This window comes from Parapedobacter pyrenivorans (assembly GCF_014636865.1).
Classification (GTDB): Bacteria; Bacteroidota; Bacteroidia; order Sphingobacteriales; family Sphingobacteriaceae; genus Parapedobacter; species Parapedobacter pyrenivorans.
The window spans coordinates 414,060-471,730 of record NZ_BMER01000001.1 but is presented as its reverse complement, the minus strand read 5'-3'; the positions used below and the strand labels follow the sequence as shown (position 1 = coordinate 471,730).

Genomic DNA, 57,671 nt, shown 5'->3' with positions numbered 1-57,671 from the left:
ATGCAAAGGACTGTTGTCATCGATATTGTCGGGTTGTCATCCGCCGTAATCGGCGAACACACCCCATTTTTGAAGAACTACATGGAAAATGCGCACGTGAGCCGGATAAAGCCTCACCTACCAGCAGTGACCACATCCATGCAGACGACCTACCTCACCGGCCTTTGGCCATCGCAGCATGGCATTGTTGGAAACGGCTGGTATGACCGGACGGATTGCGAAATAAAATTCTGGAAGCAATCCCATAAATTGGTTCAGGGCGAAGCGCTGTGGGATAGCGCTAAGCGTATGGATCCCGGCTTTACCTGTGCTCAACTGTTTTGGTGGTACAATATGTATACGGGAGCGGATTTTTCCGTTACCCCACGGCCCAATTACTTGGCGGATGGCCGGAAAATGCCCGATTGCTATTCCCACCCAACTTCCCTCCGGGATGAGCTTCAAACAAAATTCGGGCAGTTCCCGCTATTTAGTTTCTGGGGCCCAGGGGCCAATATTGCATCTTCCGAATGGATTGCCAACGCAGCCATGTACGTCGAAGACAAGCATCATCCCACACTGAGTTTGGTATACCTACCCCATTTGGACTACTGCCAGCAGAAATTTGGGCCCGATCCCGTTGGGATCGGTAAGGAATTGCGGGAAATTGATAGCCTCTTGGAAAAGCTGGTGGGCTTCTATGAACGCAAAGCGGTACAAGTGATTTTATTATCGGAATATGGTATTGTACCCGTATCAAAGCCCATACATATCAATCGCATCCTTCGCGAAGCGGGCTTACTGGGTATCCGTACCGAGCGTGGGCTGGAGCTACTTGATGCCGGTGCTTCTGCAGCATTTGCAGTAGCAGACCACCAAATAGCCCACATTTATACGAAAGACCAAGCTACCAAAGAACAAGTGATGAGATTGCTGGAAGGAGAGGTGGGAATCGACTTGTTACTTGACGACGCTGGAAAAAAGCAATATCATCTTGACCATGAGCGGGCGGGCGATGTTGTGGCCGTATCCAAACCGGATAGCTGGTTCACCTATTATTTTTGGCTCGATGACCGGGTGGCACCCGACTACGCCCGGGTGGTGGATATCCACAAGAAACCGGGATACGATCCTGTAGAAATGTTCATGACTTCCAAACTTCGGGCCGGATACAAACTGCTACGGAAGAAGCTGGGATTTCGGTACGTAATGGACGTAATTCCGCTTGACGCTACACGGGTAAAGGGCGCTCATGGCGCAATCAACATCCCCAGGGAATATTATCCCCTGCTGATCACCAAACACAAACGGTGGGAGGATGAGCTGGAGCCTACGGCGATCAGGGATGTCATACTCGACAGCCTTAGGACCTGAAGTAGCTCATGTACCGATTGCGGTAGCTTGCGGGAGAAAACCCCGTTTTTTCCTTGAATAATTTCGAGAAGTAAAAACACGAGTCGAATCCCAGATCATAGGCCACTTCCTTGATGAGTTTATCGGGAAGCGTCAGGAGTCGTTTTGCCTTTTCAATCTTTAGCTGGATCAAGTATTGACCTGGGGCAATGCCCGTATATTGTTTGAATATTTTCCGGAAAAGTGAATAACTGATGCCTAATGTGTCGGCAACCTGTTCGGCTGTTATGGTCGTTTCGGTGTTTTCGCGAAAAACTATTCTTGCCTGGCTTACAAGCTGTTCCATGTCGTTGTTGTTGCGACGAAAAGCCTTCTCCTTGCCAATCGCGTAGACGAAACCCAAGAGATGCAATATCTCACCAGAAATGAGGGGTTGGTAACCGGTCATTTCTGTCTTTGTACGTTCATAGATATCATTGAAAAATGCGATGACCTCTTCTTGGAACCCGATGTGCATAATTGGTTTCCGAAGGCTGAAAAAATTATTCCTAATGAGCTGGTCTGCAATTGGTCCTTTGAAACCGACCCAGTATTCGGTCCATCCGGTGCGTTCATTGGGTTTATAACGGTGCCATTCATCGGGAAACAGCATCACAATGGAGCCCGCTTTGATCTTTTTGATCCCTCCGGTCCGTGATTCGAACGACCCTTCGCCATGCGTGATGTAAATCAGCTGGTACTCACTCAAAATACGACCATTTTTCCAATTGAAGTAGTAGGTAGATGGATGGTCCGTGCTGGGATAGTTTGAAGACAACGGAATATGCCCAATTCCGGCGTTCAGCATATATAACCCCCATTTCTCATCCTCAGCACTGACTGGTAGGTATTTATGGTATGTTTTCATACGAACGTCTCCCGGCGGACAAAATGTATATCCGTAATATCAAATCGTATATGGATGGGCAAGTTAATAAAAATAATTTTGGGTAACCATTTGTAACATGATAACCAATATAAAGCAATGCCATTGATGACGTTAAAAATCGGCTTATTCGGAATAGGGCTTGATGTTTACTGGAGCCAGTTTGAAGGATTAAAAGACCGTTTGTCGTCCTATTTGCAGCAGGTACATCATCAGCTGGAGGGCGATGGCATTGACGTCATTAATTTGGGCCTTATTGATTCCGTGGATAAGGCCATGGATGCGGGGCATAGCTTTCGTCGGGCAGATGTAGATATCATTTTTCTGCATGTAACCACCTATGCATTATCCGCCACGGTGCTTCCGCTGGTGCAACGTGCCAGGATTCCCGTCATTATATTGAATCTTGCACCGAAGGCGGCTATTGATTACGATTATTTTAATGGATTAGGGAGCCGGCACCGCATGACAGGCGAATGGCTGGCCTATTGTTCCGCCTGTCCGGTGCCCGAACTGGTCAATGTGTTCAAACGGTCAGGAATACGATGCCATCAGGTAACGGGTTTGTTGAATGAAGATGACCGCTGCTGGGCAGAGGTTTCGGAGTGGATAGAAGCCGCAAAAGTAGCGAATATGATGGCACACAACAGATTGGGTGTGATGGGTACCTATTATTCAGGGATGTTGGATATCTATACCGATATGACGTTGCAGTTAGCAACCTTCGGAGGTCATATTGAGCATTTGGAAGTCGATGAGTTATCGGCATTGCGAAAGGCGGTGACGCAACAGCAGGTAACAGCACGGGTAGCCGATTTCGAAGCTGCATTTGACGTTCAACCCGATTGTAGCCAACATGAATTGGAGCGCGCGGCCCGCACTTCGTTGGCATTGGACCGCTTGGTAGCCAACTACAAGCTGGGCTCGCTGGCTTACTATTACAAGGGTAGGGGCATCGTAGAAAACGAAGACACCATGAGTTCCATTATTCTGGGTAGCACGTATCTGACGGCCAACAGCGTACCGGTGGCAGGTGAGTATGAAATCAAGAACGCGCAGGCGATGAAGATACTTGATGGCTTTGGTGCAGGGGGGTCATTTACGGAATATTATGCCATGGACTTTGACGACGATATCGTTCTTATGGGGCATGATGGGCCCGGGCATTATCAAATCGCTGAAGGAAAGATTAAGGTCAAGCCATTACAGGTATACCACGGTAAAGTGGGAAACGGTCTGGCTGTGGAAATGTCGGTGAAGTATGGCCCCGTAACCTTGCTGTCCGTTGTAGAAGGTGCAAACGGCACTTTATTGCTGCTGATGGCCGAGGGGATCTCTGAGGAGGGACCGATCCTTGAGATCGGAAATACCAACAGCCGGTACCGTTTTCCGGTAGGAGCCCGCCGATTCGTAGAAGATTGGAACAACCATGGCCCCGCTCACCATTGCGCTGTGGGTATGGGGCATATCGCCCGGAAGATTGAAAAGCTGGGTAAGCTGCTGAATATACAAACCATAAAGATATGTTGATATGATGAAAGAGCGTATACATTCAACTTGGCAAGGATACTTACTGTTAAGTATGATGGCCTTGTGCGCAACTGGGGGGATGGCACAGCGAAAGGCGGATAACACCTCGTTTTCGCAATTGGCGAAGGCCCTCGAAGAGCCCGATCGTTCCTATGGAAGTGCACCGCTTTGGGTCTGGCATACCAAAGTGACCGATGCCATCATTGATAGCGCGATGGCGGATTTCAAGGACAAGGGATTCGGCGGTGTATTTATCCATCCCAGACCGGGTTTAATCACCCCATACCTGTCTGAGGAATGGCATAGCCGCTATAAGCATAGCGTCGCGAAGGGGAAGGAGCTGGGATTAGACGTATGGATTTATGACGAGAATTCTTATCCAAGTGGTTTTGCAGGGGGGCATGTACCAGCCGCCATGCCCGAGTCCTACAATCAGGGGCAAATGCTCAACCTGACCAAAACCGACACGTTGCCGGAGGATACAACGCCTTACGCCATTATATTGCACAGGAAGGGTGAAGGTTATGTAAATGTTTCAAATACCACCATCCAGCCGGCAGACCGAATAGGGAGCTTCTACTTGTTTAAAAAGGCGTTTTATGGTAAGTCTCCATGGTATGCAGGTTTCTCTTATGTCGACTTATTGGCTAAAGGAGTCACGGAGAAGTTCATCGAGGTGACCATGCAGGGTTATGAAAAACACCTGGGAAGCGAGTTTGGCCATACGATACCTGGCGTATTTACCGATGAACCGAATATCGAAGTACAGGGTGAAAATAATATCCGTTGGACGCCCGATTTATTTGATCGGTTTACCGAGCGTTGGGGGTACGATTTGATACCACACTTACCTTCGCTTTATGAAGAAGTGGGTGAATGGCGCAAAATAAGGCATAACTACTACCAAGTGTTACTCCAGTTGTTTGTCGACCGATGGGCCAAGCCCTGGTATGCCTATACAGAAGAAAAAAGCTTGGAATGGACAGGGCATTACTGGGAGCACGGCTGGCCTAACCCCAACCATGGCGGTGACAATATGGCGATGTATGCCTGGCATCAACGGCCGGCTATCGATATGTTATTCAACCAGTTTGATGAGGAGAGCCCCAATGCTCAATTCGGAAACATCAGGGCGGTAAAAGAGCTGTCCAGTGTGGCTAATCAATTGGGCAGGAAACGGACGTTGAGCGAAACGTATGGCGGCGGGGGTTGGGAATTAACCATGGCAGATATGAAACGTTTGGGTGATTGGGAGTTCGTTTTAGGTGTCAATACGCTCAACCAGCATCTCGCAGACATGACCTTGCAAGGCGCACGTAAGTACGACTATCCGCAGTCATTTTCCTACCATAATCCATGGTGGCCCTACTACGGTTCACAAAATCGGTATTTCGCCAGGTTGTCCCTGGCGCTCTCCACAGGGTTTCAGGTTAATGATATCCTCATCCTCGAGCCTACCACTTCCGCTTGGATGTATTCCACATTTCAGTCAGCCAATCCCCGTCGGGATTCGATCGGGAGGCAGTTCCAGACCTTCGTGACTACCTTGGAGCGCGCGCAATCGGAGTATGACCTGGGGTCTGAAAATATCATCAAAGACCATGGCAGTACCCGTGATGGCCGGTTTGTGGTAGGTATGCGTGAATACCACACAGTGGTAATCCCGCCGGGCATGGAAAACATCGATCGGACAACCTTTGAATTGATCGTGCAATATATCGAGCAGGGTGGTCGCCTGCTGCTTTTTGAAGACGTGAATTTTATAGACGGCGAGGTCGCGGATGCGGATATCGCTCGTCTGCAGGCAAACAGCAGTGTAAGGACTTTTGATGCCCTGGACGAACGCATAATGCGGGATTATTTTTTAAACGACGATATCGTATTCAAGGGTGACAGCCTGATACACCCCCAGCTCTACCATCACCGCCGGGTGCTGCAAGACGGACAGTTGGTGTTTTTGGTCAATTCAAGTTTGGAGCAGTCCAAAACGGTTACGGTGGATGTACGAGGTAAGCAAGCACTTTACTTGGATACGAAAACTGGGGATGTCTTTCATTTTCCATCAACCACGTCGGGCCCATACCAATCGCTGCAATATACGCTGCCAGCCGCTGGGAGCGCACTGTTCTTTATTGCAAAGGAAGCCCACGATGGATATCCGCTTTGGCGGGCGCTGGCATCGACGGGGCAGGAATTGGTCACTGGGCAAAGTCGGGCGAAACGTCTTCAGCGTAATGTGCTCACCATCGACTTTTGCGATGTGGCTATTGGCGATACCTTACTGAAAGATTTAAATACCTTCTATGCAACAGATACGGTTTTCAAACACTACGGTTTCGCAGATGGCAACCCTTGGAACACATCCGTCCAATACAAAGACCAAACCATCAGCAGGGACACCTTTGCGCAGGGAACTGGCTTTACCGCGAGTTATCATTTTCAGGTTGCTTCTGGGGTAGCAATGGCGGACTTGGAGGCCGTGGTTGAGCAACCCGGCCTTTGGCAGGTATCCGTGAATGGCCATGCACTTGCACCCAAGCCAGGCCAGTGGTGGTTGGATCGCGATTTTGCAGTGTTTGCAATCGGTCAGTATTGCCGTCCCGGAAGTAATACACTCGAAATACGGGCCCACCGGATGAGTGTGTATGCGGAGATTGAACCGGTATACCTATTGGGTGATTTCGGGCTTCGCACGTTGGCCAAAGGATGGGAGATTAAGGCAAGCACACCCCTGTCGCTGGGCAGTTGGAAGGACCAAGGAATGCCCTTCTATGGGCATGAAGTGGCCTATATCAAGTCGTTTGAAGGCAATGCCGGGCAACGTTACTTGGTGAAGCTGAATGATTGGAAAGGAACGGCTGCAATCGTGACGGTCAATGGAAAAGAAGCGGGATATATCCATTATCCACCCTACGAGCTGGAATTGGATGAAGGCGTGGTGGATGGTCATAATGAAGTGGAAATCAAAATAATAGGCAGTTTAAAAAACACGCTTGGCCCGCATCACGGCAACCCACGGCCCGGAATGGTATCACCATGGCACTGGCGGCGGGTAGCGGGCTATCCCCCCGGAGCAGCCTATGATACCTATGACTATGGGCTTATGGAAGATTTTGACATACTTCGTATCCCCCAATCTCCTGATGGACAAAAACCGATATAAACAAATTATTAATCAATACAGTATACGCTTATGAAACGATCACGGATTTCTTATTGGGGCATTTTGGCACGGTACCTGTCAGTTATTTTGATTTGGCCCGCCGTGCTGCACGGACAGGAACAGCGAACAATTACGGGCACGGTAGCCGATGCCGCCGGCCCCTTGCCAGGTGTCACCGTTACGGTTAAAGAGACGAATGAAGCAACCTATACCGACGACGAGGGCACATTTTCCATTGCTGCAGAACAAGGGGAAACATTGGTTTTTTCCTTAATCGGGTATAGCGCTCAGGAAATCGCTATCGATGCGCGATCTTCATTCAACGTGATGATGGAACCAACAACGAGCGATTTGGATGAGGTGGTTGTCATCGGGTATGGAACGCAGCAGCGCCGTGCCATTACCGGATCCATTTCCAATGTAGATGCAGGCGTACTTAAAGACGTGCCTGTCGGCCAGTTTTCACAAAAACTACAGGGGCGCATTGCCGGCGTGCAGATCAGCCAAACTACCGGACGGCCGGGGCAAGGAATGGCCGTACGCATACGGGGTGCAGCATCCATGAATGCAGGTAACAGCCCGCTTTATGTCGTGGATGGGCAGCCGATTACCGGAGACATCAACAACATCAATCCCGACGAAATCGAGAGCTTCTCTGTCCTGAAAGATGCATCCGCTACGGTTTTGTACGGCTCACGTGCGGCAAATGGGGTAATATTGGTTACCACCAAGAGCGGGAAGGGTACAGAAGGAGTGACCGTCAGCCTATCGACCTACGGCGGTCTCCAGCACGTACCGCAGCGTGGACGCCCTGATGTGATGAATGCCAGGGAGTTTGCCCAGTGGCAAAAGAATTTCTACGAAGATAAAATCAGGTATGAAAATTGGGTAAATCCCGCCACGGGATTGGCCGAGATTCCGGAAGATTACAGCAACCCCGAACAGTATGGCGAAGGAACCGACTGGTATAGTATCCTGTTGCGGCAGGGAGCACCTATCCAGAATTATTCCCTATCCGTTACTTCAAACAGTGAAAAATACAGTACGGCGGTGACAGCGGGGTATTTCAATCAGCAAGGGGTGTTGCTCAATACCGGGTATCAACGGTTCTCTTTCCGGGCAAACAACGAATTCAGGCCGCACGAACGGATTACACTCGGGTTTAACATCGCACCGACCTTGCAATTGGATCATAATACGCTAACGAATACCGATGGTCAGCGCCAGGTAATCGATGGCGCGTTCATTACCAGCCCGATTTCTCCGGCCATCAATCCCGATGGTTCATTGCCCATTACCACCAATACATTCGGCATGTTTCCCAACCCGAATTGGTACCACGTATTGCAAGAGAAGCTCGATGATTTCAAACGCACGAGGGCATTGGGGAATGTATTCGGCGAAGTGATGATTGTGGAGGGATTGAAATTCAAGACGCGGGCAGATTTTGATCTGGAATCACGGACACAGCACAATTTTGCTTCATCGACCTCTGGGGGTGGTTTGTTTGTAGCCCCACCGCAACCGGCAACAGGCGCATATAATACCCGGAGTTACTATTCGTGGCTCAACGAAAATTTACTCACTTATGAAAAGACCTTCGGTGACCATAATTTTGATGTATTGCTCGGGTATACCGCACAGAAATTCCGGGAGGAAAACAGCAATATCAATAAAACGGACTTTCCAAGTGATGATATACCCTGGTTGAACGCAGGGGCTACCGTCACCGGGGCAGGTAGCAGCACAGCGGCTTGGTCCTTGCAGTCTGTCATCGGCCGCCTGAATTACAGCTTCAAAGGAAGGTATTTGCTGTCGGGCGCGATTCGGCGGGATGGGTCTTCGCGTTTTGGGTCAGACCGGAAGTGGGGCTCCTTTCCTTCTGTTTCGGTAGGGTGGATAGCCAGCGAAGAGGATTTTCTGCAAGACAACGAATACCTTTCATTCCTGAAGGTCAGGGCCAGCTACGGCCTGGTAGGGAATAACAATATCGGAAATTACCGGTCGATAGCGATGATGGGACCGACAAACTACGTACTCAACTCATCGTTGGTGCAAGGGCTTTCTATCACGTCGCTGGGCAACCCTTTACTGGGATGGGAGACAACAGATCAGCTTGATGTTGGGGTTGAGATCGGGCTGTTCAATGACCGGATTAACCTGGTTTATGATTATTACCGAAAAGTAACGGACGGCATGCTTTATCCGGTTGAGTTGCCACGGGCATCCGGGTTTAGCTCGGTTTGGACCAATGTGGGTACCTTCAAATTCTGGGGGCACGAAATCGGGATCAGCACCAAAAACATCAACGGTGAGTTAATCTGGAATTCGGACTTGAATGTTACATTCAACCGGAATGAAGTGCTGAAACTGGGTACGAATAATACACCGATTGGAGGATATGGAGATCAGGGCGATTTCAATCGTACGGCGGTGGGCTACCCTATCGGTCAATTCTACGGATATGTTTTTGATGGCGTGTACATGACCCAAGCGGAATTTGATGCACAACCGAAACATGCTTCCTCGCAGATCGGCACGGTCCGAATGAAAGACCTCAACGGTGACAACGTGATAACCAATGAAGACCGCACGTTTATTGGCGACCCCAACCCAAAATTCGTCTTCGGATTTAATAATAGCTTCAGCTATAAGAACTGGGACCTAAGCTTTCTTTTTGCAGGATCTGTGGGTGGAAAAACCATGGATGCGACCTATGAAAATACCGAAAACCTCGATGGCGTATTCAACGTACGCAAGGTGGTAATGGACGGATGGCGGTCGCCGGAAGACCCCGGAAACGGGGAAGTGCCGCGTACGTTGACGGGCACTACAGCGCTATTCCGGTTTACGAATTCCCGCTGGGTGTATAATTCCACCTATGCGTCATTACGAAATATTACGCTTGGTCATACACTGAAGTTCCAACGTCCGTACTTAAGGGATGTGAGGTTGTATGTGAGCGTCCAGGAAGCACTGATGCTGACGAAATATCCGGGCTTGAATCCCGAGGTTAGCATCAGCGGCGCGGACCCGCTACGGCTTAGCGTAGACCAGACGGCGTATCCCGTACCGCGGACCTTTACTTTTGGACTGAATGTAAATTTTTAAATCAAGAAACCATGAACAAGCTAATCATCGTCATTTTCCTCGCGTTCGGTATCGGATTTCAAGGGTGCAACTCGGCGTTTCTCGACCTCACACCCGATTCAGAACCCAATGCGAATGATTTTTATGAAACAGAAGAACAATTCGAGCAGGCCCTCAATGGTGCCTATCAGCCGCTACGGGCGCTGGTGGGCGAAAGTGGATACCTAATGGGTGAAATGCGGTCGGATAATACGCATTACGATTACTATGCGCCGGATCGGGGCATCCACATCATCAGGCGGGAAAATATCGACGATTTCCTCGATGACTCGCAAAACCAATGGTCAAATGGCTATTTCGACAACAGTTATGTCGGGATCGCTCGGATCAACACGATATTGGATCGGATAGAACAAGCGGATTTCAGCCAGGAAGCCAAGGATTTGATTGTCGGCGAAGCAAAATTCTTAAGGGCATATTATTATTTCAACCTCGTGCGTTATTTTGGCGGAGTGCCGTTGTTTCTGAAAGAAGTGCTCAAAGAAGAAGACGCTTTTTTACCGCGTAGCAGTGCCGAGGAGGTATATGATGTAGTCATTGCCGACGCAAGCGAGGCCGTTGCCAAATTGCCTGCTCCGTCATTTCCGCAAAATGGCCGGGCCAATAAAGGTTCCGCCTCTGTGCTGTTGGCCGAGGTTTACATGACCTTGCAGGATTTCGAGGCTGCCGAACCCCTATTGCGGAATGTGACGGCCATGGGGTACGGACTGTTGCCGAATTATGCGGATGTATTCCGCACGGCAAACAAAAACAGCCGGGAATCGGTGTTTGAAATTCAATTCCTGATGGGTGACCAAGGGCAGCAAAGCATGTTTATTTACTGGTTTGCGCCGAAGACCACCAACGTGGAATTGATTACCGGAGTTACATCCAATACGCTCAATTATGGTGGCTGGAACGTCCCCACCACCGACATGATGGAAGCGTATGAGGAAGGCGACACCCGCAAAGACGCCTCTATTGCGATGGCAGAGGGTGTCATCGCCGGCGATGGTAGTTTTGTCATCGAATCAGTGGAAAGCAGCGTGGATTACACAGTACCAACGGGCAAGGTGGCCAAGCCCTTCATCAAAAAATACATGAACCCGCACAACAGGGAGCGCAATACCGACGACAATTGGCCGGTATACCGTTATTCGGACGTGTTACTGTTGTTGGCGGAGTGCTTAAATGAAAATGGCAAATCTGCCGATGCACCCGAGTTGATCAACCAGGTTAGGAAACGTGCAGGTGCTGCCTTGCCTTCGGTTAACGCAACCGGGTATGAAGAATTGAAGGCGGTCATCGCACAGGAGCGACGCGTGGAGCTCGCTTTTGAGAATCACCGCTGGCACGACCTGGTCCGTACCGGACAGGCCATCGATGTCATGAATGCACACGGGGAGCGCATCAAGAATCAATATAACTACATCGTAGACAACGCCTACCAGGTTACTCCCGAGCGGTTGATTTTCCCCATTCCATATTTGGAAATGCAGTTAAACGACCAATTGGAGCAAAATCCAGGGTATCAATAATAAAAGCTTAATACTAATGGGTATACGGTTTTCCTTCCTGTGTTTATTAGTGCTGACAATGGGCAATGGGCTCGCAAGCCCGGTGCCGGTGGATTTGCGTGTCGACAAACGGGCTGAGCCGTTGGGTATTACCATGGAACAGCTCCATTTTGAGTGGGTGGTGCAGTCTTCCCGACGTGGTACAATGCAGCGTGCCTGGCAAATAAAACTTGCAGCAACTGAAGAAGGATTGGAAAAGGAAGCGGCGTTGATATGGAACCCCGGTAAAGTATGGTCCGATGAACAGCATTTCATCGATTACCGGGGCGCCCCGCTGTCTTCCGGTCAGCGGTATTTTTGGAAAGTACGTGTTTGGGATCAATCGGGCAACATGTCCGCTTGGAGTGCCACCGCTTCTTTCGTAACCGGTATCATCCATACCGCCGAATGGGAAGACAGCAACTGGATTGCTTATGAAGCGTTGCCCGATGCGCTTAGGGTGCTGCCTGGTGTGCATGGCGGAGGCGACCACCTGGGCGAGAAGGCCGTGAAGCGTGCAATCATCCCGCTTTTCCGTAAATCCTTTACGATTTCCAAATCGATTGAAGAGGCTTATCTGTTTATCTCGGGGTTAGGGCACTATGAAGCTTACCTCAATGGCGAAGGGGCAAGCGATGATTTCCTGGCCCCCGGGTGGACGGCTTATGAAAAACGTTGCCTGTACAATACCTATGCAGTAAAAGATAAGCTGCAACGGGGTGAAAATGTAATTGGCGCTATTGTGGGTACGGGATTCCGCTATATAAACCGCGAACGATATCGGAAACTCGTCAGGGCGGAGGCTTATCCGATGCTGCGCGCGAAACTGCTTATCCGATATGAGGACGGATCCGTCGAAACGATAAGCACCGACAGCACTTGGCATACGGATCCATCGCCTGTGACGTTCAGCAGTATTTACGGTGGTGAGGACTATGACGCTGGGTTAGAACAGGTAGGCTGGCACAATACAGGCTTTGATGCTTCCCATTGGAAGAACGTGATCCTGGTAGACGGGCCACAGGGCGAAATGTCGCCGCAAACGGATTATCCACTGAAGGTCATGGAAGCGTTCGAAGCTCAACACACTACGCGCATTGGAAAAGACTCCCTGCTTATCGACTTCGGTCAGAATGCTTCCGGTATTGTCAGACTGGAGGTAAGTGGGAGCAAGGGGGATAAAATCAGGATTTTTCCGGCGGAAGTGTTGGATAATGGCGGACTACCTTACCAAAAAGCATCAGGCGCTCCTTATTATTTCGAATATGTGTTGCGCGGCGAGGAAAGCGAATGTTGGCAACCTTCGTTTACCTACTATGGCTTCAGGTATGCGTTGGTGACCGTTGAAAGTGCCTTGCCGATGGAGGAAAGCAATATCCAGCTGACCATGCTTCATACCCGCAACAGCGCGCCCGACGTGGGTTCATTTACTTGTTCCAATCTGCTTTTCAATCAGATAAACGAGTTGATCCGATGGGGCATAAAAAGCAATTTAGCCAGTGTGGCTACCGATTGTCCACACCGTGAAAAGCTGGGGTGGCTTGAACAGACATATTTGATCGGCGCCTCCATGAGGTATAATTTCGACATATATAACCTCTATCATAAAATCGTAGACGATATGATAGCCGGCCAGTTGGCGAACGGATTGGTGCCGGATATCGTGCCTGAATATGTGCCTTTTGAGGGAGGGTTCAGGGATTCGCCGGAGTGGGGAAGCGCAGCCATCATCATTCCATGGTACCTGTATCAATGGTATGGCGATCGGTCCGTATTGGAACGGACTTACCCAATGATGACCCGGTATATGGCGTACCTGCAGCGCAAGTCGGAAAACGACCTGCTCGATCATGGACTGGGTGACTGGTTTGACCTGGGGCCAGACGATCCGGGGGTGTCTCAGCTCACACCGATCGGCCTCACTGCCTCCGCCATTTACTTCTATGACGCTAAACTGCTGGCGCAGGTGGCGTCGTTGCTTGGGCATGAAGGCGATAGCAAGCAATACGGTGCGCTTGCCGATCGCATCAGACAGGCGTTCAATGGCACTTATTTTGACGCGAAGAGGGCGGTTTATTCCACAGGTAGCCAGACATCGTTCGCCATGCCGCTGTATATGGATATGGTCGATGACAGCGTGCGGAAACGGGTAGAAGGTAATCTTGTTGATAGCATCATCGGCAATGACCGGGCACTTACGGCCGGCGACGTGGGGTATCGCTACCTGTTGCGTGCCTTGGAAACTGCGGGGGCCTCCCAACTGATTTACGAAATGAACAACCGTGATGATGTGCCTGGATATGGTTACCAGATCCGAAATGGTGCCACAGCCCTCACCGAATCATGGGCAGCACTGAAATACGTCTCAAATAATCACATGATGTTGGGCCATTTGATGGAGTGGTTTTATAGCGGATTATTGGGTATACGATCAGCGACAGGGAGTATCGCGTTCAAATCGATAACAATAAAGCCGGCCATCATTGCAGGTATGGAGTCCGCCAGCGGCAATTACCAATCGCCTTATGGGCCGATTGGTGTGGCTTGGGAAAAAGCGGAAAATGTGCTGGGGGTCCGAGTGGAAATACCGCCCAATACCACAGCAGTAGTTTACTTGCCTCGCTACGAGAATGGCCAGATACGGGAAAGCGGCGTAGACGTGAAGCAACATCAGGATGTCGAGGTTGTAGGACAGGATAGTGGCTATACAATGTTGAAAGTAGGGTCGGGAGCGTATACATTCAACGTGCCTATGGATTGAATTGCCCCGTTTGAGCATTCAGGTAAGTGCAGGACACTTGGTTTTATTATTTACGCTATCTTGCATGCGGATTATAAACCACTTGACTTCTTCATTAATTACCGTATTACCACATATGCAAAAACTCATGAAAAAGAATCCCTGTTTGGCATTTACCCTTGCCGTGCTGATGCTGGTCTCGGCTTGCCAGACCCAAGAGAAGCAGGATACTGAACAGGTAGAACTAAAACCTAAGGTCGAGAAAATCAATGTCGCTCCGGACTTTGTGGTGGAGCACCTCTACAGCCCCTCCGAAAATAAGAAAGGGTCGTGGGTGGCGATGACGTTTGATGACAAGGGACGGATGATCACGTCAGATCAATATGGTTCCTTATACCGGATCAATGTTCCGGAAATCGGAGCGGATACGCTGACAGCCGAGCCCGAGCGCCTGACAATTCCGGGGGATGAATGGAAGGACGACACCACGCAGACCAAAGTAGGGATGGGTTATGCGCAGGGACTGCTTTGGGCATTCAACAGTCTGTATGTGATGGTGAATCATCGGGGAGATGAAAAGTTTGAAAAGAGCAGTGGCCTTTACCGGCTAAAGGATACAGACAACGACGATCAGTTTGATGAGATTAAGCTGTTGAAGTCTTTTGACGGGGAAGGTGAACACGGACCGCACAGTATCATCCTGGCTCCGGATGGACAGTCGATCTACCTCGTGTTAGGTAACCATACCGACGTGCCTGAAATGGATAGTTATTTGTTGCCTGCTAACTGGGATGAAGACAATATTTTCCAATTGATTACAGATCCGAGGGGTCACGCCAACGACCGTATGGCACCCGGAGGATGGATCGCCCATACCGATTCATTGGGGCAGCATTGGCAACTGGTAGCGGCAGGGTTGCGGAATACATTTGACATCGCATTTAATGACGATGGAGAATTATTTGCCTATGATTCAGATATGGAATGGGACTTCGGAATGCCTTGGTACCGGCCAACGCGGCTCTTGCACGTAGCAAAAGGAGCGGATTTTGGTTGGCGGACAGGCAATAGCAAATGGCCTACTTATTATCCAGACGAGCTGCCGTCTTTACTCAATATCGGACAGGGATCTCCTACGAATTTAGTATATACTGGCAACGCTAGGTTTCCCGACAAATACCGCAATAGCCTGCTGGCTTTTGATTGGAGTTTTGGTATTGTATATGCCGTGCAATTGGAAGCGGATGGAGCGACGTATCGGGCGAAGGCAGAAGAGTTCCTTTCCGGTACCCCACTGCCGCTTACCGATGGTGAAATCGGTCCGGACGGTGCACTCTATTTCCTTACTGGAGGGCGGAGACTGGAGTCCGATTTGTATCGAGTGTCTTATAAAGATCAAGACAAGGTAAAAGAGAAACCGCAACGGGAAAATGACCTCACCGAGGAAATCGTATTACGCAGACGGATTGAAGGCTATTTTGAAAAGGGCCCCGATACGAATATCGTTGCTGAAGTTTGGCCTTATCTGAATCACGACGATCGGCACATCCGCTACGCAGCGACCATTGCGTTGAGACACCAGCCAATCAAGCTATGGGGCAAACGGGTGTTCCGTGAGCGGAATATCCGGACAGTAACAAACGCAATGACTGCAATGGCGAGGTCAGGTTACCCCCAATTGCAGTCAATCATGCTGCGTAAGTTGATGACTATTGATATCAATCGGATATCCAAAGACAACAAACTAGGTTTGCTACGGGCATTTGAGGTCATACTGTATCGAATGGGCAATCCTGAACCTGATCTAACCAACCGCATGGCCGCTTATTTTTCGGATGCTTATCCAACGACCGATAATGCGCTTAATCGGGAATTCAGCAAACTTTTGATCCAGATTGGAGCTCCTTATGCGGTGGAAAGAACGCTTTCATTGCTGGATAGTGCTAAAGACGATTCCACAACGATGATGGCAACCTTAACAAGCTCTTCTGATTTAATATTACGGAATCCGCAATACGGGATGGACATCGCCGGTATGTTGGCCAAGACGCCGCCTATGCAGCAGATTTACCTGGCCACGGCACTCAGTAAGGCCGATACGGGATGGACCCCTGAATCATACGAGCATTATTTTAAATGGTTTTATGATGCTTTTGGCTACAAAGGCGGCAATAGCTACATCGGTTTCATTGATGCAGCCCGTAAATTGGCATTGAAAAACGTGCCGGAAGATCAATTTGACCATTACAACACCATATCCGGAGATTCGCTTCTCGCAGCGTCCGGCAAGGATTTGCTTGAAAACATTGTGCCACCCAAAGGGCCTGGAAAAGCCTGGAAAGTAGACGAGGCGCAGAAAGCGGTAGAAGGAGATAAAGGCAAAAGAAATTATGAACAGGGTAAGTCTCTGTTTGCAGCCGTGCGTTGTGCCTCCTGTCACATGATGGGCGGAGAGGGAGGTGCAATCGGCCCGGATCTTACGCAGTTGGGAACACGTTTTTCTGTTCATGATATGCTGGAAGCCATTATTGAACCCAACAAAGTCATTTCTGATCAGTACGAGTCTAAAGTATTGGTATTGAAAGACGGATCATCAGTATTGGGTCGGTTAATCAGCGAAGAAGGGGATGTGTATTCGGTGTCGCAGAATCCATATGCGCCACAGGTATTGAAAGAGATACCCAAAAGCGATGTGACTGAAATACGGGTAGCAAAAGTTTCTACCATGCCTCCAGGATCATTGAACGTGCTTAATGAAGAAGAGTTGAAAGATTTGATAGCCTACCTGATGGCTGGTGGAAACGAAAATAATCCCGTTTATCAAGATAAGTAAAAAAATGGCTGGATGGAGCGATAAGATATCGAACCACCTGCAGGTGGGTGGGATAGAAACCGCGATTTTAGATAATGGACCTGGCAGGGGAACACGTATTGCTTGGATCAATACAGGAACCGGCCTGCGGTACAAAGTTGTCATTGACCGGGGTTTGGATATCGCCGATGCGTGCTATAATTCCCATAGCTTGGTTTGGTTGAGCCATGTAGGGGTGGTGGCACCCAATCCCAGTGGATATCGGGGTATCGAGTGGCTCAACGCATTCGGTGGCGGCTTGCTCACCACCTGTGGGTTGGATCATGTGGGCGGACCGGAATCGGACGAATTTGGGGAGCGGGGGCTTCACAGTCAATTTAGTGGCTTGCCCGCTACCATCGAATCCATTATCCAGCCCGATCCGGCTGCGGGGCAGTTAGACATGAGTATCACGGGTATTGTTAAGCAATCCCGGCCATTGGGTATGCAGCTCGTGCTACGGCGCACCATCTCCGGTAGACTGGGTGATCCCGCTATCTATATCCATGATGAGGTTATTAACCACGGCAATACGCCCGCGCCACACATGCTGCTTTATCACATGAACTTGGGCTGGCCATTGGTTGATGAAGGTGTGGATATCTGCTGGCGCGGCCCTTGGGAGTCACGCGAAGGTGCCGGTAAGGCGAAGATTTTTCAAGCTGGGCAACCTTTCCGAAAGGGGAGCCCGCCATTGAAAGATCACATGGGAAGTGGCGAGGAAGCGGCTTTTATTGATGTGGAAGCGGATGATGACGGAATATGCTGTTGTGGAATCCATAATCCACATATCGGTATCGCATTGTCCATCGAATTCAAAAAAGCCCAGTTGCCCTGGCTGACCAACTGGCAGCATTGGGGGCCGGGAGAGTGTGTGGTGGGGTTGGAGCCGGGCACCCATCCGCCCATTGGCCAGGCAAAAGCCCGGGAGAACGGTTCGCTTATTTTGCTGGAACCACGCGAACGTAGGGAATATGAGGTAACGGTCCGAATCGTGGACCAAGCGGCTGATATTGCCGGTTTTTTACAACGCACAACAAGCAACTAGTGTAAATGTTGATTCAGATACGGTGTTTCAGTACGTAATTCGTTATCTTAGAACCATTGTAATAACCCCATTATCAATTATATTCATGAACACAGTAAGGAAAATAGTATCACTCATTTTGCTAATCACGATGGGTGGTTTAGCCGGTTGTTCAAACAGCACCGCTACGCAGGAGCCGCAACCCGATGCAGAACAATGGGTTACTTACCAGGGCGACGACGGTCCTGGAAAGGGTAAAAGGATCGTTTTGATCAGCGGGGACGAAGAATATCGATCGGAAGAAGCGTTGCCTATGTTAGCTCAGTTATTGGCTAAGCGATTTGGCTTTACATGCACCGTGTTGTTTTCGGTGGATTCGTTAACCGGAGAAATCGATGCAAATGAGCAGTCCAATATTCCCGGACTCGCTAGTTTGGAGTCCGCCGATCTGATGGTGATTTTTACCCGTTTCCGTGAATTGCCTCCGGATCAAATGCGGTATATTGACGCATATCTCAAAGCAGGGAAGCCGGTAGTCGGCTTGCGCACGTCCACGCATGCATTTCATTATGCAAAGAACCCCGGTGATCCGTATGCAAAATATGATTTCCAAAGTACCGCACCAGGTTGGGAACAGGGATTTGGCAAGATCGTTTTGGGAGAAACTTGGGTAAGCCATCATGGCGACCATGGCAAAGAGGGTACACGGGGCTTAAATAATGAGGCCGCCGCGGCCAATCCGATACTGAATGGTGTCGCCGATATCTGGGTGCCCACGGATGTTTATACCGTCGGGCCGTTGGAAGATGCTGATGTGTTGGTTTACGGACAGTCTACCAGCGGAATGACAGCGGATGCACCCATCAACAAAGATAAAGCGGCATTGCCCGTTGCTTGGACGAGGAACTACACGATCGAAGGCGGGAAAGAAGGGAAAGCGTTCACGACAACCATGGGGGCGTCGATCGATCTGTTAAATGAAGATTTGCGAAGATTACTCGTCAATGCTTGTTTTTGGGCAGTTGATCAACCAATCCCGGAAAAAGCAGATGTGGCATTCGTTTCTTCCTATCAACCGACGATGTTTGGCTTTGACAGTTTCAAAAAAGGCAAGTCACCCGCAGACTACAAATAAATTATTTCATCTAATCAAGACAACATGTTACCAATTGGCGTCAATACTTTTTTACTGACCTCGCCCTTTACGAATGAAAGCATCGATATTATCCGGCAATTTAAGGACTGGGGCAGCGATGCGATCGAAATCGCGCTCGAGGATGCTTCCCATATAGATCCTCATCTGATCAAGCGGGCATTGGACGACAACGGTCTGCGCTGCTCTTCCATCTGCGCCGCGATGGGCCCCGGTCGGGATCTGCGTGGTACCAAAGAAGAACAGCAGAATTCCATCGACTACATCACTCAGGTGCTGGATGTGATGAGCGTATTGGACTGCCCGGTAATGGTGGGGCCACTTTATTCTACCGTGGGTCGGGCGGAGCAAACGACGGAAGACGATTATAAGGCGCAGTGGGATATTGTCGTGAAGCATTTGAAAACATTGGCATCCCGTGCTGGTGACTTGGGGAAGAAATTGGCAATTGAGCCCTTAAATCGGTACGAAACCGATTTTATCAATACCTGTGAGCAAGCGCTGAAACTGGCAAACGCTGTGGATCATCCGGCGGTGGGCCTCCTGTTGGATACGTATCACATGAATATTGAGGAGAAAGATTCGGCGGCAGCAATCCGAAAGGCAGGGAAACACCTGTTGCATGTGCATGCGTGTGGTTGCGACCGGGGAGCGCCCGGAAACGACCACATCGATTGGGTGGGCATTCGAGATGCATTGAAAGAAGTTGATTACACAGGTAGCCTGGTCATCGAATCGTTTACACCAGCAGTTAAAGTAATCGCCAAAGCAGCGTCCATCTGGCGGAACTTCGAGCCTTCCCGCGAGGCCATAGCCGTTCAGGGAATCTCGTTTTTGAGGTCGCACTTTGGTGCATAGTATTTCCGATAAAAAAAGGGGCAACGTAATCGTTGCCCCTTTTTTTATTGCGCTATTTTCCAATTCGTCATTTCGAGAGCGGATGCGCTTTGAGCAGTTCTTCGGGATGGTAAAAGCCTTTCTTGTCGGCAATCGCAGCGCGTATGGCTTTCACCTTTTCGGGGTCTACAGGAGTGCCTTTATTGCCAAAGGAGTTTTTCACATACGTAAGCACCGCAGCTACTTCCTCATCGTTCATCAGGCCTCCAAATGGCGTCATGGGCACTTGTCCGGTATATTGGTGGCCCAGTAATTCCATGGGCCCCAGCATACCTTTCAAGGTCAGTTTGATCAGGCGGTCGTCGTTATCCAGCCAAGGGCTGCCGGCCAGCGGCGGGAAGCCCGAACTGGGAAGCCCCTTCCCGTCCGATTGATGGCACGTCTCGCAGAATCCGTCTTGCGCGTAGAGCAGATGGCCTTTTTTATACGATTCCAGATCCTTTCCTTTTAAATCGGTCGCCGCTGTCTCCTCTTTTTTGGTTGGCCCATGGACTTCTCCATTCAACCGAGCGAATGCGACTCCATAGGCATCCGTCATCCAATCATCGAGTGGTTTCTTCGCTGCCTCATCCAGAATGGCCAACCCCGGTTCTTTATCCAGCCAGGATGCCGCTACCAGCGCTTCCAAACGGACTCGCCCATGTTCGTCACTTGCAGCTTCCTTCAGTAATTGGGCTTGATCGGCAACCTGATGGCCTGTGTAACGTAACACACGTACAGCTGCCGCGCGGACCCGATAGTCGTCAGCATGCAGTAGTTGGCGAAGCAACGACTGATCCACTCGATTAAGCCCCCAACTTACCCATAACCCTTCCAGCAGATGATGTTCGTAACGGGGATCATTTTTATCGAGGTTCTTGACCCAGGTTCTAAGGTGCGCCAATACCTCGGACGAATCACGTCCACGGAGTTCGCGGCGCGTACGATAGCGGGATCGGTATTCAGGCAACTTCAGATTGTCCAGTAAGGTATCGATAGGTGCGTCGGCGATTAAAGCGGGCTTGACCAATGGGCGCGAAGGGTAGGTAACGCGATAAATACGTCCATGCGTATGGTCACGCAGGGGATCTCGTTGGTTGTGTTGCATGTGTCCGATCAATACATTATGCCAGTCAATGATATACAGCGAACCGTCGGGTGCAAATTCGAGATCAACCGGGCGGAAATTGGGGTCCTCGGAGCGTAGCAGATCTTGTCTGTGACGACTTTTATATCCCGTTCCGTCGTCTTCCAACGTGTGCTCTTTCGTGCCCAGAAAGCCGATCGTGTTGTTGATCAGGTAATCGCCCTGCACCTCATCCGGAAAATGACGACTTGAAATGAATTCTAGTCCCGAAGTCGGGCGCACCTGATGGGCTTCCTCCACCAGGTTCCTCGATTTGGGCGTGAATATACCATAGATCGGTTTGACGGTACCCGGCATCATCCAGCTTACGGCGGGGCCCGAAGTCTCGGCATAAAAATTCTGCCCCCAATCGTCAAAGGCAATACCCCATGGATTTGGAACGGAAAGCTGGGCGAATTCCAGTTTGTGCCGGTTGGGATCGTAACGGAAAAAGCCTCCGTTGGTGGTACGCACGGTACCATAAGGAGTTTCGATATCACTGGCGAGGAATACACCCGTCCCCATATAGATGGCACCCGAGGGATCCACGGTATAGGCGTGGTGCGCGTGGTGGGTGTCGTGGTCGTCGAACCCACTCAGCAGAATTTCTTTTTTGTCGGCTTTCCCGTCCCCGTCCGTATCGTTGAGCCGGACAAAGTCGGTCCCCTGCGAAACATAGACACCTTCCGGGGCGATCTCAAATCCTACGGGCAGATGCAGACTGTCCGCAAAAACCGTTTGCTTGTCGGCCTTGCCGTCGTTGTTGGTATCTTCAAAAATGAGGATCTTGTCGTTGGGCTTGGGGTCCCCCGGCTTCCAGTGCGGATAGGTAGGCATAATCGCTACCCAAAGGCGCCCCTGATTATCAAAAGACATTTGCATCGGCTTTTCAAGTTCGGGAAACTCTTCCTCGGAGGCAAAAAGTTCGATTTTGTAGCCGGGTGCCAGCTTGAATTTACCAAGTGCCTCTTCACCATAGAGGTACCTCGGAACGCCATTGTTGCTCGGTACGTAGTTTGTTTTTACTTCGGGAAGTTTGGTGGTCAGCGCGTCGGCGCTGTCCAGATCAAACCGTTCTCCTTTGACCGCTTTCCAGATTGCTTCATCGCGGATCGCTGTCATTTCCCTGATTTTGGCAATTTCAGCGGGATAGTTGTCCGGCCCAAACGGATCGTACCGCCGACCATATGCTTGAACACCGTTGGGCATTTTAAAATCTTTATGCCACATCCAGTTTTTCTCCATTACTGCGGCATGGACGGATTCCCGATGGGCATTGCTTTTTACTTTTTCGTTGCCAAAGACAGCGTTTGCCAAGAGCACGGAAAACTTCTTGTACCCCTCTTCATTGAGTTGCAGGCCGTCGATGGTCCATTGCCGGTCACCTTTATCAAAGAGCTTCTTAAACGGTGTATACATATCCACGAAAAGCACATGATTGCTATCTGCCACAGCTTTCATGGCCTCGGTGTACATCGAGAGGTGTTCGTTTTCCGTTTTACCATCAGGAAGGTCGTATTTATCCGACAGATCCTCGAATGCGATAGGTGACACGAGCGCAAGTTGGGGAGCCGACACTCCGTTGTATTGTTGCTGCAAGGTGTACTTGACAAACGCATCGAGTTCGTTTTTATAGCGTTGAAGCCCCGCTTCGCCATCGAAAGATTCCACTGCGCCAAAAAAAGCAACGATGATGTCTGCCTTGTGGCGGGTGAGCCACTGGTCAGGCGTTTCAAAATGACCCACTAAATTCGGATCATTTGTCAGTTCCGTCTGGAACTGCTCAGCGCCCGGAAATGCCCAAGGTGAATTACGGCCCGAATGGGGCCGGAATCCGGGTGTATTGCCGCCATCACTCATGTTGCGGATATACAACAGGCTATCCGGATACCGGAGTTGCATTTCCGTTTCAAAGTAACCGAAATCCATCATCCGCGATCCGAGGTTGTTGCCGATTGAAATGATGTGTGCCCCTTTCTTGAGTTTCAACGCAGCCGAGTTGGAGCCGGTGCATTGAAGTAGGCACACGGCGATTGCGACTGCCACAAGAAGCGTAGCTGTGCGATTAGCATCACTTCCCTTTTTTGTTTGTTTCATCCGTCTATTAATTTATTTATTTCTGCCTTCAAGGATACACGAGCTCGCTCCGTGAGTCAGCGTTCAATGGTCAGTACCAGCACCTAAGTACAAATCTTCCGGAATCATTACCCTCAACGATTAAGCAAACCACAGCAAGAATGAAACCTGAGTAACTAGAAGCACGCGAAATTGTACTATTTCTTAACTAAGTTTATAACGATAATGGTATGCTACTCCTGATAAACGAAGATAAAGTTTTTTTTTCATCATAACTGTCATGGTCTATCCTTGTCTTCATGGCGCAATTGGATAAATAGCTTTATGATTTGTACAAAATCGGCTGTTTGCTGCACTGAGTAAATTTTTAAAGATGAAAGCAGGAAAGTTCAGGACGGCAATGTCAGTTTCTAATTTTAACTTTGGTTTGAAAGAAAGGGGTGTGGCAGATTAAAAGAGTGGCGGATAAATGGACTCTTCTCTTGACACAGTTATAAGCAAAAAAGTAAGAATTTCCATTAAAACGCAAGTAGAAGCAGAAGTTGTGCGTTTTTTACTGATTAATGGGTATCTTCCGCGCAGATTTTGATGCGCTATTCGACGAAGCATCGAGTGGTAAATCAAAAGAGGGAAAATTAATTATGATTAATCAATTAAACAATTAAACATGAACGAAAACGTTAACAGGGGTGCTTTATTCAACGGATCTTGTTTCGCCCTGATTACAACTGCTTTTACCTTTTCAATCCGGGCGGGAATTCTTCCCCAACTTGGCGAAGAATTCAGCTTGACTGCAACCCAACTGGGGGTTATTAACTCCATGTTCTTCTTTGGATTCCCGATTTCCATGATTATCGGCGGGTTAATCTACCATTCTTTCGGTGCCCAAAACATCATGCGCGTTGCCTTTTTAGCGCACACTATTGGTATTATCATGACCATCTATGCCGGCGGTTATTCAACATTGTTGATTTCCACCTTGTTTATTGGTTTCGGTAACGGCTGTACCGAGGCCGCCTGTAATCCGATGATTGCAGACATGTATTCGGGTGTGAAGATGGATAAGATGCTGAATAGGTTCCACATGTGGTTTCCCGGAGGCATCCTGTTGGGCTCCTTACTATCGCAAGCCATGACGGCTATCGATTTCACCTGGCAAGTCCAGATGTGGGTTACTATGGTTCCGACCATTATATACGCCATACTGTTTTACGGCAAGACGTTTCCAAAACCGCTTGTGGAGGCTGCCACGTCATTGGCACAGAACCTTAAGGCGATGGTTACACCCACGTTTATCTTCTTGTTTGTCTGTATGTTCCTGACGGCAATATCGGAATTCGGCCCCAATCAATGGGTGAGCGTAATCATGGCTAGCAGCGGCGCTGAGCCGATGTTGATTCTGGCACTGACAAGTGGGTTGATGGCTGTTGGAAGGTTTTTTGCCGAACCCGTGGTTAAAGCATTCGGACAGACCGGCGTACTTCTAGGTGGCGCTATTTTAACGGCTATCGGTATCTACATGTTCAGTACGGTCACTGGGCCGCTCGCCTATGTGGCTACCGTTATTTTCGCTATCGGCATATGTTATTTCTGGCCGGTAATGGTAGGGGCGGCTGCGCAGCGGGTGCCTAAGAGCGGTGCGTTGGGTATGTCCATCATCGGTGGTGCGGGTATGTTTTCCTCAGCAATTTTTCAGCCGTTTATTGGCGGCTGGATTGACACGGCAAGAGCCGAAAATGCGGCTGAAGGACTTACAGGTTCCGCTTTGGAGCTTGCAACCGGTCAAGATGCATTGGTCAACATGCTATCGTTTCCCGTTATTCTGATTGTGCTATTTACCATATTCTTCTTTTGGCAAAAAAAGGTAACTGAAAAGACTGCTCAAACTGGTGCAGCCCAACAGTCGATACATTAGCGATAACTTTTGATTATTGACTAGGTAGCCAGGGCGCTATCGGTCGGCTATTTTGATACAAAAATATGCCGGAGTGGATAAGTACGTTTAAAAAAATGATAAATAAATGCTCAAAAGATATTGAATGCTTGTGCTTTGCTAACGTTTGTTTATAACAGATACTAATATAATAACAGTTCGCTAAATATGATTTAGGCGGGGTGGAATGGGGTAAAGGTTGCTGGGTGGTCGTATGGCTGATAACTAAAGGGCGCGAATCGGACACTATTTCGATAAGCGCCCCCATTCTTCTCTGCATCAAAGGTTCTCAATGTAACAATTGATCGAAGTGTTAATTTATAAACCAACTAGTTATGACAACATGTAAAACAGGGCAAATCAGTAACAGCGGTCGTTTACGGTCAAAACGGCCGATCTGGCAAAGCAGCATAGCGTACGTGTTTATGCTGCTCTTTACGGGTGTGATTCAGACCGGATGGGCCGAACCTTATCAACAACAAACAATCAGCGGGAAGGTGACCGATGCATCAAATCGGCCGATCAATGGCGTCACGGTCGTTGAAAAAGGCACCAACAATAGCACGAGTACAAACGATCAGGGAACGTACACCCTTGTCCTACAACAAAGTGAGGAAGCCGTATTGGTCTTTTCCGGAGTGGGCTATACATCCCGGGAGGAAGCCGTTAAAGGCGCAGCGCTAGACATCGTGCTGGAATCGAGCCAAACGGATTTGGATGAAGTCGTGGTAATCGGATATGGCACACAACGCAAGTCCGACCTGACCGGTGCGGTGGGTACAGTGCGGGCCGACGCGTTGCAGGAACGGCCGGCATCGTCGCTCAATCAGAGCCTGGCCGGCCGGGTAACCGGGGTAGCGGTGTCGTCAAACTCAGGCAGACCCGGCGGGAGGACCAATATCCGGATACGTGGCGCCAGCTCCATTAGCGTATCCAACAATCCACTATATGTGATCGATGGGGTTATTTTAACCACAGCTGGACTTCAGAACGGCAGCACACCGATCGATTACCTCAATCCGAATGACATTGAGTCCATTGAAGTACTGAAAGATGCTTCTTCTACCGCTATCTATGGAGCACGTGGCGCCAACGGGGTGATCATGGTAACTACTAAACGGGGAACGTCCGGCGGCGGTGGACTAACCTATGATTCGGATTTCAGCATCGGTGTGGCTCCCAAACTGTTGCCGATGCTGAGCTCCGAAGAGTTTCTTCGGGTGGAGGAAATCGCTTATGCCAACGCTGCGAAATTTGATCCCGATGGCTGGGAAACCGGTACGAAGTATGACGATCCGCGGAGCAAACGGACCAACCCTCTGCTTTTTGATGAACAAGGGAATCCCTTGTATAACACCAATTGGCAGGAAGTTGCATTCCAAGAAGCTTTTTCGCAAAATCATCAATTGGGATTTACGAACGGAAATGAAACAGGAAGTTATGGAGCATTTCTGAATTACCGTAACGAAAATGGAATAATAACAGGTTCATGGCAGAAGCGGTATGCCGGGCGCTTCGTGTTTGATACGCAGCTCAAAGAATGGTTGAAGGTAGGGGGAACATTGGGATACAATGATCAGAACGAAAAGCAAATCGACCAGCTGGATGGGGGCGGTATTACGATGGTGCGGCAGATTCTCGAGGCCTTGCCGATCATTCCCGTACATTATGCAGATGGTTCGTGGGCCAGTAACCGGGATTATCCGGGTATGGAAGGTGGTGATAACCCGCTTCGCGTAGCCGATGAACGGCTGTTTTTCCTCCGTACGCAAACCATGTTGGGCAACATGTACGCCAATATCCAGTTGGCCGAAAACCTGGAATTACGATCTACCCTTGGTACGAACGTCATCAATCAGCGCAGGGATTATTTTGCTGCGGCGGGGATGCAATACATCTCCACCAACGGTAACGCGTCGGTCATCAACAATCGGTTCAATTCCTGGCAGTTTGAAAACTACCTGACCTACAATAAAGAATTCAATGAAATTCATTCTTTGAATGCCATGTTGGGGCTTTCCTGGCAACACGTTGGCCGATTCGAAAACGAAGCCAGCGCAGAGGGATTTACGGATAGTTACTTCCAGTTCAACAACCTGGGGGCTGGAGCGACGGCATTGGCGCCACGCTCCGTTGCAGAAGGATACGGCCTCAATTCCTATTTTACTCGGTTAAACTACGCACTGCAAGGCAAATACCTGGTAACATTTACCGGTCGGGTAGACGGGTCGTCCAAATTCGGTGAGGAAAACCAATATGCGTTTTTCCCCTCGGCGGCTTTGGCATGGCGGGTCAGCGACGAATCCTTCATGGATGATATGCCCGCTATTTCCAACCTTAAGATCCGTGCAAGCTACGGGGCTACGGGCAATTCCGAAATTCCCGCCTACCGGGCGCTTGCGGGCATGAATAACTATCCGGTTATTTTTGACGGGTCGCGCGAAATCGGCATCGGTGTCGGACGGATGCCCAACCCGGATCTGCGATGGGAAAAGACCCACCAAGTGGATGTCGGTTTGGAATTGGGACTCTTTTCCAATCGGGTGAATCTCGAAGTGGACCTCTATCGCCGGAAGGTCGACGACATGTTGTTGGATGCACCACTACCGCAAACCAGTGGGTATTCCAGTATCTTCACCAACATCGGCAGCATGGAAAACAAGGGAATAGAAGTCGGGTTGAATACCACCAATATCCAGTCGGATGACTTTACGTGGAATACGATATTCAATATATCCATCAACAAAAATAAGGTGCTGGAGCTTTCCGGTGGCAGCGACATTTTCCCCGGGGCGGCAACCATTGTCCGGGTCGGTGAGCCAGTGGGATCGTTTTTTGGGCGGAAGCACCTGGGAACTTGGTCTACAGCCGAAGCCGAAGAAGCGGCAACCTATAATGCATTGCCGGGCGACGTCAAGTTTCTGGACTTGAATAACGATGGTGCTGTTAATGACAACGACCGGACCATTATCGGGAAAGGCGTTCCGGATGGATTCGGGACCCTCCTCAATACATTCCGATACAAAGCCTGGTCATTGACCATAGATTTACAGTTTATGTATGGGAATGATGTGCTCGACCGGAGCATCCACTCCGCAGAAGACCGGCAGGGCATCGCAAACAGTTATAAAACGGTGTTGAATGCTTGGACAGAGGAGAATCAAAATACCCCAATTGCACAGATACGGCCCATTCCGGCCGGTTATGATACGTATGACGATAGCCACAAGGTAAGCGATGCCTCTTTTATACGGGGTCGAAACCTGCTGCTTGGGTATGTGGTGCCCGCACAATTTGCATCCCGGTTGAAGCTGCAACGACTGCGAATCTTCGGATCGGTTCAAAACTTTTTCGTTGCTACCAAATACAGTGGTTTCGATCCGGAGGTATCCAATTCCAGTTCCGCATTTGGTCAGGGATACGGATTGTATGATTATCCCCGTCCTCGGGTATTCATGTTGGGTTTAAATATTGGTTTGTAATGGCTTGGGCAACTAAAAACGAAAAAGTGATGAAAACAATAGCATTAAAATATATGGCGGTGGCTCTCGGAATGGGAACATTCGCATTGGGAGGCTGTTCTGAATTCTTGAACGAAGCGGATCCCACTAATTTTACCGTTGAACAATATTTCACCAAGCCCGAGCACGCCCGGAGCTCCGTGAATGCCATTTACGCAAGCATGCGCGATCCATTGGGCAGTGGTTTTAATGGCGGGGCGTGGATGATGACCGAGTTTGCCACCGGATTGGCCGCTACCGACCTCGGGCAGGCTGCGAATAGCTATTTTGTCAAAGACCTAAACAACACTTCAGATAACGGATATGGCGCAACGTATTGGCAAAGTTACTACCGGGGCATTACCAATGCCAATCTGTCGATCGCCAAAATTCCCGAAATCACCATGGACGAGGCGGAGGCTACACGGTTACTGGGTGAAGCCCATTTTTTGAGGGCGTGGTATTATTTTGAGTTGATCCGGATGTTTGGGCATATTCCACTGATTACCGAACCCGTAAATCTGGAATCGGAGCAGCTTCGGCCATCGCAGGCCGATCCGGAAGCGGTTTACGAGTTGATCGTGCAGGACCTTACGACGGCGGAGGCATCCGGAATGCCCTGGACAGACGCTTCGGGTCGCGTAAACTTGGGTGCCGTCAAATCCCTGTTGGCGGAAGTGTACTTAACCATGGCTGGTTACCCGCTACAGAAAGGCGAAGCCTACTATGGCTTAGCCGCAGAAAAGGCTAAAGAGGTGATGGACTCCGAGGAATTTGAGCTGTTTAGCAGCTACGATGACCTGCATGATCCCAGCACGAAAAACATGGCGGAAAATATTTTCATGATCCAGTTTGCAACCCAATTGATTCCGGGCAACTGGCAGGTTTCCATCATCCCCTATAATAAGAACATTTCCAAGTATTCGGATGAAACCGGAGGTATCTATGCCACGGCAAATTTTGTGAGATCCTATGAGGCGGGCGACCTGCGTGCAAAAGAAAAACAATTTTTCTATACCACATTTACCCACGAGGATCGACGGGATGAAGTGGTGGAGCTTGGTGGATATTTTATTTGGAAGCATTTCGATGAAGTTGCCCAAACCAGTTCGGGAAACAGTGATCTCAATTGGCCCGTTATCCGCTATGCGAATGTGTTGTTGACGTATGCCGAGGCGGCGAATGAGGTAAATGGTCCGACAGCCGATGCCTACCAGGCGGTCAACGCCATCCGATCGCGGGCCGAATTGGATGACCTCGAAGGCTTATCAAAGGAACAATTACGGGAAGCCATCTGGAAAGAACGCTGGTACGAGCTGTGCTTTGAAAACAAGACGTGGTTCGACATGGTCCGCTTACGGAAAGCCTTCAACGTAGGAACCAAACAGTTTGACAACTATGTTGGGCATAAATTTTCATATGGGCCGGTTTTGAAAGAGCGGGAATTGCTGTTTCCCATACCAACCAGCGAGGTACGGAATAATACAAATTTGATACAAAACGATGGGTATTAATGAGCAATAAGATTCCCGTTTATAACGTATAATAGTTAAATTTAAACATAAATTATCAATAATCAAATGGAAACAAGTAAGTTAGCGAAGAGTTCATTGGAACAGGGGGAAGGGATATTACGCCTGGCTCCGACGTGGGTACCCCGGTCGTTCTGCGTACCGGGCCGCCGGATCAAGCTTCATCCCGACGATTACTATGTACTCGGTGGAGCACGTGGGGGCATAGATGAGCGTTGGTTTTCATCGACAACCCCGGCGAAAAATGGTCCGTTGACGGGAGAAAACGAAGGGCTTAGTCCGGTAGTCTATGAAGAGGGCGGGCGCACCCAGCAGTTTCTATTGAAGGATGCAGTTGACGAGTTGAAAGGCGAACTGATTGGCTCCCGTCTTTGGGATGAATACCAAAGTTGGCCGATTTATTCTAAGTTTTTTGATAACATGGGCCCTCTACCTCATCACGTACACCATAACGATGAAAAGGCTGCGCTCATCGGACAAAAAGGTAAACCGGAGGCTTATTACTTCCCGCCGCAATTGAATAACCATGGAGGTGATTATCCATACACGTTTATAGGCTTGGCACCGGGCACAACCAAGGATCAAATCCGCGAATGTCTTGTCAACTTCACGAAGGGCGACAATAAGATCACGAATTATTCACAGGCGTACCGCCTTGAGCCGGGTACGGGATGGGATGTTCCTCCGGGGTTGCTTCATGCACCCGGAAGCCTCTGTACTTATGAACCGCAAAAGGCGTCCGATGTGTTTGCGATGTACCAATCCTTGGTGAACGAAGCCATCATCCCCGAAGAATTGCTGTGGAATGGCACACCGAAAAATAAAATCGGTGATTTTGACGAACTGATCGATGTGCTGGACTGGGAGCTGAATCTTGATCCAAATACCATGCAGAACCGGTTTATGGCGCCGATTCCGGTACAGCATGAAGAGGAAATGCGCAATGCCGGTTATGTTGAAAAGTGGATATGCTATAAATCGGATGCGTTCAGCGCGAAGGAATTGACCGTATTACCGGGCGCAACAGTGACCATCCGGGATGCCGCGGCTTATGGAATGATCATGATGCAAGGACATGGCACCATGGGCGTATGGGACATCGAAACGCCGGCGCTGATCCGTTATGGCCAGTTGACGCACGACGAATACTTCGTGAGCGAACGTGCAGCACAGGCAGGAGTGAAAATAGTGAATCGCTCGAAAACAGATCCAATCGTCATGTTGAAACATTTTGGTCCGGGGAATCCAGACTTGGTGTTGTCCTAATCGATACCGTGGTATATCGACGAATAAAAAGTAAACGTATTTAGGAACGAGAGATCAATAAAAAAGAGTTATGGATACAAAAAACAATTTTCCGAAGCTATACAATGCGACGTGGCCGGGAATCGTGGGTAAAGGTGAAGGCTCCGAGCCTGTGATTCCGTTTGATGACCTATTGGCCTACACGGCGGCAGCGGAAGTGAATGGAGTGAAGTTTGACGGGGTGGATATTGGATTGCTGGAACCACACGTGGACATCAATGGCGGAAAAGACGAAGTAAGGCGGCTGGCCGATAAAGTTTCGGCTCACGGCCTGAAAATCGGCTCTCTGGTGGCTCCCATTTGGGCGGGATCGGCTATGGGAAGTAAAGAAAGCCGCGCGGTATTTGTAGATATGGTACGCAAGGCATGTGAGTTTGGACAGCAGTTGCGCGAGATGGGCATTCGCCCTTTCGGTGTGGTCCGTATAGACTCCTCCAGCTCACCGGCCGATTGGGCAAAAGATCCGGCCGGAAATACCAAAGTAATCGCGGAAACGTTCCGCGAGGCGTGCGACGTGGCGGCAGACTATGGCGAAAAGCTAGCGGCTGAGGGAGAAATCTGTTGGGGAGGCATGCACAGCTGGCGGACCATGTTGAATACATTGGAGGCGGTTGACCGGCCCAATATGGGCTTCCAGGCGGATATGTCACACACGTTCCTGTATTTGCTGGGGTATAATCAGCCCGAAGACCGGATTTTGCCGGCAGATTTCGAGTGGAGTGACCGCCAGGCGTTGGAAGAGGGGCTACAGACACTCACCAAGGCGCTGCGTCCTTGGACAATCGATTTCCACGTGGCACAGAACGACGGGACGGTCTTTGGCTCAGGTTCGCACGACAAGACCGGGCGTCATTGCTTGCCGAACGATCCGAATGGGAAGCTGAATATTGCACACGATGCCGGTTACTGGCTGCGCGGTGAAGATGGTCAATTGACCAAAGCGTTCAAGCACATCTGCTGGGACGGCTGTATGTTTCCTAATGAAGTGTTGCATAAACAAGAGACGTGGAACGATATTTTGGCGGCGTTGATCAGCGTCCGCGAAGCGCATGGCTGGAGCGCATAATTGAAATACACAGCTAAAACAACGATATTAAATCCTAAAACAGATGAGTAATAAAAAAGTATTGAGAATAGGACTGATTGGTTGCGGTTTTATGGGCCGCACCCATTCCAACGGATATAACCGGGTACCCAATTTCTTTCCTGATTTGCAGTATCAGCCGGTTCTGCAGGCCGTGTGTTCGCGCCGGGAGGATAAAGTGAAGGCGTTTGCGGAACAATGGGGCTTCGCTTCCTATGAAACGGATTGGCGTAAGCTGATCGCACGCGATGATATTGATGCGGTAGACATCTGTACGCCCAACCACCTCCATGCGGAGATTGCGATTGCGGCTGCAGCGGCCGGCAAGATCGTGCTCACGGAAAAGCCCTTGGCGAGGAACCTCGAGGAGGCAAAGCAGATGGTTGATGCGGTATCGAAGGCGGGCGTTGCAAATACCGTGTGGTACAACTACCGGCGTCTGCCCGCTGTTACATTAGCTAAGAAGATTGTGGCCTCGGGAAAATTGGGTAAGATATTTCATTACCGCGCAAATTTCCTGCAGGATTGGACGATCAGTGCCGATGTACCCCAAGGTGGCGATGCTGCATGGCGGATGGATGTCGATGTCGCGGGGTCTGGCGTCACCGGTGATTTGCTTGCCCATTGCATTGATACCGCCATGTGGTTGAACGGAGGCATTACTGAAGTGTCGGCAATGACCGAAACATTTGTAAAGCAACGGGTACACCTCGATACCGGCAAAATGCAGGATGTGGGTATTGATGATGCATGTATCTTCCACTGCCGGTTTTCGAATGGGTCGTTGGGGTTGTTTGAATCAACGCGTTACGCGCGCGGACACAAAGCGCTCTATACCTTTGAAATCAACGGTGAACATGCGTCTATCCGTTGGGATTTGCATGACTTGAATCGATTGGAATACTTTGACAATGCCGTAGACTCGGATGTGAAGGGGTGGAGCTCTATCCACGTAACGAATGGTGATCATCCCTATATGGATAAATGGTGGGTGCCCGGCTTGGGAATTGGCTACGAGCATAGTTTTGTTCATCAAGTGGCCGATTTTATGAAAAGCCTCGAAACCGGTGAATCGTGCCAGCCGGATTTCAAAAATGCATATGAGACCCAAAAAGTGTGTGAAGCAGTTATCGAGTCGGCCAAGTCGCGCAGCTGGAAAGATACCGCTGTCGAGATCGATTAGAAATTATATGATAATCAATATAACATGTTAAGAATGTCAAAAGGTTTCCGGACCTATTTAACTACCGGAGGATTGATATTAGCCGCGTCCGTGTACAGCGCCTGTACTTCTGGTGGAAGTCAAACGGAAACAACGAACGAAGCATCACAATCGGATTTTATAGACCTCTTTGATGGAACCAGCTTGTCCGGCTGGCGGGGAGATACCGCGCTATGGCGCGTGGAAGACAAGGCAATTGTCGGCGAGATACGGCCAGGCAAAGAACTGGAAAGGAACTCGTTCATTATCTGGGAAGGCGGCCGGCCGGCAGACTTCGAATTGATTGCAGAATATCGGATGAGCGGACAGGGCAACAGCGGTTTTAATTATCGCAGCGAGGAATTGGCGGATCTTCCGCTTGCCTTGCGGGGATACCAGGCCGATATCGATGCGGCCAATACGTATACCGGCCAAAATTATGAAGAACGCGGTCGTGCCATCTTGGCGTTTCCGGGTGAGCAGGTACGCCTTCCATCCGTAGACGGGGAGATCAGTGAATATGCCATAGGCAATATTTGGACGGCCAGGGAAAAAATCGATTCGTTGGGAAATCGAGATTCGTTAAAGCAACACATCAAGCAGGACGACTGGAATGAACTCCGAGTCGTCGCCAAAGGCAATCGTTTACAGCATTACATAAACGGCGTGCTAATGAGCGACGTGACGGACGACGACGAAAAGAATCGCAAACTCGAAGGTTTGATTGGATTTCAGGTTCATGTGGGCCCACCCATGAAAATTGCTTTCAGAAACATAAAATTAAAAAACCTATAACGAATGTTTCTTTTACTAGTGCTGTTGGTTGCCATTTCCGCCGATGGGTATGCACAATCCCCTCAAGAAGTTGAGGTTATCCAACACAACGAATTGACGCGTGAGTACATTTCTCCGCATCGCGTACTATGGCAGTCAGGCAATGTCGAAAATACCGATCAACTCCTTAAAGCTGGGAATGGACAGGCCGATCTGACCAATGCAAGCATCTGCGTGCTCAAAAATGATGAGACCGGAAAGCCGGCGAGTATATTGCTTGATTTTGGAAAGGAGTTGCACGGTGGGTTAGAAATTGTCACGGGCATGTGGTCGCCCGGTAATACCACGCGGAATATCCGCGTACGCTTTGGGGAGTCGGCGAGTGAAGCAATGGCCGAAATCGGCGAAAAAGGGGCCGCCAATGACCATGCCATCCGTGATTTTGACATGCAGGTTCCCTGGTTGGGGAAAATACAGGTGGGCGAAAGCGGCTTCCGTTTTGTCCGCATCGACCTATTGGATGCCGATGCGGAACTGCACCTGAAAGAGGTAAGGGCAATTTTTACTTACCGTGATATTCCTTACCTCGGGTCTTTTAAAAGCAGCGATGAGCGGCTAAACGAGATATGGAAGACCGGAGCGTATACCGTACACCTCAATATGCAGGAGTACCTTTGGGATGGCATCAAGCGCGATCGCCTGGTATGGGTAGGCGACCTCCATCCCGAAGTGGCAACCGTAAATACGGTCTTCGGATACAATGAAGTGGTGCCGAAGAGCTTGGATTTGGCCAGGGATGTAACGCCCCTTCCGGGATGGATGAGCGGTATCAGCACCTATTCCATGTGGTGGATTATCCTGCATCAGGACTGGTATATGCACCATGGCGACCTGGAATACCTTAAACAGCAGCAACCTTACTTATCCGGTCTGGTAAAACAGATTGCCGCCAAGATCGGACCAGACGGCAAGGAGCTGATGGATGGGAATCGCTTCCTCGATTGGCCGTCGAGCGAGGATCCGGAGGCTGTTCATGCTGGCCTACAGGCCATGGCTATTTGGTCTCTCTCAACAGCGGCGACATTAAGCGAAATAATGGGCGATGACGAAACGCGGCAAATCGCTGAACGTGCGGTTAGTAACCTGAAGAAATATATACCCAAAATGGGCCAGTCCAAGCAAGCTGCGGCATTGATGGCATTGACGGATTTGGTGCCGGCAACGCAAGCCAATACGCAGGTGTTGGCTGTAGCGGGAGCGAAAAACTTCTCGACGTTCTACGGTTACTATATGCTTCAGGCGATGGCGAAGGCGGGCAATTACGAAGGGGCATTGGATGTTATCCGGAGCTATTGGGGCGCAATGCTGGATCTGGGCGCTACCACTTTTTGGGAGGATTTTAACCTGGATTGGCTACCCAATGCATCGCGAATCGATGAGTTGGTGCCCGATGGAAAGAAAGATATCCATGGTGATTATGGCGACTATTGCTACGTCGGGTTCCGGCATAGCCTGTGCCACGGATGGGCGTCTGGACCTACCGCGTGGCTTACCGAACATGTGTTGGGTATCAAAGTGACTGCACCGGGAAGCAAGCAGATTTCCATAACTCCCCATCTGGGCGATTTGGAATACGCCGAAGGAACCTTTCCTACGCCTTACGGACTGGTCTATGTGAAGCATACCAAGCAATCCGATGGCCAAGTAAAGTCGGAGATCAAGGCACCCAAGGAAGTTAACATCGTCAACGGATCCGCCCACTAAACAAATACACGGTATGCAGCGGATCGCATTCAAGATGAAACTGATGGCCGGATGCCAGGAAGAGTACAAACGGCGACATGATACGATTTGGCCGGAATTGGTTAACTTATTGAAGGAAAACGGCGTTAGCGATTATTCAATTTTCCTGGATGAAGAAACCAATACCCTGTTCGCCATACAACAACAGGCGGCAGGGCAGTCTTCACAGGATCTGGGAAGCAATCCGATTATGCAAAGATGGTGGGCATACATGGCGGATATCATGGAAACAAGGGCTGACAATTCTCCGGTAAGCATCCCGCTTACGACCGTGTTTTACATGGAGTAACGGAGCTGCGATGATGGGGAAACATGCATTTTTACTGATTTCTTTTCTCGTCCTATCCTGGGCAATGCAACTGCTTTGGGCCCAACAATCGGGTCCATGGCCCGAAATACGGCGGGAAGCCAAACCCTGGGCGCGGTGGTGGTGGATGGGCAACGCCGTCGACGAACACAATGTATCGCAGGTGATACGAGACTATGCCGATGCCGGGTTCGGCGGAATGGAAATAGCCCCGATTTATGGCGCGATGGACTATGAGCACAAGTACATTCCATTTCTATCGCCGAGGTGGATGGATATATTCCGTTACACCGTTGATGAAGCTGATCGCCTGGATATGGGTATCGACCTCACCACGGGTACGGGATGGCCCTTCGGCGGACCGCAGGTGGGCGTCAGTGATGCAGCAACCCGGGCCGTCGTCCGTGTTTTTCACGTAGAAGGCGGGCAACCGTTTGCAGGCAAGATCGCGCCCGAGGATCCGAAGTTTCAATCGGCGGTACTGCAATCGCTTACCGGCTACGACGAGGTGGGAAAACCACTGCTATTGACGGATAACGTGGCCGACGATGGCACGTTGCATTGGATACCAGATAACGGTAATTGGGAGCTGTACGCCCTGTTTGCTGGCAAGACAGGGCAACAGGTGAAGCGGGCTGCCCCTGGTGGTGAAGGGTTTACGCTCAACCCTTTCTCTGGCAAGGCACTTCACCACTACCTCGCCCGTTTTGACGATGCGTTTGGCCGGAGACGATTGGGTGTGAGGGCATTCTATAATGACAGCTATGAGGTGTATGGTGCGGACTGGACGGAAGATTTCTTTGCAGAATTTCAAGGACGAAGGGGGTACGACCTGCGGTTACACATCCGCGAACTTCTTTCGGCAGACAGCACGGCATACATGGGCAGACTCAAGTCCGATTACCGGCAGACATTTGCCGAATTGTTGCTTGAAGAATTTACGCACCCTTGGACGGATTGGGCTCATCGTTACAAGGCAAGGACGAAAAATCAAGCCCATGGATCGCCGGGCAACTTGATTGATTTATATGCTGCGGTGGATATCCCCGAAGTGGAAACCTTCGGCTCCAGTTTTTTCTCTATTCCCGGCTTGCGTCGCGATACCGCCGATATCCGAAATGTCGATCCCGATCCAGTCCTGTTGAAGTTTGCCGCTTCGGCGGCCAATATTACCGGGAAAAAACTGGTGTCGTCCGAAACGTTTACCTGGCTCACAGAACATTTCAAAACTACCCTGTCGCAATGCAAACCCGAAGTCGAGCAGGCTTTTCTCTCCGGTGTAAACCATGTTTTCTATCACGGTATCACCTATTCGCCAGAAGAGGTAGCTTGGCCCGGATGGTTGTTTTATGCTTCTGTTAATTTCGTGCCGGCCAACAGCTGGTGGCCACATCTGGTTGGCCTCAACGGGTATATAACGCGGGTGCAGTCCGTGCTGCAGGCAGGCAAACCGGATAATGAATTGCTGCTGTATTGGCCTGTCTATGATAATTGGGATAATCCCAAGGAGCGGATGATGCCATTCACCGTGCATAACGTCAACGATTGGTTACATCCGACCGCTTTCTACGAAGCCGTGAAGCAGTTACAGCAACAGGGTTACTCGATGGATTTTATATCGGATGGCTTGTTGGCAGAGGCGAAGGTACGTGATGGGCTTATCCACACCGCTCCCGGCAATACGCCCTATAAGGCATTGGTGGTGCCCGTTACACGACGCATGCCGGTCGAAACATTGGAAAAGCTGTTGGAACTTGCCCGGCAAGGGGCAACGGTGCTGTTGCAGGCCCTCCCGGGGGATGTGCCCGGATTAGGGGCTTATGAAACCAAGCATGCCAAGTTTAATGCGCTACTGGAACAAGCGAAGGAGAGCAGGATGGTGCTTTCGCCTGATATCGTCAAGGCTTTGGAGCTGCGCGGCGTCGCAGGTGAACAAATGGTGCATGATGGGCTAAAGTTTATCCGCCGTAGCACATCGGATGGCACCTACTATTTCATTGTTAACCACAACGCCAATGCTATCGATACCTGGACGCCTTTTCGGGCGGCAGGAAAATACGGGGCAATCGTGCTGAATCCCCAAAGTGGGCAGTTTGGAAAGGTGACCTGTTCCGTCAAGGATGGACAACACGGAATCAGGATACAACTTCAACCAGGGGAATCCGTTATCGTCAAGTTTGCAGCTGATGTCGAAGACCGGTTGCCCGATTGGCGATACCTTGGCAAGCGGCTTGGCGAAATGCCCCTTGCGAGGGGGTGGAAACTGGACTTTAAACAAGGCGGACCTGAACTGCCCAGTCCCATTATCCAGGATACCTTGGCTCCATGGACGTTGTATACCGATACGACGTATCACGCCTTTAGCGGGATAGCGACATACCAGACGTCTTTTGAACTTGCCGATAAACGAAATGACGTGATATACCTCCTGGAGTTGGAAAATGTTTATGAAAGTGCGCGCGTTTATATCAATGACCAGGATGCAGGAGTCGCGTGGAGCATACCTTTTCACCTGCAAATCGGTGACTTCCTAAAGCCCGGAACCAACACCATCCGCATCGAAATCGCCAATTTGATGGCGAATCGTATCCGTGATATGGACAGGAAGGGCGTAGAATGGCGGCGTTACCATGAAATCAATTTCGTGAGCATCGATTACGTACCTTTCGATGCGTCGCAATGGACGGTACAGCCATCCGGCCTGGCCGGACCGGTGACCATTGTGCAGTATAAAGTGGAAGAAAATTAAATTAATGTCGATTTTACCTCTTATTTTTAGCGCTGGAAAGCATAAGCACAGTAGCTCCTGTTTCCGATAAGCGTTAGTCATGATGAAGCCCGTATCCGTGTTCGAACACATCCATATCAACGAATATTCCGCAACACCCAAGTACCTGCAGTTGGCCAATGCTGTAATCAGTGCGATTGAAGGAGGAAAGATCCAGAAGGATGACATGCTCCCCTCCATTAATGAATTGAGCTACGTGCTTGAAATATCGCGTGATACGGCTGAAAAAGGATACAAGCACCTCAAGCATTTGGGGGTGCTGGGGTCGGTTCCTGGCAAGGGTTACTACATTGCCAATGCAGATTTCAAGCAAAAGCTGCATATCGTCTTGTTTTTCAATAAGCTGAGCGCACACAAGAAGATCGTTTACGATTCGTTTGTAAAAGCGATAGGCAGTGATGCGGCGGTAGATTTCTACATCTACAACAATGATCTGTCATTATTCCGGAGGTTGCTGCAGAACCTCAAACAGGAATATACCCATTATGTGATTATCCCGCACTTTATCGAAGGACGCGATAAGGCCGCTGAGATTATCAATACCATCCCCAAAGATAAGTTGGTGCTTTTGGATAAGTTGGTTCCCGAAGTGGATGGAGAATATGCCGCCGTGTACGAGGATTTTGAAAAGGATATTTACAACGCATTGGAACAAGCCAAAGCTCACCTGAGTAAATACCACACCTTGAAACTTATCTTCCCTGATCGGAGCTATTTTCCCAAAGGGATCATCAAAGGTTTCTATCGATTCTGTCAGCAGTATGCATTCAATCATTTGCTGGTGAGTGACATTTCGGACGAGCCGATATCGCAGGGAGAGGTGTATATCAATCTCATGGAAGATGACCTGGTGAAATTGCTGGACCGGGTGATTTCCCTGAAACTGCAAATTGGCAAGGACGTGGGGATTATCTCGTACAATGAGACGCCATTGAAGAAATTCATCCTCAACGGAATCACTACCATCTCAACTGATTTTAAACAGATGGGCGAGGCCGCAGCCCAGTTGATTCTGAAAAATTCGAAAAACCATGAAGAAGTGCCGTTTTACCTGACACTCCGGCCTTCTATTTAGCAACCGCCCGTAAAGGGAATTGCTCCATTACACCGGCCACCACCTCAGGCAGGTCATTGATGGCCTGCTCCGGATTCCTGACCTCACCTGAGCCGCGCGCCTGCCAGATAACGGTGTTGGACCGCCTATCTCTCGCCTCGATGATGATATGGCCTGCGCGGTAACGTTCTTTTCCCACTGGTCGGTTCCAACCATAACCAAATCCCCATCCTGGGCCCCACATCCATGGGTTATAGCCCCACATGCCCCAAGGGCCGTAAGGATGCCCACCATATATGGGCCGACTCTTGTTGTTCACAATGGCCACATAACGGAAGAGCAAATCGGGATTCGCTTTGGAGTAGGTCAGGCCCCGGGCTTCCAGCTCCCGGTTGGCCGTCTCCAAGATATTGGCATTGGCAATGTCATTGTCAAAATACGATTTGGACAACGAATCTACAGGTGGCAGCCAACCGTAGGTGTGATATTGTGAAAAATCGGTGCCTTGTATTTTGGTTGTATGGTATTTATACGATGAACAAGACGCCAATACCATCAAGGGAATGAAATATAATATGAACCGTTTCATGGCCGTGCTCCTAATAATTAGTTTACTGAGATTAGACTACGAAGGATTACAATGGTTTAATCAGGCCGGATACCGTGCCACCAGAGGCATCGCCCTGCCCGCACCAAAGGCTTTGCTGCTTACGCGTAGTATCGGAGGGGATTGGAAACGCTTGAATTCGGCTCGATCGACCATATTGAGCACCCGATGCACCAACGTTTCTTCGAATCCCAGGGCAATGATTTGCAACGCACTTTTCTCGTTCTCAATGTATTGGAAGAGTACCGAATCCAGTAGCTCATAGTCCGGTAGCGAATCGCTGTCCTTTTGTCCGGGGCGCAATTCCGCAGATGGCGGTTTGACAATGGTATGCTGGGGGATGATCTCGCGCTCGCGGTTGATGTAACTGGCCAAATGGTAAACCTGTGTTTTGTATACGTCACCGATAACGCCCAGTGCCCCCGCCATATCGCCATACAACGTGCCGTAACCCACGGCAGCCTCGCTTTTGTTGGAGGTATTGAGGAGGATATAACCCAATTTATTGGAGAATGACATCAATAGCGTCCCGCGGATACGGGCCTGGATATTTTCTTCGGTGACATCGGGGAGTAATCCATCGAAGGCTGTTCCGAGGCTTTGCTCAAATTCGCCGGCCATGGGCTGGATTGGGATAATCTCGTGGCGGCAACCGGCGTTTCGCACCAAATCCAAGGCGTCGGTTACAGAGTGGTCACTGGAATAAACCGACGGCATCAACACGGCCATCACATTTTCGGCGCCAAGGGCTTCGCAGGCAAGGGCAGCGACCACAGCGGAATCGATGCCACCTGATAGTCCGACCACGGCTTTTTTAAAGCCCGATTTGGCAAAATAATCACGGATTCCCAATAGCAGGGCTTGGTGAATCAGTGGCGTATCCAGTGGAGGTAGCACCGTCACCGGGCCATGCCATGCAGAAACAGTCCGATTGCCCAGTTCGTAATAGTTCAGTTGTTCTTCAAAGGAAGCCATCATGTCCACCAGTTCGCCGGAAGCATCCATGGCGATGGAGCGGCCGTCAAAAATGATGTCGGCATGTGCGCCGATCTGGTTGAGGTATAAAAGCGGCACATTGGCCTGTTGAGCATGTGTCTGCAGCACTTCCATCCGCTCCCGGAGTTGATTATACGAAAATGGAGAAGCAGCGATGTTGATGATCAAGTCCGGGTTTTCCTCCTTCAGCACATCCATCGGACTCCGTTGGTACAATTTCGGTACGGCAATATTCCACAGGTCCTCACAGATGGTGAGTGCTACTTTTCGGCCCTTGTATGTGATGCATTTAAAATCATCAGCCGGCTGGAAATAGCGGTACTCATCAAACACATCATAGTCGGGAAGCAAACCTTTGTGTACGACCTGCTGCACCTTTCCGTCGACGATGAATAGGGCGGCATTATACAGGGGTTTGCCTTTCCCGGATGTATTACGTACCGGCGCTCCAATAATACAGGCAATCCCCTGGCATTGGGATGCGATTTCAGCGAGCGAATTTTCGCATCCGTCGAGAAAGGCCGGGGAGCGCAATAAGTCCTTGGCGGGATACCCGCCAATAGCCAGCTCGGCAAATACCACGATGTCAGCACCCTTGTTTTTGGCTTCCTGTATGGCCGAAGTGATGGCGGTGGTATTGCGTTCGAAATTCCCGATGTGGTAGTTCAGCTGAGCTAACGCGATAATCATGCTAGACGCACTATTTTGGTGAATGATTAAAAGAATATCCCGAAATTGAAAGCTACGTATGAATTACGGGGCTCGCCATTATTGATAACCCGCGTAAAGCCGTTGTTGAAACTCAATCCGGTCATCATCGAGAGGTTGTGGTCAAGCTGCCATTCCACACCGCCGCCGATCTGCAGCGCCAATCGGAAGAAATCGGCATCGTCGCCCATCGAACTGCGCGACGAATCTCCTGTTTTTTTTTCCTTCGCGTTGAGTTTAACTCCACCGGTAAAGCCAAATTGACCGTAATAGCTGCGGAAGTAGCGCATCGTGCTTTTCAATTTGAGCGATATCGGGATTTCGGCGTATTGAAGCCGGTAGCTATGGGTAAGGTCTGTATATTCCGATTCGTTATTCAGCGTATTGATAAGCAATCCCGTAGCGAAGTAGTAATTTTCCGTGAATGCAAAATCGGCCAGTAAGCCGTATGCGTAGCCGAATTTTGGAGTGCTTTTGTATCCATCGGCATCGCCGTAGCGCAGCCAGCTCATATTCGGAGAAAATGTAATGCCCAGGGAGATGGGTTTATACTGATAGGTGGAACTGTAATAGTCCTGCGCATTGCTGCGCTGGAAGGAGCACGTAAGCAGTAAAGCAAAAAAGGAGAAGAGTATCGTTTTTTTTGACATAATTAAAAATGTTAAGCTGTTTGGTCGATAGCGACATCCCGAACCATCCGCCCGGTAGCCGGATATCTCCGCGTTCCACCAAAATCCGTAACTTCGTTGCCAACTAATGAACAAAAATGATGCGCAAAATCTACGCAGGCCAAAGTTATTGCTTTTTTTTGATTATCGTTCTGTTTTCGTGCGGCAGACGTGAGCGTGTAGATGTAAGCGATGTTGACGTTGATATTACCATTGAGCGTTTTGACAAAGCGTTGGATAGCCTCGACCCGGACAACATCGTGCAGAAAAATCGGGAGTGGATCGAGCATTATGGGTACTTCTATGCAGATTACATGCAGTATATGCTGGAAGCGGGCAACCCGTTGGACAGTATGCAGCTGGCGTCGTCATTAACGCAAGTAATTGCAACGGACGATTTTAAGGCGTTGAAAGCCAGTGTTTACGAAACCTACCCAGACATGGCAATCCAAGAAGCCGGACTGACGGATGCCTTCAAGCACCTGAAATACTACTTCCCAGCGATTCCTATTCCGCGGGTCATTGCTTTTTTTTCCGGTTTCGCCGTCCAGACCCCAATCGGTGCAGATTACATCGGCATTGGATTGGACATGTTTCTCGGTGCTGATTCGAAGTTTTACCCCGCATTGCGTGGAAGTATACCGGCCTACCTTTCCCGACGCTTCACACCGGAAAATATTGTGCCGCGGCTAACGGAGAGTTATATCCGGGAAGAGCTGTATCCGCAGGATGAGTTGGACGTCACGTTGCTACAGCATATGGTTTACCAAGGAAAGGTACTGTACCTCATGGATCAGGTGATGCCGGAAGTCGCAGACAGCCTGAAAATCGGTTATACAGCATCGCAATGGGAGTGGGCTAATCATTTCGAACGGGATATCTGGGCGTGGTTTCTGCAGGAGAACCTGCTCTTTGAATCGGATTATAACCGGATACAGAAATACCTCAGCGAAGCGCCGTTTACACCGGAACTGGGTGAACAGAATGAGTCGGCGCCGAAACTCGGCGTTTTCATCGGGTGGAACATCGTACGGCAATATATGGACCGGTACCGCGAAACGACACCAAAGGAATTATTGGAAATCAAGGATGCCCAAGTGATATTGGATGGGGCGAGATACCGAGGGAAATAACGCGAAGGCTTACTCGTCTTTGACTTCAACTTCAAAGTCCAGCGATAGAAACGGAGCGATTCTTCCGTCAGAACTTCCCGCTCTACTGTAGGCAGACGTGCTCGGCGTGAAAAACCGGATCTTGCCGCCTTTATTGATCAAGGGCACGATTTTGGTCCAGGCGGATATCACACCCCCATCTAAATCGAAATCAGCATCCGTGTTGGAGTCGAGTACGGTGCCATTTGGGCTTTTTAGCGTATAAGCAACCGTTACGGTTGAATCTGCCGTGATGGCATCCCCATCGCCCTGCTCGACGATGTGGTAATAAATATTGTCTTCGGTTTTGGTAAAGTCATCGATGTTCAGCGACGCACTGGCGATCATCTGATGGATGACGCCGTCTTCATAATCGGCAAAATTATTGTGTACGGTCACCACGTAATCCAGTGATGCATTAGGCGGGATACCGCGGCTAGGTACACCATTCCGGCCATACATCAGCCGCGAAGGCACGATGATACGGACTTTACCATTAGCCTTTTGCAATACTTCACGGATGACTTCCTTAAAATCTCCTGTACGTTCCACGGTAGGTGTTCCGGCCGCAGAAGATCCAAAAGGGAAATAACCGAAAAACGCTGCGTACCGATTATTCGCACTCAATGTGTCCGCAGAATTATAGGTGCCGTCAAGGCTTTTTACCGTATAGACGATGGGATAGGTCTTCGTATAGTCAATCGGATCGCCCGTACCTTCTTCCAGCACCTGGTAAAATAAATCCGTCTCCTTGTATTGATGCACCGTGAGGTTGTTTTTCTGGATATATTCACGGATGTTCGCGTTATCCAGTTCTTCAAAAGACTGATATTCTTTTTTCTGGCAACCCATCGATAACGCGATGGCCGCAATACCGATAGCTACAATACAAGGAGTCGATTTGATCATTATAATTTGTGCAGTTTTTAACTAGATTAGTTGCCAGAACCACTTGGAGAAGCAATATTAATTACTTCGATCTCAAAATCAAGAGGAGAGTTAGCTGGTATTTTACCGTTGGCAGCATTTCCGTAAGCCAAATAAGAGGGTACGACGAAACGTACTGTGGCTCCTTTTTTTAGGCCGGAAGACGTAAATCCAACAAAATCGAGGGGCTTTTCCAATGGATCACCATCTTTGTCAACTAGTATTTTTTCGGGAAAAAAAACGTAAATCCATCCTTGGATGATATTATTGAACGACATTTTAACACCAGCGGCCTCGTCTTTAGAGTCAAAGACTGTTCCGTTCAACAGCTTGCCTGTGTAATTCACCCAAACATCTGGCGCTTCCGGATAATAGCGATTGTCACTTTGGCTAAGAACGGCCTTATACTCAAAAGATGTAGGGTCGCCCATTGACGTAATTTCATACCATATACCAGTTTCTTCGTCAAATTGGGGATTAACCAAATTTGCCTCAGCATACGCTTCGATTTCGGGTTTTTCCAATTCATATTGCGCTTGAGGATCAAACGTATCACCTTCCTTAATGCAAGAAGATAACCCCATGGCTACCACCAACCCCAACACAAGTAAATTTGCTTTTTTCATTGTTTTTGTTTTTTCAACCTCGCGGGATGCAAAGTTATTTAAATAATCCGATTAATTGACCCGTTAACACTATTTAACAAACATAATTAACATCTATGCTGGGCATTATGTTTCTGAAGGGGAAATGATCCCGTGATTTTGCGTCAGTCTTGTTAATTGATGTTGGGGGTAGACGTTCGATGTCTTCGATATGCTACAACCCACTGGAAAAAGATGTTTCGCGAAAAAAAATGCACCACCGTTGGCTAACGTACATTCTTGTTGTATATTGGCTGTATGGAAAACGCACCGTCAAACGGAACCCCCATAAAAGCCCGGATCACGCTGGTGGGCGCCGGGCCCGGCGACCCGGAACTGTTAAGCCTGAAAGGGGTCGAAGCCTTGCGTACGGCCGATGCGGTGCTTTACGATGCATTGGTCAGTACGGATCTATTGGATTATGCACCAAGAAGCGCGGTGCGCGTATTCGTAGGTAAGCGCGCCGGCAATCATGCCTATAAACAGGAAGACATAAACCAATTGTTGGTCGATTTCGCCTTGAAGTACGGACATGTCGTGCGGTTGAAGGGCGGTGATCCGTATGTTTTCGGCAGGGGAAACGAAGAGTTGCGCCACGCCGAACGGCATGGGATACCCGTGGAGGTGGTGGCCGGGGTATCAAGTGCATTGGGGCTGGCCGATGGCCATGGGATATCGCTTGCCGGTGACGGGACGACCGGCAGCTTCTGGGTGATCACCGGATCTACGCGCAGCGGGCAGTTAGCCGACGATGTGGCCATTGCAGCCCAAAACGACATCACGGCAGTTATCCTTATGGGAGTCAATAACCTTGCTGGGATTGTGGATTGCTATCAGCGTGAGGGTAAGGGAAAAACGCCCGTTGCCATCATCCAGAACGGTTCCACGCCCGATGAGCGGATGCTTATCGCCGAGGTGGATACGGTATTGGCATCGGCAGAAACCCAACAGGTGGCTGCACCGGCGGTGATTATCATTGGAAGTGCGGTGGCACGGCGTCCTCAAGACATCGCGGCATGGGCCGCTTCAGCTAGCGATGCCGCGCTCCTCGGGCACCATGGCGGTAGTTGAATGCGCTAACTCCATTCGGGGGATCGACCGGGGCGATGGGTTGACGACAAGCAGGTGGCAAGCTGACCAATCGAAGGCGCCGAGTGCCACAACCTGTTCGAGGGAAACCACGGTATATTGACCATTCTTATTACAGAAAAAAACCGGTGTGTGCGCATGGCGGTGGGTGGCTATGGCGCAGAGACCCTTGAACAAGTGGCGAGCCGGCGGATTTACGATAGCCATGGTAGCGTTGGTAGCGGCAACCTGTTCCCATAGGCTGGCATCAAACGTTTTCCCCATAGAGAAGGGGGCACCATCCCATACCCAGAAGCTCTCATTGCGCCCCCGTACCGTAAGTGGGAAGGAACCCGTCGCCGTGATGCGGTTGATATTGCTGATGCCTGGTAAGATTTCCACGTCGAATCCGCTGGCTTGGAATACCGCCGATTCAAACCGCTCCCTGAGACTACTGCTGTCGCGCTCTTCCGTCATCCGTACGATCTGCAGATCTTTTTTGTCCATGCGGCGGCATAGTCGGAATACTTCCTCCATGCTGTTGCATATGCGGCATGTTTCCTTTATGTGCCGGAGTATCGTGTGGTCGACATGCGCATCGGGCCAGATAATGTCACCGGATTGAATTCTTTTTAATGCCTTTATCGTCGCATAATCGGCATTTCCCATGTTTTTAAGTAAGGAGTATCGCATTTCAATTAAATATTTAGGTAAAATTACGTAGTTATTTTAATATTTACTTGCTTTTTTGAAAAATAAGTAGTTTTTTTGAATCAAAATAAGTTTATTTACGTAATTACACGAAAATATGAAGGTAATTGTGGTAGGAAATGGCATGGTTTGCTATAATTTTTGCGAAAAACTACGTAAAAATGGAAGTAATAGCCAGTTCGAGATTACGGTGTACGGAGAAGAAACGCGGCCTGCGTACGATCGCGTGCACCTGAGCGCTTATTTTTCGGGGAAAACAGCTGAAGACCTAACCATGGCACCGGCATCATGGTACGCGGAGCAGCAAATCCGCTTAATCACGGGTGCGCTTGTGGTGAAGATAGACCGGGTAAATAAATGTATCACAACCCACCAAGGAACTACAGATAACTATGATGTGCTCGTCTTGGCAACGGGTTCATCGGCATTTGTGCCGCCCATCCCGGGTGTCGACAAGCAGGGGGTGTTTGTGTACCGGACTATCGAGGACCTGGAATTGATGACCGATTATGCCAAGCATGCAAAGACGGGTGCTGTCATCGGAGGTGGGTTGCTGGGATTGGAGGCAGCGAAGGCGATGCTCGATTTGGGGATTACAGAAACCCATGTCGTCGAGTTCGCTCCGCGACTGATGCCCCGGCAGATCGATGATGCCGGTTCTCGCATATTGCAGTCGAAATTGGAACAGTTGGGGCTATGTATACATACATCGAAAAGTGCTTCGGCCATTTGTGGTGGAGAAGCTATTAATGGCATTCGCTTTTCGGACGATACGCAACTGGATGTGGATATGCTGGTGATCTCGGCCGGTATCCGCCCGCGCGACGAACTGGCCGTGGCCTCGGGATTGGAGGTTGGCCCAAAGGGTGGCATCGTGGTCAACGAATATCTGCAGACTTCGGATGAGCGCATCTACGCGATTGGCGAATGCGCACTGCGAAACGGCTTGATTTACGGCTTGGTGGCCCCGGGATATGAAATGGCTGAGGTGGTGGCTTCCGTGATTGCCGGAGGCGGCAGGGAGAAGGCATTTCACGGATTCGACATGAGTACCAAACTCAAATTGATCGGTGTTGACGTGGCGAGTTTCGGAGATCCATTCGCCGATGGGGAAGCCTGCCGTACGGTGGTGTTTGAGCAAACGGCCAAGGGGGTCTACAAGCGGATCAATATCAGTAGCGATGGCAAACAGCTCCTGGGCGGTATCCTCATAGGCGAGGCGGAAAACTATAATATGCTCCTGCAAACCTGCAAAAATAAGATCGTACTGCCACCGGATCCGGAGGATGTTATCCTGGGCAGCCGTGGTGGCCAAGGCGATGGAGGTGCGGGCGTGCTCGGGCTTCCTGATGAGGCGTTGATATGCAGCTGCGAAGGCATCAGCAAAGGGGCCATATGCGGAGCGGTCAATGACGGGTGCGAAACCGTTGATGCCATTAAGCAATGCACCAAAGCGGGTACGGGATGTGGCGGATGCCTGCCCATGGTGAAAGACCTGATGGTGTATACGATGAAAGCACAGGGTAAATATGTGCGCAATGTGCTGTGCGAGCACTTCACCTATTCCCGGCAGGAGCTGTACGATCTGGTGAAACTGCACCGCTTGAATACTTATGATGAGGTGCTCGACCACCTGGGTACCGGTGATGGCTGTGAGGTCTGTAAACCTGCGGTAAGCTCTATCCTTGCCAGTCTCTGGAATGAAATGATCTTGGGCAAGAATAACGATACCGCACAAGATAGCAACGATCGTTTCCTCGCGAACATCCAAAAAGGCGGAACATATTCGGTGGTGCCACGGATTCCGGGGGGGGAAATCACGCCTGATAAGCTGATTGTAATCGGTGCGGTAGCCAAGAAGTACAACCTGTATACGAAAATCACGGGCGGGCAGCGCATCGACCTGTTCGGCGCACACTTAGCTGATCTCCCCGCCATTTGGGAAGAGCTGATCGCCGCGGGCTTCGAGAGCGGCCACGCCTATGGCAAGGCACTTCGGACAGTGAAAAGCTGCGTGGGCAGCACCTGGTGCCGGTTCGGACTGCTCGATAGTGTGAGTTTTGCCATCCGCGTCGAAGAACGGTACAGAGGCCTCAGGGCCCCGCATAAGATCAAATCGGCCGTCTCCGGCTGCATCCGCGAGTGCGCCGAAGCGCAAAGTAAAGACTTCGGCATCATTGCCACCGAGAAAGGCTGGAACCTGTATGTGGGCGGTAACGGCGGCAGCAAACCCCAGCATGCACAACTGCTGGCAACGGATTTGGACAGCGAGACCTGCATCCGTTACATCGACCGCTTTCTGATGTTTTACATCAGCACCGCGGATCCGCTTACACGCACGGCCACCTGGCTGAACAAGATGGACGGTGGGATAGACTACCTGCGCAACGTGGTGGTCAACGATAGCCTTGGCATGGCCGAGCAGTGGGAGCGCGAAATGCAAGCACTGGTAGCTAACTATGCCTGCGAATGGAAGGTGGCCGTGAATGACCCGCAGATCCGCAAACGGTTCAGCCATTTTGTGAACGCTCCGGACGAGAAAGACCCCACCGTACGGTTCGAATCCATGCGGAAGCAAAAGAAGGTGACCGACTGGAAGTAGAATAAAAGGAATGTATAACAGTATAATAATCCCAAAGTAGCATGATGAATAGATCATCCAACGACAGCATCACGTGGTTCCCCGCCTGTAAACTGGAAGATGTACCCGCCAATGGTGGCGTGTGCGTGAAGTACAATGACGAACAGATTGCGTTGTTCCATTTCGCCCGTCGCGGCGAATGGTATGCCTCACAGAACCTATGTCCGCACCGGCAGCAGATGGTACTAAGCCGCGGCATCATCGGTTCGGAAAACGGCGAGCCCAAGGTGGCATGCCCTTTTCACAAAAAGACATTTTCGCTGGTTGATGGACACTGCATCAATGGTGCGGAATGTGCCATCAAAGTGTATCCCGTGAAAGTGGAAGATGGACAGGTGTTTATCGGTGTCAGCAAATGCGTGGAGGAAGTTTATGCTTGAGCAGCTCACGGATCGACCGCTGGAAAAGCTGAAGTTGTTTAGCCTGAAAGGCGTGCAGATGCGGACGTTCCACATTACCTGGCTCATGTTCTTCGTCTGTTTCTTTGGTTGGTTTGGCCTGGCACCGCTGATGCCCACCATCCGCGACGAAATGGGGCTTTCCAAAAATGAAGTCGGGAACCTGATCATTGCTTCGGTGTCGTCTACCATCATCGCACGCCTCATCATCGGAAGGCTCTGCGATGTGTGGGGCCCAAGGAAAACTGCGATCACCATGCTCCTCGTGGGTTCCGTGCCGGTTCTGTTGGTAGGGTTGGCCAAAGATTACGCTACCCTGCTGCTGTTCCGCGCGGCTATCGGTATCATCGGGGCCTCGTTTGTCATTACCCAGTTTCATTGTTCGGTTATGTTTGATCAAAAGGTGAAAGGTACAGCCAACGCGGTAGCTGGGGGCCTTGGTAACCTGGGTGGAGGAATCACGAACATGGTGATGCCAATGATTTTTGCGGCGATCGTAGCCTTTGGGTACACCAGTCAGGAAGCCTGGCGGTATGCCATGATCCTGCCAGGCATTATGATGTGGGGCGCTGCCTGGCTCTATTACAAATATACCCAAGATACACCGGCAGGAAATTACAGTGAAATCGGTAAACAGGAAGGTGGCCACGCGCCGACCGATTGGCGGGTGCTTGCCGACTGGCGTATTTGGGCGCTCACAGCAGCGTATGCCGTATGTTTCGGTGTGGAAATCACATTCGATAACATTGCAGCTCTTTATTTTGTAGATACCTTTCAACTTTCCCAGGCTTCCGCAGGATTTTGGGCCGGTGTTTTCGGGGCCATGAACCTTTTTGCACGGGCCATCGGTGGCATGATTTCCGACAGGGCGGGCAGGCAGTCGGGTCTACGGGGCAAGGGTCTGCTGCTGGGGGTGTTGTTGCTGCTTGAGGGTACGGGTATCATCTTGTTCGCCCAAGCGGGCTCCATTGTACTGGCTATCTTTGCCATGCTTTCTTTTGCCCTGTTCCTGAAAATGGCCAACGGCGCCACCTACGGTATTGTGCCGTTTGTGAATGAAAAAAACGTGGGGATGGTGAGCGGCATCGTGGGGGCCGGAGGCAACCTGGGGGGGATGATGTTCGGATTCTTGTTCAAGGCGGAGAGCATCAGCTATGCAACGGCATTCCTCTATATCGGTGTTGCTGTCATCATGGTTGCCGCCCTTGTATTTGCAACAGGCTTTAACCGGGAACGGATGGCCAGTGAAGAAGGTGCTTTCGAGGGAGCAAGTGCCCTGGAGGTAAAGTCATGATATTTCGAATCAACTAGCATCAGGTAATGCCGGAGGTTTTTAAGACGACATGTTGTTATTGCGGTGTAGGCTGCGGTGTCGAGGTTCACAAAAGCCGCGACGGTAGCCTGCGCGTGGAAGGCGATAAGCAGCACCCCGTAAACCGCGGCATGTTGTGCAGTAAGGGCATGAACCTCCATTATACGGTGATGGACACCGCAGACAGGCTCCGCTACCCGGAAATGCGACACAACAGGTACCTGCCGCGCGAACGCGTGACCTGGGATACGGCCCTCAACCGGGCCGCGGCCGTTTTTAAAGCGCTGATTGAGCGGCACGGGCCGGAGAGCGTAGCCTTTTACGCATCCGGTCAGTGCCTCACCGAGGAATATTACATTGTCAATAAACTGATGAAAGGATTCATCGGTAGCAACAATATAGACACCAATTCCAGGCTCTGCATGAGCAGCGCCGTAGCGGCCTACAAGATGAGCCTCGGCGAAGATAGTGTGCCCATTTGCTATGATGATATCGAACGAACCGACTGCATTTTCGTGGCGGGGGCCAATCCGGCGTGGTGCCACCCCATTCTCTGGCGCCGGGTAGAAGCCGCGAAAGCAGCGAACCCCAAACTCAAGATCATCGTGAGTGACCCCCGCCGCACGCAAACCTGTGCCATAGCTGACGTGCACCTGCAGGTGCGCCCCGGAACAGATATCACCCTGCATCATGCCATTGCCCGGATCCTGATTGAAAATGGGGATATCGACGCTGATTTCATCCATCGTCATACCGAAGGGTTTGCATCGTTCAGCGCGCAGGTGATGGCACGCTCCGTAGCCGAAGCGGCAACGGTATGCGACGTGCCGGAGGCACATATCCGGGCGGCGGCATCCTTTATTGCTCATGCCGAGGGCTTGGTTACCATGTGGACCATGGGACTCAACCAAAGTGTGGTTGGCGTTAATAAAAATCTATCGCTCATTAACCTTAACCTGATTACGGGCCGTATCGGTAAGCCGGGCAGCGGCCCATTTTCGCTGACGGGGCAGCCCAATGCCATGGGTGGGCGGGAAGTGGGCGGCCTTGCCAACCTGTTGCCGGCACACCGCTCATTGGCCAGCGAGGAAGATCGCCGTTTTGTACGCCGATTCTGGAACAGCGGCCCCATTTCTCCGGATGCGGGTTACACAGCCACTGAAATGTTTGAAGCGTTAGCCGATGGCCGCCTCAAGGCAATCTGGATCATGGGCAGCAACCCGTTGGTGAGCCTGCCCGACGTCCGCAAGGCGGAGGCCGCGCTCAGCAAGGCCAGATTCGTAGTGGTACAGGAAATCAGCAGCAAGCCCGAAACGTTGCGCTATGCCGATCTGGTGCTGCCCGCAGCGGCCTGGGCCGAGAAGGAGGGCACGATGACCAACGCCGAACGCCGGATTACCCATTTGGGTAAAGTCGTGAACCCGCCCGGGGAGGCGCTTCCCGATGCTGAAATCTTGTGCCGTTTTGCGCAAAAAATGGGCTTTCCGGGATTTGACTACGCCTCCATGGCGGAGGTCTACGCCGAACACTGCCGGCTCACAGAAGGCACTCGCATCGATATCTCCGGGCTTGACTATACCACGCTCCAGGAAAAACGGGCGGTGCAGTGGCCTTATCCCAGACAGGCACCGGCGGGTGGCGGGCAGCAGCGCTTGTTTACTGACAACAAGTTTTATACGCCATCCGGAAGGGCCGTCATACATGCATGTGACGACGCTAACCATTCCGAACATATCAGTCCGGATTTTCCGTTGGTATTGACCACTGGTCGCATTCGCGACCAGTGGCATACCATGAGCAAAACGGGTAAAGTGAATAAACTGAAGCAGCATATCGCTCAAGCGTTCTTGGAAATACACCCCCATGATGCTGTGGCGAGGAACATCAAAGACGGCGACATTGTTGAGGTGGGGAGTCGCCGGGGCGAGGTGCGGGTAAAGGCGACCATTTCCGATGACATCAAACAGGGCGTGGTGTTCCTACCGATGCATTGGGGCAAGATTCTGGGTAACGACCTCAACCGGGCAAACAACACCACCAACAACCTGGTAGATCCCATATCCAAAGAGCCAGACTTTAAATTCACTGCGGTGGCCGTGCAATTGTACCGCAAACCCAAGCAACGCATCGTGGTTGTCGGTGCTGGGGCTGGAGCGTTCGCCTTCGTAAAGGGCTACCGCGAACGGAATGCCAGTGATCAGATCACCGTATTCAGCAAGGAGCGGCATGCGTTTTACAATCGCATCATGTTACCTGATTATATCAGTGGTACTATGGCATGGCAGCAGCTCCTGCGGATGCAGGAGAACGAAGCATACGAAAGCAATATCACCGTTCACCACGGCGTGAGCATCGAACAGCTGGATCGCGTGGAGAAAACCGTGACCGACAGCCGGGGAGACAAACATCCCTACGATGTGCTGGTGATGGCCACAGGTAGCCGCGCCACGGTACTGAAAGACCTGCCGGCAATGCAGGGGTTGTTCACTATGCGCAGCAGGCACGATGCGGACGACTTCATCGCCCATATCGACCCGGCGAAGGGAAAGGTGGTGATCATAGGCGGCGGATTGCTAGGTATCGAGCTCGCCGCCTCGCTCCGTGAAATCGGCGTGGGTAGCTGCATTCTGCAACGCTCTTCGCGGTTGATGGATAGGCAACTGGATGTATTGGGCTGCGAATTGCTGTATGAGGAATTGGTAGATAAAGGCATAGAAGTGCTGTTTAACGATGAAGTGGAACGCTTCCTCGGCAACGGCACGGTAAGTGGTGTCCGTCTGAAAAGCGGCGGCGAAATCGCCTGCCAGGCAGTGGTGATGGCCATCGGCACCACGCCCAATATTGAACTGGCGCGGGCAAGCAGCCTGGCCTGTAGACGCGGCGTTTTGGTGGACGAATACCTGCACACCAGCGACCCGGATATCTTTGCCATCGGCGAAATCGCTGAATTCAAAGGCCAACTTTACGGCATCACGGCTGCCGCAGAGCAACAAGCTGAAGCGGTAGCCTGTTACCTCAGCGGCGATATCAGCAGTCCCTATACCGGTTCGCTTGCCATGAATATGCTGAAAGTGCATGGTACGGATTTGTGTTCCATTGGTTTATCAGAAGTACCTAACAACGACAGGACGTACGAAGAAGTGGTTTTCATTGATAAAGCCAAGCGGTATTACAAAAAATGCATCGTGCACAACGACCGCCTGGTGGGTGCCATACTGATCGGTGACAAACGCGAATTTGCCGAATTCAAAAACCTTATTGAACAGCAGCTCGAACTTTCGGACAAACGGCTGCAGTTGCTCCGCTCGGGCAAGCCTATGGAGCCGGTGCTAGGTAAAATCGTATGCTCCTGCGGGAATGTGGGCGAGGGTAATATCGCACAGGCGATAAGGGGCGGATGCACGGAGCTGAAGTCGTTATGTGAGTCGTCCGGCGCTGGTCTCGGATGCGGAAGCTGCCGCCCCGAGCTGCTGGTGATATTGGATCAGCTGCTGGAAGCTGATTCGCAGGTGGATACGGAAAAGGCAATATAGTATGGAACGTCAACGCACCTATATCATCCATTTCAAGGGCGGTATTGTTTCGCCGGGCCAATTGAAGGCTATACTCAGCCTCCTCTCGGATATCGGTGTATCCCATGTACGCTTCGGGCTGCGCCAGGATATGATCGTAAACATCCCCGCCAAGCGCAGAACCGTTTTTTTGGAAACCTGCGGGCGCCATCGGATACCGGCGTATACCTATGGCAGTGCGCCGCCCAATATCGTCAGCTCCTATCCCGCCGTCAATATTGCGGTAGATGACACCTGGTTACGGGAAGGGGTGTACAAAGACGTGTTTGATCTGTTTGACTATACCCCGCGGTTAAAAATTAATATCTGCGACCAATTGCAGACCTTCGTGCCGCTGTTTACCGGCCACATCAATTGGGTCACCTCGGCATCAGCACACTATTGGCGTCTTTGCCTCCGTTTTCCGAAGAGCGGCACCTACTACCAGTGGCCGGAATTGGTGTACACCAACGATATCGCACGGGTATCCCGGGCACTTGAACGCATCATCCTGCAACAGAAGGCTGCGGGTGGGTATGGGCCGGAATTGGTGGGAGAAGACCTTTATGCGGCATTGCGCAAGCGGGTCAGCTATATCGCCAAGGGACAGGATATGCCCATCCAGCCAAATCGGTTCGAACTGTTTTACTATGAAGGGTTCAACAAGAGCGGTAATGCCTATTGGTTGGGTATCTACCGTAGAGACGAGCTGTTCAATGTGGCCTTCCTGAAAGACATCTGCGCCCTCTGCCAGCAGGCGAAGGTAGCCCAGCTCTACACCACGCCCTGGAAGAGCATCATCATCAAAGATATTCCTCAAGCACAGCGTAGTGTTTGGGGGCAGGTGCTCAGCAGGCACCGCATCAATGTGCGGCATGCGGCCAATGAGCTGAATTGGCAAATTGAAGACAACAAAGACGATGTTGCCGCACTGAAGCGGACCATCATCCAGTATTTCGACCGCAAGGATGTACGCACCTATGGCCTCTGTTTTGCCATACAGACACGGCCCCGCTCCAGCATGTTCGGCTCCATTGTTATTCGGAAGGGCGGCCGAGAATACCCAAAATCCCCGGATGCTGCAGACCGCTTTGACATCCTCTATACGAAAGATTTCAATCCAAACGCCAATGAACTCGTATTGTTCAAAAAAGCTATTCCAAAGCAAACCATCGCCAAGAACCTGGTTTTGCTGTGCAATTCGTTTTATTTCGATCATGAGCAGGGTATCGACCTGTTGCCGCAGGGTGATGAAAAGCCGGTGGCAACACCCACCGAGTTGCGACAGGTTTACCAATGCCGTGCCTGCCTTACGGTATATGACCCCGTCATTGGCGATGAAGAGCAGGGGATTGTGCCGGGCACAGCATTTGAGGCGTTGCCACTGGATTACCACTGCCCGTTGTGTAGGACAGAAGCACAGCAATTCAGGGAAATCGCCGTGGACTACCTGTATGCAGATACAACCCGCGCGTCACTTTAGCTGACGATAATTAAAAAATGTGTAATTTCGAACATGGAAAA

General features: G+C 50.4%; 36 protein-coding genes. 28 read left to right on the top strand and 8 right to left on the bottom strand.

Translation table 11 applies throughout. The features are described 5' to 3' along the window. Positions 1–1,353: an alkaline phosphatase family protein gene (locus IEV98_RS01790; protein WP_188504222.1), complete on the top strand. Its 1,353-nt coding sequence runs from the start codon at positions 1–3 to the stop codon at positions 1,351–1,353. On the opposite strand, the gene IEV98_RS01785 is transcribed toward IEV98_RS01790, so the two are convergent. Then, positions 1,343–2,239 (bottom strand): AraC family transcriptional regulator, encoded by an 897-nt coding sequence (locus IEV98_RS01785; protein WP_188504221.1) that lies wholly within the window; start codon positions 2,237–2,239, stop codon positions 1,343–1,345. The genes IEV98_RS01790 and IEV98_RS01785 overlap by 11 nt on opposite strands. A 126-nt stretch (positions 2,240–2,365) precedes the next feature. Between IEV98_RS01785 and IEV98_RS01780 the strand changes: the two genes are divergently transcribed. The 9 genes from IEV98_RS01780 to IEV98_RS01740 all read left to right on the top strand — a co-directional run bounded on the left by IEV98_RS01780 (position 2,366) and on the right by IEV98_RS01740 (position 20,264). Then, positions 2,366–3,787, top strand: a complete 1,422-nt coding sequence (locus tag IEV98_RS01780) for an arabinose isomerase (RefSeq protein WP_188504220.1) — start codon at positions 2,366–2,368, stop codon at positions 3,785–3,787. Between the two features lies 1 nt (position 3,788). Continuing rightward, positions 3,789–6,950, top strand: coding sequence for a glycosyl hydrolase (locus tag IEV98_RS01775; RefSeq protein WP_188504219.1), 3,162 nt, complete (start codon positions 3,789–3,791; stop codon positions 6,948–6,950). A gap of 30 nt (positions 6,951–6,980) precedes the next feature. Further along, positions 6,981–10,061 (top strand): SusC/RagA family TonB-linked outer membrane protein, encoded by a 3,081-nt coding sequence (locus tag IEV98_RS01770; RefSeq protein ID WP_188504218.1) that lies wholly within the window; start codon positions 6,981–6,983, stop codon positions 10,059–10,061. 11 nt (positions 10,062–10,072) lie between these two features. Next, positions 10,073–11,617 carry a RagB/SusD family nutrient uptake outer membrane protein gene (locus IEV98_RS01765; RefSeq protein WP_188504217.1) on the top strand — a complete coding sequence of 515 codons (1,545 nt, stop codon included), beginning with the start codon at positions 10,073–10,075 and terminating at the stop codon, positions 11,615–11,617. A 16-nt stretch (positions 11,618–11,633) separates the two neighbouring features. Then, a complete protein-coding gene (locus IEV98_RS01760; RefSeq protein WP_188504216.1) occupies positions 11,634–14,396 on the top strand; it encodes an alpha-L-rhamnosidase in 2,763 nt (920 codons plus the stop codon). 127 nt (positions 14,397–14,523) lie between these two features. Then, positions 14,524–17,208, top strand: a complete 2,685-nt coding sequence (locus IEV98_RS01755) for a c-type cytochrome (protein WP_188504215.1) — start codon at positions 14,524–14,526, stop codon at positions 17,206–17,208. Continuing rightward, a complete protein-coding gene (locus tag IEV98_RS01750) occupies positions 17,171–18,274 on the top strand; it encodes an aldose 1-epimerase family protein (protein WP_229738518.1) in 1,104 nt (367 codons plus the stop codon). Before IEV98_RS01755 ends, IEV98_RS01750 begins: the two co-directional genes overlap by 38 nt. 85 nt (positions 18,275–18,359) lie before the next feature. Continuing rightward, positions 18,360–19,388, top strand: coding sequence for a ThuA domain-containing protein (locus tag IEV98_RS01745; protein WP_229738517.1), 1,029 nt, complete (start codon positions 18,360–18,362; stop codon positions 19,386–19,388). A gap of 24 nt (positions 19,389–19,412) precedes the next feature. Then, positions 19,413–20,264 (top strand): sugar phosphate isomerase/epimerase family protein, encoded by an 852-nt coding sequence (locus tag IEV98_RS01740; protein WP_188504213.1) that lies wholly within the window; start codon positions 19,413–19,415, stop codon positions 20,262–20,264. Between the two features lie 67 nt (positions 20,265–20,331). Here IEV98_RS01740 and IEV98_RS01735 read toward each other — a convergent pair whose 3' ends face one another. Then, positions 20,332–23,505: a PVC-type heme-binding CxxCH protein gene (locus tag IEV98_RS01735; protein WP_188504212.1), complete on the bottom strand. Its 3,174-nt coding sequence runs from the start codon at positions 23,503–23,505 to the stop codon at positions 20,332–20,334. A 646-nt stretch (positions 23,506–24,151) separates the two neighbouring features. Here IEV98_RS01735 and IEV98_RS01730 point away from each other — a divergent pair. The 11 genes from IEV98_RS01730 (at position 24,152) to IEV98_RS01680 (ending at position 40,786) form a co-directional block, all read left to right on the top strand. After that, on the top strand, positions 24,152–25,399 hold the full coding sequence (locus IEV98_RS01730) for an MFS transporter (protein ID WP_188504211.1): 1,248 nt from the start codon (positions 24,152–24,154) through the stop codon (positions 25,397–25,399). Between the two features lie 353 nt (positions 25,400–25,752). Next, positions 25,753–28,899 carry a SusC/RagA family TonB-linked outer membrane protein gene (locus tag IEV98_RS01725; protein ID WP_188504210.1) on the top strand — a complete coding sequence of 1,049 codons (3,147 nt, stop codon included), beginning with the start codon at positions 25,753–25,755 and terminating at the stop codon, positions 28,897–28,899. Between the two features lie 29 nt (positions 28,900–28,928). Continuing rightward, positions 28,929–30,431 carry a RagB/SusD family nutrient uptake outer membrane protein gene (locus IEV98_RS01720; protein WP_229738516.1) on the top strand — a complete coding sequence of 501 codons (1,503 nt, stop codon included), beginning with the start codon at positions 28,929–28,931 and terminating at the stop codon, positions 30,429–30,431. Between the two features lie 66 nt (positions 30,432–30,497). Further along, on the top strand, positions 30,498–31,715 hold the full coding sequence (locus IEV98_RS01715; RefSeq protein ID WP_188504209.1) for a cupin domain-containing protein: 1,218 nt from the start codon (positions 30,498–30,500) through the stop codon (positions 31,713–31,715). 70 nt (positions 31,716–31,785) lie between these two features. After that, on the top strand, positions 31,786–32,820 hold the full coding sequence (locus tag IEV98_RS01710) for a sugar phosphate isomerase/epimerase family protein (protein ID WP_188504208.1): 1,035 nt from the start codon (positions 31,786–31,788) through the stop codon (positions 32,818–32,820). A 43-nt stretch (positions 32,821–32,863) separates the two neighbouring features. Beyond that, positions 32,864–34,021 (top strand): Gfo/Idh/MocA family protein, encoded by a 1,158-nt coding sequence (locus IEV98_RS01705; protein WP_188504207.1) that lies wholly within the window; start codon positions 32,864–32,866, stop codon positions 34,019–34,021. A 33-nt stretch (positions 34,022–34,054) separates the two neighbouring features. Then, entirely contained in the window at positions 34,055–34,834 is a 780-nt protein-coding gene (locus tag IEV98_RS01700; RefSeq protein ID WP_229738515.1) for a 3-keto-disaccharide hydrolase, read from the top strand. A gap of 3 nt (positions 34,835–34,837) precedes the next feature. Next, the gene (locus IEV98_RS01695) at positions 34,838–36,577 is read left to right on the top strand and encodes an alpha-L-rhamnosidase-related protein (protein ID WP_188504205.1); all 1,740 of its coding nucleotides are present in this window, start codon (positions 34,838–34,840) and stop codon (positions 36,575–36,577) included. A 13-nt stretch (positions 36,578–36,590) separates the two neighbouring features. Next, complete coding sequence (gene rhaM, locus IEV98_RS01690) at positions 36,591–36,905, top strand: L-rhamnose mutarotase (protein ID WP_188504204.1); 315 nt, start codon at positions 36,591–36,593, stop codon at positions 36,903–36,905. A 10-nt stretch (positions 36,906–36,915) separates the two neighbouring features. Continuing rightward, a complete protein-coding gene (locus tag IEV98_RS01685; protein WP_188504203.1) occupies positions 36,916–39,672 on the top strand; it encodes a glycosyl hydrolase in 2,757 nt (918 codons plus the stop codon). Positions 39,673–39,754: 82 nt separating this feature from the next. After that, positions 39,755–40,786 (top strand): GntR family transcriptional regulator, encoded by a 1,032-nt coding sequence (locus IEV98_RS01680; protein WP_188506066.1) that lies wholly within the window; start codon positions 39,755–39,757, stop codon positions 40,784–40,786. Here the strand turns inward: IEV98_RS01680 and IEV98_RS01675 are convergent. Genes IEV98_RS01675 through IEV98_RS01665 form a run of 3 tightly spaced genes read right to left on the bottom strand, consistent with a single transcriptional unit; the run spans position 40,779 to position 43,726 of the window. Further along, entirely contained in the window at positions 40,779–41,354 is a 576-nt protein-coding gene (locus tag IEV98_RS01675) for a DUF4136 domain-containing protein (RefSeq protein ID WP_188504202.1), read from the bottom strand. The two genes, IEV98_RS01680 and IEV98_RS01675, sit on opposite strands and share 8 nt — an antisense overlap. A gap of 60 nt (positions 41,355–41,414) precedes the next feature. Further along, positions 41,415–43,058 carry an NAD+ synthase gene (locus IEV98_RS01670; RefSeq protein ID WP_188504201.1) on the bottom strand — a complete coding sequence of 548 codons (1,644 nt, stop codon included), beginning with the start codon at positions 43,056–43,058 and terminating at the stop codon, positions 41,415–41,417. Positions 43,059–43,084: 26 nt separating this feature from the next. Continuing rightward, positions 43,085–43,726 carry an outer membrane beta-barrel protein gene (locus tag IEV98_RS01665; protein ID WP_188504200.1) on the bottom strand — a complete coding sequence of 214 codons (642 nt, stop codon included), beginning with the start codon at positions 43,724–43,726 and terminating at the stop codon, positions 43,085–43,087. Positions 43,727–43,842: 116 nt separating this feature from the next. Between IEV98_RS01665 and gldB the strand changes: the two genes are divergently transcribed. Next, a complete protein-coding gene (gene gldB / locus IEV98_RS01660; protein ID WP_188504199.1) occupies positions 43,843–44,877 on the top strand; it encodes a gliding motility lipoprotein GldB in 1,035 nt (344 codons plus the stop codon). Between the two features lie 9 nt (positions 44,878–44,886). Here the strand turns inward: gldB and IEV98_RS01655 are convergent, their stop codons facing one another. Together IEV98_RS01655 and IEV98_RS01650 are read right to left on the bottom strand one after the other, a co-directional pair. Then, a complete protein-coding gene (locus tag IEV98_RS01655) occupies positions 44,887–45,804 on the bottom strand; it encodes an FKBP-type peptidyl-prolyl cis-trans isomerase (RefSeq protein ID WP_188504198.1) in 918 nt (305 codons plus the stop codon). A 26-nt stretch (positions 45,805–45,830) separates the two neighbouring features. Continuing rightward, positions 45,831–46,448 (bottom strand): FKBP-type peptidyl-prolyl cis-trans isomerase, encoded by a 618-nt coding sequence (locus IEV98_RS01650; RefSeq protein WP_188504197.1) that lies wholly within the window; start codon positions 46,446–46,448, stop codon positions 45,831–45,833. 276 nt (positions 46,449–46,724) lie between these two features. Here IEV98_RS01650 and cobA point away from each other — a divergent pair, with 276 nt between their 5' ends. Beyond that, complete coding sequence (gene cobA / locus IEV98_RS01645; RefSeq protein ID WP_188504196.1) at positions 46,725–47,537, top strand: uroporphyrinogen-III C-methyltransferase; 813 nt, start codon at positions 46,725–46,727, stop codon at positions 47,535–47,537. Here cobA and IEV98_RS01640 read toward each other — a convergent pair. After that, positions 47,493–48,227, bottom strand: a complete 735-nt coding sequence (locus IEV98_RS01640; protein ID WP_188504195.1) for an SAM-dependent methyltransferase — start codon at positions 48,225–48,227, stop codon at positions 47,493–47,495. The genes cobA and IEV98_RS01640 overlap by 45 nt on opposite strands. A 115-nt stretch (positions 48,228–48,342) precedes the next feature. On the opposite strand from IEV98_RS01640, the gene nirB reads away from it, so the two are divergent. Genes nirB through IEV98_RS01615 form a run of 5 tightly spaced genes read left to right on the top strand, consistent with a single transcriptional unit; the run spans position 48,343 to position 57,630 of the window. Continuing rightward, positions 48,343–50,847: a nitrite reductase large subunit NirB gene (gene nirB, locus IEV98_RS01635; RefSeq protein ID WP_188504194.1), complete on the top strand. Its 2,505-nt coding sequence runs from the start codon at positions 48,343–48,345 to the stop codon at positions 50,845–50,847. A 41-nt stretch (positions 50,848–50,888) separates the two neighbouring features. Continuing rightward, positions 50,889–51,266, top strand: a complete 378-nt coding sequence (nirD, locus tag IEV98_RS01630) for a nitrite reductase small subunit NirD (RefSeq protein ID WP_229738514.1) — start codon at positions 50,889–50,891, stop codon at positions 51,264–51,266. Next, the gene (locus tag IEV98_RS01625; protein WP_229738513.1) at positions 51,214–52,578 is read left to right on the top strand and encodes an MFS transporter; all 1,365 of its coding nucleotides are present in this window, start codon (positions 51,214–51,216) and stop codon (positions 52,576–52,578) included. Before nirD ends, IEV98_RS01625 begins: the two co-directional genes overlap by 53 nt. A 26-nt stretch (positions 52,579–52,604) precedes the next feature. Beyond that, positions 52,605–56,129: a nitrate reductase gene (locus tag IEV98_RS01620; protein WP_188504192.1), complete on the top strand. Its 3,525-nt coding sequence runs from the start codon at positions 52,605–52,607 to the stop codon at positions 56,127–56,129. A 1-nt stretch (position 56,130) separates the two neighbouring features. Further along, a complete protein-coding gene (locus IEV98_RS01615; protein ID WP_188504191.1) occupies positions 56,131–57,630 on the top strand; it encodes a rubredoxin in 1,500 nt (499 codons plus the stop codon). The last annotated feature ends 41 nt before the right edge of the window (positions 57,631–57,671 follow it).

What these genes read in the sequence shown, in the direction of transcription:
- IEV98_RS01790 (WP_188504222.1), top strand. Translation starts at nt 1, where the DNA reads ATGCAAAGGACTGTTGTCATCGATATTGTCGGGTTGTCATCCGCCGTA.
- IEV98_RS01785 (WP_188504221.1), bottom strand. Translation starts at nt 2,239, where the DNA reads ATGAAAACATACCATAAATACCTACCAGTCAGTGCTGAGGATGAGAAA.
- IEV98_RS01780 (WP_188504220.1), top strand. Translation starts at nt 2,366, where the DNA reads ATGACGTTAAAAATCGGCTTATTCGGAATAGGGCTTGATGTTTACTGG.
- IEV98_RS01775 (WP_188504219.1), top strand. Translation starts at nt 3,789, where the DNA reads ATGATGAAAGAGCGTATACATTCAACTTGGCAAGGATACTTACTGTTA.
- IEV98_RS01770 (WP_188504218.1), top strand. Translation starts at nt 6,981, where the DNA reads ATGAAACGATCACGGATTTCTTATTGGGGCATTTTGGCACGGTACCTG.
- IEV98_RS01765 (WP_188504217.1), top strand. Translation starts at nt 10,073, where the DNA reads ATGAACAAGCTAATCATCGTCATTTTCCTCGCGTTCGGTATCGGATTT.
- IEV98_RS01760 (WP_188504216.1), top strand. Translation starts at nt 11,634, where the DNA reads ATGGGTATACGGTTTTCCTTCCTGTGTTTATTAGTGCTGACAATGGGC.
- IEV98_RS01755 (WP_188504215.1), top strand. Translation starts at nt 14,524, where the DNA reads ATGAAAAAGAATCCCTGTTTGGCATTTACCCTTGCCGTGCTGATGCTG.
- IEV98_RS01745 (WP_229738517.1), top strand. Translation starts at nt 18,360, where the DNA reads ATGAACACAGTAAGGAAAATAGTATCACTCATTTTGCTAATCACGATG.
- IEV98_RS01740 (WP_188504213.1), top strand. Translation starts at nt 19,413, where the DNA reads ATGTTACCAATTGGCGTCAATACTTTTTTACTGACCTCGCCCTTTACG.
- IEV98_RS01735 (WP_188504212.1), bottom strand. Translation starts at nt 23,505, where the DNA reads ATGAAACAAACAAAAAAGGGAAGTGATGCTAATCGCACAGCTACGCTT.
- IEV98_RS01730 (WP_188504211.1), top strand. Translation starts at nt 24,152, where the DNA reads ATGAACGAAAACGTTAACAGGGGTGCTTTATTCAACGGATCTTGTTTC.
- IEV98_RS01725 (WP_188504210.1), top strand. Translation starts at nt 25,753, where the DNA reads ATGACAACATGTAAAACAGGGCAAATCAGTAACAGCGGTCGTTTACGG.
- IEV98_RS01720 (WP_229738516.1), top strand. Translation starts at nt 28,929, where the DNA reads ATGAAAACAATAGCATTAAAATATATGGCGGTGGCTCTCGGAATGGGA.
- IEV98_RS01715 (WP_188504209.1), top strand. Translation starts at nt 30,498, where the DNA reads ATGGAAACAAGTAAGTTAGCGAAGAGTTCATTGGAACAGGGGGAAGGG.
- IEV98_RS01710 (WP_188504208.1), top strand. Translation starts at nt 31,786, where the DNA reads ATGGATACAAAAAACAATTTTCCGAAGCTATACAATGCGACGTGGCCG.
- IEV98_RS01705 (WP_188504207.1), top strand. Translation starts at nt 32,864, where the DNA reads ATGAGTAATAAAAAAGTATTGAGAATAGGACTGATTGGTTGCGGTTTT.
- IEV98_RS01700 (WP_229738515.1), top strand. Translation starts at nt 34,055, where the DNA reads ATGTCAAAAGGTTTCCGGACCTATTTAACTACCGGAGGATTGATATTA.
- IEV98_RS01695 (WP_188504205.1), top strand. Translation starts at nt 34,838, where the DNA reads ATGTTTCTTTTACTAGTGCTGTTGGTTGCCATTTCCGCCGATGGGTAT.
- rhaM (WP_188504204.1), top strand. Translation starts at nt 36,591, where the DNA reads ATGCAGCGGATCGCATTCAAGATGAAACTGATGGCCGGATGCCAGGAA.
- IEV98_RS01685 (WP_188504203.1), top strand. Translation starts at nt 36,916, where the DNA reads ATGATGGGGAAACATGCATTTTTACTGATTTCTTTTCTCGTCCTATCC.
- IEV98_RS01680 (WP_188506066.1), top strand. Translation starts at nt 39,755, where the DNA reads ATGAAGCCCGTATCCGTGTTCGAACACATCCATATCAACGAATATTCC.
- IEV98_RS01675 (WP_188504202.1), bottom strand. Translation starts at nt 41,354, where the DNA reads ATGAAACGGTTCATATTATATTTCATTCCCTTGATGGTATTGGCGTCT.
- IEV98_RS01670 (WP_188504201.1), bottom strand. Translation starts at nt 43,058, where the DNA reads ATGATTATCGCGTTAGCTCAGCTGAACTACCACATCGGGAATTTCGAA.
- IEV98_RS01665 (WP_188504200.1), bottom strand. Translation starts at nt 43,726, where the DNA reads ATGTCAAAAAAAACGATACTCTTCTCCTTTTTTGCTTTACTGCTTACG.
- gldB (WP_188504199.1), top strand. Translation starts at nt 43,843, where the DNA reads ATGATGCGCAAAATCTACGCAGGCCAAAGTTATTGCTTTTTTTTGATT.
- IEV98_RS01655 (WP_188504198.1), bottom strand. Translation starts at nt 45,804, where the DNA reads ATGATCAAATCGACTCCTTGTATTGTAGCTATCGGTATTGCGGCCATC.
- IEV98_RS01650 (WP_188504197.1), bottom strand. Translation starts at nt 46,448, where the DNA reads ATGAAAAAAGCAAATTTACTTGTGTTGGGGTTGGTGGTAGCCATGGGG.
- cobA (WP_188504196.1), top strand. Translation starts at nt 46,725, where the DNA reads ATGGAAAACGCACCGTCAAACGGAACCCCCATAAAAGCCCGGATCACG.
- IEV98_RS01640 (WP_188504195.1), bottom strand. Translation starts at nt 48,227, where the DNA reads ATGCGATACTCCTTACTTAAAAACATGGGAAATGCCGATTATGCGACG.
- nirB (WP_188504194.1), top strand. Translation starts at nt 48,343, where the DNA reads ATGAAGGTAATTGTGGTAGGAAATGGCATGGTTTGCTATAATTTTTGC.
- nirD (WP_229738514.1), top strand. Translation starts at nt 50,889, where the DNA reads ATGATGAATAGATCATCCAACGACAGCATCACGTGGTTCCCCGCCTGT.
- IEV98_RS01625 (WP_229738513.1), top strand. Translation starts at nt 51,214, where the DNA reads ATGGACAGGTGTTTATCGGTGTCAGCAAATGCGTGGAGGAAGTTTATG.
- IEV98_RS01620 (WP_188504192.1), top strand. Translation starts at nt 52,605, where the DNA reads ATGCCGGAGGTTTTTAAGACGACATGTTGTTATTGCGGTGTAGGCTGC.
- IEV98_RS01615 (WP_188504191.1), top strand. Translation starts at nt 56,131, where the DNA reads ATGGAACGTCAACGCACCTATATCATCCATTTCAAGGGCGGTATTGTT.